Source organism: Nocardia mexicana NBRC 108244 (assembly GCF_001613165.1).
In the GTDB taxonomy this organism is placed as follows: domain Bacteria; phylum Actinomycetota; class Actinomycetes; order Mycobacteriales; family Mycobacteriaceae; genus Nocardia; species Nocardia mexicana.
Genome location: NZ_BDBV01000111.1, coordinates 1 through 45,511, shown reverse-complemented (window position 1 = coordinate 45,511; position 45,511 = coordinate 1). Strand labels below are relative to the sequence as shown.

The 45,511-nt window shown below is 69.2% G+C and carries 47 protein-coding genes; 20 read left to right on the top strand and 27 right to left on the bottom strand.

The genetic code is table 11. The features are described from left to right. Positions 1-391, top strand: a 391-nt coding sequence (locus NM1_RS35620; protein ID WP_169814380.1) for a PucR family transcriptional regulator, incomplete at its 5' end; no start/stop codon positions are given. 3 nt (positions 392-394) lie between these two features. Here the strand turns inward: NM1_RS35620 and NM1_RS35615 are convergent. The 3 genes from NM1_RS35615 to NM1_RS42750 form a co-directional block, all read right to left on the bottom strand. Then, on the bottom strand, positions 395-820 hold the full coding sequence (locus tag NM1_RS35615) for an RsbRD N-terminal domain-containing protein (RefSeq protein WP_068030617.1): 426 nt from the start codon (positions 818-820) through the stop codon (positions 395-397). Between the two features lie 139 nt (positions 821-959). Then, on the bottom strand, positions 960-1,298 hold the full coding sequence (locus NM1_RS44330) for a hypothetical protein (RefSeq protein WP_246011768.1): 339 nt from the start codon (positions 1,296-1,298) through the stop codon (positions 960-962). Between the two features lie 25 nt (positions 1,299-1,323). Beyond that, a complete protein-coding gene (locus tag NM1_RS42750) occupies positions 1,324-1,509 on the bottom strand; it encodes a hypothetical protein (RefSeq protein ID WP_147289168.1) in 186 nt (61 codons plus the stop codon). A gap of 169 nt (positions 1,510-1,678) precedes the next feature. Here NM1_RS42750 and NM1_RS35605 point away from each other — a divergent pair, with 169 nt between their 5' ends. The 3 genes from NM1_RS35605 to NM1_RS35595 all read left to right on the top strand — a co-directional run bounded on the left by NM1_RS35605 (position 1,679) and on the right by NM1_RS35595 (position 3,896). Then, entirely contained in the window at positions 1,679-2,575 is an 897-nt protein-coding gene (locus tag NM1_RS35605) for a helix-turn-helix domain-containing protein (protein WP_068030611.1), read from the top strand. Positions 2,576-2,612: 37 nt separating this feature from the next. Further along, a complete protein-coding gene (locus NM1_RS35600) occupies positions 2,613-3,437 on the top strand; it encodes an SAM-dependent methyltransferase (RefSeq protein ID WP_068030608.1) in 825 nt (274 codons plus the stop codon). 69 nt (positions 3,438-3,506) lie between these two features. Beyond that, positions 3,507-3,896: a DUF397 domain-containing protein gene (locus NM1_RS35595; protein WP_084520359.1), complete on the top strand. Its 390-nt coding sequence runs from the start codon at positions 3,507-3,509 to the stop codon at positions 3,894-3,896. 223 nt (positions 3,897-4,119) lie between these two features. On the opposite strand, the gene NM1_RS35590 is transcribed toward NM1_RS35595, so the two are convergent. The 7 genes from NM1_RS35590 to NM1_RS35560 all read right to left on the bottom strand — a co-directional run bounded on the left by NM1_RS35590 (position 4,120) and on the right by NM1_RS35560 (position 11,517). Continuing rightward, positions 4,120-4,476: a nitroreductase/quinone reductase family protein gene (locus NM1_RS35590; RefSeq protein WP_068030600.1), complete on the bottom strand. Its 357-nt coding sequence runs from the start codon at positions 4,474-4,476 to the stop codon at positions 4,120-4,122. Positions 4,477-4,557: 81 nt separating this feature from the next. Next, positions 4,558-5,538, bottom strand: a complete 981-nt coding sequence (gene pip, locus NM1_RS35585; protein WP_068030666.1) for a prolyl aminopeptidase — start codon at positions 5,536-5,538, stop codon at positions 4,558-4,560. Between the two features lie 463 nt (positions 5,539-6,001). Beyond that, a complete protein-coding gene (locus tag NM1_RS35580; protein WP_068030654.1) occupies positions 6,002-7,204 on the bottom strand; it encodes an MFS transporter in 1,203 nt (400 codons plus the stop codon). A 46-nt stretch (positions 7,205-7,250) separates the two neighbouring features. Then, entirely contained in the window at positions 7,251-8,372 is a 1,122-nt protein-coding gene (locus NM1_RS35575; protein ID WP_084520358.1) for a PLP-dependent cysteine synthase family protein, read from the bottom strand. 108 nt (positions 8,373-8,480) lie between these two features. Then, on the bottom strand, positions 8,481-8,903 hold the full coding sequence (gene lpqS / locus NM1_RS35570) for a putative copper homeostasis (lipo)protein LpqS (RefSeq protein ID WP_068030597.1): 423 nt from the start codon (positions 8,901-8,903) through the stop codon (positions 8,481-8,483). A 327-nt stretch (positions 8,904-9,230) separates the two neighbouring features. Then, positions 9,231-10,781: an acyl-CoA carboxylase subunit beta gene (locus NM1_RS35565; RefSeq protein WP_068030594.1), complete on the bottom strand. Its 1,551-nt coding sequence runs from the start codon at positions 10,779-10,781 to the stop codon at positions 9,231-9,233. Between the two features lie 139 nt (positions 10,782-10,920). After that, a complete protein-coding gene (locus NM1_RS35560) occupies positions 10,921-11,517 on the bottom strand; it encodes an NADPH-dependent FMN reductase (protein ID WP_068030591.1) in 597 nt (198 codons plus the stop codon). A gap of 126 nt (positions 11,518-11,643) precedes the next feature. Here NM1_RS35560 and NM1_RS35555 point away from each other — a divergent pair, with 126 nt between their 5' ends. Both NM1_RS35555 and NM1_RS35550 read left to right on the top strand, forming a co-directional pair. Beyond that, entirely contained in the window at positions 11,644-12,369 is a 726-nt protein-coding gene (locus NM1_RS35555; RefSeq protein WP_068030588.1) for a FadR/GntR family transcriptional regulator, read from the top strand. Continuing rightward, entirely contained in the window at positions 12,366-13,052 is a 687-nt protein-coding gene (locus NM1_RS35550; RefSeq protein WP_068030585.1) for a sterol desaturase family protein, read from the top strand. Before NM1_RS35555 ends, NM1_RS35550 begins: the two co-directional genes overlap by 4 nt. An 11-nt stretch (positions 13,053-13,063) precedes the next feature. Here the strand turns inward: NM1_RS35550 and NM1_RS35545 are convergent, their stop codons facing one another. After that, positions 13,064-13,633: an Rv1733c family protein gene (locus NM1_RS35545; RefSeq protein ID WP_147289169.1), complete on the bottom strand. Its 570-nt coding sequence runs from the start codon at positions 13,631-13,633 to the stop codon at positions 13,064-13,066. A gap of 231 nt (positions 13,634-13,864) precedes the next feature. Between NM1_RS35545 and NM1_RS35540 the strand changes: the two genes are divergently transcribed. After that, positions 13,865-14,620, top strand: a complete 756-nt coding sequence (locus tag NM1_RS35540; protein WP_068030648.1) for a maleate cis-trans isomerase family protein — start codon at positions 13,865-13,867, stop codon at positions 14,618-14,620. 30 nt (positions 14,621-14,650) lie between these two features. Here NM1_RS35540 and sigJ read toward each other — a convergent pair whose 3' ends face one another. Next, complete coding sequence (sigJ, locus tag NM1_RS35535) at positions 14,651-15,553, bottom strand: RNA polymerase sigma factor SigJ (protein ID WP_068030580.1); 903 nt, start codon at positions 15,551-15,553, stop codon at positions 14,651-14,653. A gap of 164 nt (positions 15,554-15,717) precedes the next feature. Between sigJ and NM1_RS35530 the strand changes: the two genes are divergently transcribed. Together NM1_RS35530 and NM1_RS42745 are read left to right on the top strand one after the other, a co-directional pair. After that, a complete protein-coding gene (locus NM1_RS35530; protein WP_084520360.1) occupies positions 15,718-16,971 on the top strand; it encodes an amidohydrolase family protein in 1,254 nt (417 codons plus the stop codon). Positions 16,972-16,973: 2 nt separating this feature from the next. Next, positions 16,974-17,162, top strand: a complete 189-nt coding sequence (locus NM1_RS42745) for a type 1 glutamine amidotransferase family protein (RefSeq protein ID WP_147289170.1) — start codon at positions 16,974-16,976, stop codon at positions 17,160-17,162. A gap of 10 nt (positions 17,163-17,172) precedes the next feature. Here the strand turns inward: NM1_RS42745 and NM1_RS35525 are convergent, their stop codons facing one another. Then, the gene (locus NM1_RS35525) at positions 17,173-17,838 is read right to left on the bottom strand and encodes an NAD(P)-dependent oxidoreductase (RefSeq protein WP_068030578.1); all 666 of its coding nucleotides are present in this window, start codon (positions 17,836-17,838) and stop codon (positions 17,173-17,175) included. A gap of 87 nt (positions 17,839-17,925) precedes the next feature. Here NM1_RS35525 and NM1_RS35520 point away from each other — a divergent pair, with 87 nt between their 5' ends. Further along, entirely contained in the window at positions 17,926-18,888 is a 963-nt protein-coding gene (locus tag NM1_RS35520) for an AraC family transcriptional regulator (RefSeq protein ID WP_246011769.1), read from the top strand. A gap of 32 nt (positions 18,889-18,920) precedes the next feature. Here the strand turns inward: NM1_RS35520 and NM1_RS35515 are convergent, their stop codons facing one another. Further along, positions 18,921-21,041: a HelD family protein gene (locus NM1_RS35515; RefSeq protein ID WP_068030573.1), complete on the bottom strand. Its 2,121-nt coding sequence runs from the start codon at positions 21,039-21,041 to the stop codon at positions 18,921-18,923. A 102-nt stretch (positions 21,042-21,143) separates the two neighbouring features. On the opposite strand from NM1_RS35515, the gene NM1_RS35510 reads away from it, so the two are divergent. Continuing rightward, positions 21,144-21,776 (top strand): TetR/AcrR family transcriptional regulator, encoded by a 633-nt coding sequence (locus NM1_RS35510; protein WP_068030570.1) that lies wholly within the window; start codon positions 21,144-21,146, stop codon positions 21,774-21,776. Between the two features lie 11 nt (positions 21,777-21,787). Here the strand turns inward: NM1_RS35510 and NM1_RS35505 are convergent, their stop codons facing one another. Beyond that, entirely contained in the window at positions 21,788-22,075 is a 288-nt protein-coding gene (locus NM1_RS35505) for a hypothetical protein (RefSeq protein ID WP_068030567.1), read from the bottom strand. Between the two features lie 179 nt (positions 22,076-22,254). Here NM1_RS35505 and NM1_RS35500 point away from each other — a divergent pair, with 179 nt between their 5' ends. After that, the gene (locus NM1_RS35500) at positions 22,255-23,805 is read left to right on the top strand and encodes a PucR family transcriptional regulator (protein ID WP_068030564.1); all 1,551 of its coding nucleotides are present in this window, start codon (positions 22,255-22,257) and stop codon (positions 23,803-23,805) included. 7 nt (positions 23,806-23,812) lie between these two features. Here the strand turns inward: NM1_RS35500 and NM1_RS35495 are convergent, their stop codons facing one another. Both NM1_RS35495 and NM1_RS35490 read right to left on the bottom strand, forming a co-directional pair. After that, a complete protein-coding gene (locus tag NM1_RS35495; RefSeq protein WP_068030560.1) occupies positions 23,813-24,958 on the bottom strand; it encodes an acyl-CoA dehydrogenase family protein in 1,146 nt (381 codons plus the stop codon). 160 nt (positions 24,959-25,118) lie between these two features. After that, positions 25,119-25,922 carry a lysophospholipid acyltransferase family protein gene (locus NM1_RS35490; RefSeq protein WP_068030556.1) on the bottom strand — a complete coding sequence of 268 codons (804 nt, stop codon included), beginning with the start codon at positions 25,920-25,922 and terminating at the stop codon, positions 25,119-25,121. Positions 25,923-26,186: 264 nt separating this feature from the next. Here NM1_RS35490 and NM1_RS35485 point away from each other — a divergent pair, with 264 nt between their 5' ends. After that, complete coding sequence (locus NM1_RS35485) at positions 26,187-27,269, top strand: protein kinase family protein (protein ID WP_084520356.1); 1,083 nt, start codon at positions 26,187-26,189, stop codon at positions 27,267-27,269. A 44-nt stretch (positions 27,270-27,313) separates the two neighbouring features. Here the strand turns inward: NM1_RS35485 and hflX are convergent, their stop codons facing one another. The 5 genes from hflX to NM1_RS35460 form a co-directional block, all read right to left on the bottom strand. Next, positions 27,314-28,795: a GTPase HflX gene (gene hflX, locus NM1_RS35480; RefSeq protein WP_068030549.1), complete on the bottom strand. Its 1,482-nt coding sequence runs from the start codon at positions 28,793-28,795 to the stop codon at positions 27,314-27,316. A 115-nt stretch (positions 28,796-28,910) separates the two neighbouring features. After that, the gene (gene dapF, locus NM1_RS35475) at positions 28,911-29,828 is read right to left on the bottom strand and encodes a diaminopimelate epimerase (RefSeq protein ID WP_174556947.1); all 918 of its coding nucleotides are present in this window, start codon (positions 29,826-29,828) and stop codon (positions 28,911-28,913) included. An 11-nt stretch (positions 29,829-29,839) separates the two neighbouring features. Continuing rightward, positions 29,840-30,697, bottom strand: a complete 858-nt coding sequence (locus NM1_RS35470; protein ID WP_068030546.1) for a TrmH family RNA methyltransferase — start codon at positions 30,695-30,697, stop codon at positions 29,840-29,842. Beyond that, on the bottom strand, positions 30,694-31,635 hold the full coding sequence (miaA, locus tag NM1_RS35465) for a tRNA (adenosine(37)-N6)-dimethylallyltransferase MiaA (protein ID WP_373864089.1): 942 nt from the start codon (positions 31,633-31,635) through the stop codon (positions 30,694-30,696). The genes NM1_RS35470 and miaA overlap by 4 nt, the downstream gene beginning before the upstream one ends. Beyond that, the gene (locus NM1_RS35460) at positions 31,632-32,426 is read right to left on the bottom strand and encodes a class III extradiol ring-cleavage dioxygenase family protein (protein ID WP_068030542.1); all 795 of its coding nucleotides are present in this window, start codon (positions 32,424-32,426) and stop codon (positions 31,632-31,634) included. The genes miaA and NM1_RS35460 overlap by 4 nt, the downstream gene beginning before the upstream one ends. A 509-nt stretch (positions 32,427-32,935) precedes the next feature. Here NM1_RS35460 and NM1_RS35455 point away from each other — a divergent pair. After that, positions 32,936-34,423 (top strand): DUF349 domain-containing protein, encoded by a 1,488-nt coding sequence (locus NM1_RS35455; protein WP_084520355.1) that lies wholly within the window; start codon positions 32,936-32,938, stop codon positions 34,421-34,423. A 36-nt stretch (positions 34,424-34,459) separates the two neighbouring features. Here the strand turns inward: NM1_RS35455 and NM1_RS35450 are convergent, their stop codons facing one another. After that, positions 34,460-35,056: an Rv2732c family membrane protein gene (locus NM1_RS35450; protein ID WP_068030633.1), complete on the bottom strand. Its 597-nt coding sequence runs from the start codon at positions 35,054-35,056 to the stop codon at positions 34,460-34,462. A 272-nt stretch (positions 35,057-35,328) separates the two neighbouring features. Further along, positions 35,329-36,984: a tRNA (N6-isopentenyl adenosine(37)-C2)-methylthiotransferase MiaB gene (gene miaB / locus NM1_RS35445; RefSeq protein WP_373864088.1), complete on the bottom strand. Its 1,656-nt coding sequence runs from the start codon at positions 36,982-36,984 to the stop codon at positions 35,329-35,331. Between the two features lie 159 nt (positions 36,985-37,143). Here miaB and NM1_RS35440 point away from each other — a divergent pair, with 159 nt between their 5' ends. From NM1_RS35440 to NM1_RS35415, 6 genes are all read left to right on the top strand, one after another. Further along, entirely contained in the window at positions 37,144-37,872 is a 729-nt protein-coding gene (locus NM1_RS35440) for an amino acid ABC transporter ATP-binding protein (RefSeq protein ID WP_068030626.1), read from the top strand. Between the two features lie 44 nt (positions 37,873-37,916). Next, entirely contained in the window at positions 37,917-38,750 is an 834-nt protein-coding gene (locus NM1_RS35435; RefSeq protein WP_068030538.1) for a glutamate ABC transporter substrate-binding protein, read from the top strand. 87 nt (positions 38,751-38,837) lie between these two features. Continuing rightward, positions 38,838-39,524, top strand: coding sequence for an amino acid ABC transporter permease (locus NM1_RS35430; protein ID WP_084520352.1), 687 nt, complete (start codon positions 38,838-38,840; stop codon positions 39,522-39,524). Next, complete coding sequence (locus NM1_RS35425; RefSeq protein WP_068030534.1) at positions 39,521-40,414, top strand: amino acid ABC transporter permease; 894 nt, start codon at positions 39,521-39,523, stop codon at positions 40,412-40,414. The genes NM1_RS35430 and NM1_RS35425 overlap by 4 nt, the downstream gene beginning before the upstream one ends. A 112-nt stretch (positions 40,415-40,526) precedes the next feature. Beyond that, positions 40,527-40,949: a YciI family protein gene (locus NM1_RS35420; RefSeq protein WP_068030532.1), complete on the top strand. Its 423-nt coding sequence runs from the start codon at positions 40,527-40,529 to the stop codon at positions 40,947-40,949. Between the two features lie 5 nt (positions 40,950-40,954). Next, positions 40,955-42,223, top strand: a complete 1,269-nt coding sequence (locus tag NM1_RS35415; protein ID WP_068030530.1) for an RNA polymerase sigma factor — start codon at positions 40,955-40,957, stop codon at positions 42,221-42,223. 177 nt (positions 42,224-42,400) lie between these two features. Here the strand turns inward: NM1_RS35415 and NM1_RS35410 are convergent, their stop codons facing one another. From NM1_RS35410 to NM1_RS35400, 3 genes are all read right to left on the bottom strand, one after another. Further along, the gene (locus tag NM1_RS35410) at positions 42,401-43,207 is read right to left on the bottom strand and encodes a methyltransferase domain-containing protein (protein ID WP_068030529.1); all 807 of its coding nucleotides are present in this window, start codon (positions 43,205-43,207) and stop codon (positions 42,401-42,403) included. Between the two features lie 133 nt (positions 43,208-43,340). Beyond that, on the bottom strand, positions 43,341-44,666 hold the full coding sequence (locus NM1_RS35405; protein WP_084520351.1) for a lipase family protein: 1,326 nt from the start codon (positions 44,664-44,666) through the stop codon (positions 43,341-43,343). Between the two features lie 213 nt (positions 44,667-44,879). Continuing rightward, a partial coding sequence (locus NM1_RS35400; RefSeq protein ID WP_303757309.1) for a CocE/NonD family hydrolase C-terminal non-catalytic domain-containing protein occupies positions 44,880-45,511 on the bottom strand: 632 nt, incomplete at its 5' end.

The following is a 45,511-nucleotide window of genomic DNA, read 5'->3' as shown; positions in this document are numbered from 1 at the left end:
CGTCACCGCCGGAACCGACACCATCCCCACCGCCGCCGACCAAGCCCACCAACTCCTCGACATGGTCGCCCGCCTGCACTCCGAACCCGCCCTCTACCGATTCGACGACCTCGCCCTCGAATACCAACTCACCCGCCCCGGCCCCGGACGCGAATACCTCGGCTCCCTCCTCGACCCCCTCGACCACCACCCCGAACTCCTCGACACCCTCCAAACCCACATCGCCCACAACCTCAACCGCCAACGCACCGCACGCCTACTCCACGTCCACACCAACACCGTCGACTACCGACTCAAACGCATCGGCCAACTCACCGGCTTCGACCCCACCCAGGCCAGCGGACTCTGGTACCTCCGCTCCGCACTCGTCGCCCGCAGCTACGGCGACTGAGGGCTACCAGCCGGGCCGGTGCTGGATCGCGGCGACGTACGCCCGCGAGACCGTCGAGGTCAGTACGTCGAGGATGTCGACCAGAAAGGCCCGGTCGGCCAGCGGATCCGAACGGCCGCGGCCCCCGGACGGATCGATCCGGTCCAGGCTCACCTTGACGCCGCAGTGAATCGCGTGCTGGACCGTATCTATCGGCACGCCGTCGCGGGCCCAGTCGGCGGCCGCGTCCTCGAGCCGGTGCAGCGCCTGCGTCGCCGCCGCCTCGGTGGCGTCGAGCAGCACGATCGCGAGTTCGAAACCCAGTCGCATGACCGCGGTAGGATCCGATCCCCCTGTGCCCCAATCGCTTTCCGGGACCGGGTGCCGCTGGTTTCCGGATTCGCCGGAGTCGTCCGGGGAATCGGCGTTGCCGGAATCGTTGCTTCGCATAGCGCTCCTCCGTCCACCGCGTCCCTTCGCAGCACCGAAAGTATCTGGGACACGCGACGAATACGAGCACTCCACTGCGGTTGACACAAACCTCCGAACGACGACGCGCCGGGTTTGTGACCGATCCCAAGAACGAACTCTAGTGCACCCGCCCGGAATCGGGTTTCAGCCGGCCCTCTTCCACCAGGGTCTGGTACGCCGCACGCTTGCGCGGGCACTCCTCGCGCCGACAGCCACGGTGTCGCTGCATCGCCAGATGCGCATCGCTCACCGACATCGGCTCCTCCGGCGCCTCGTGCGGCCAGCCGATCGGCCATACGGACACGTCCATTGTGTCTCCTCCGGGGGCGGGCGCCCCTCGCGCATCATCGGATTCGGCCGAATCACGCTGCGGCGGACGGAAACCCTGCCACAGCGCGGCCGCCGAGAGCGCGATCACCGCACCACACACCACCACGACGGCAGCCAACCCCATCACGACGAACTCCGGCCTTCGGGCATGACTAGTCGTCGTCCAGCCCGGCAGACAGGTATGCCACCGCCGCCAGCCACTGCGCACACGACACCGTGTGCTCCGCGCTGAGAATCCGGCGCGCGAGGGCGTCGGTCAGCCCTCCGTCCAGGTCGCGGCATCCCCGCTCCTCGCCCAAATGGCAAGGCGCGGAACACCTTCGCGTGGTAGTCGTCATGCGACTCCCCCTCCGCCGAGACGCTGCCGAGTACCGCCGACGACGCCCGCTACATACTGAAACTGTGATACTCTTAACGTGATAGATGTTAGCGTGATTATCACGTTAATGAAAGAGGTTGGGGCGGAAGGGGTTCAGGGCGTATCGGCTCCGCCGCACGCCGATCATCATGGGTACGCGATTACGCACGGCGCGGAAACTCCTGCTGGGCCGCGAGATCGAGCACATGATCAATACGGCGGGCCTCAGCCAGAACGAGGCGGCCAAGATCATCGAGACCAGCCAGAGCCGCATCGCCATGCTCACCAACGGCGCCAGCTCCATCACCGTGGGCGATCTGGAGCGGCTGGCCACCGAGCTCGGCTTCACCGATACCGGCTATCTCGACACCCTCAAGGAATTGCGCCGCGACAACCACAAGCGCGGCTTCTGGAACAGCGGCTACCGCCGCGCCTACATCGAAGAACTCCGCCTGCTGGTCGATCTGGAGGCCCACGCCAGCCTGCTGCGCGTCGCCGAGGCCGAGATCATGCCCGGACTCATCCAGTGCGAGTCCTACATTCGCGCCCTGCACGAACCCGAACATCCCACCGAGCCCGATCCCGACCAGGTCACGGTCGAGGATTCGGTGCAGGCACGGCTGGCCAGACAGCAGATCCTGACCGAATCGCAGTCACCGGAATTCCGCGCGATCCTCTCCGAATCCTGCCTGCGCCGCGAGTACGGCGGCCGGGCGGTCATGGTCGAACAGCTCGAACATCTGCTGACGCTGTCCCGGCGGCCCAACATCCTGCTGCAGGTGCTGCCGTTCACCGTCACCACCCACGGCGCGGGCATGGAGGACCGGTTCACCCTGATCCGGGTGCCCTCGCCGGGCGCGGCCGGCGACCTGGACATGGCAATCGTGGAGAGCCAGGGCGATATTCGCTACATCGACGACAAGCCCGCCGTCACCGCGCGCGAGGCGGTGTGGTCGCGGTTGTCAGCCGCGGCGCTGGGGGTAGAGGATTCCCGGACGTTCATCGAGCACGTCGCGCGCTCGTTCCGCCGCAAGACGTTCACCTGACGGGTCATCAGTTTCAACCAGGATCGATGGGGGTCCCATGAGCGCCAACGACTTCGAGTCCCGCGAGATCGATGCCAGCCGACCGTCCGCGGCCCGGATGTATCACTACTACCTGTCCGGCGAGGCGGTATTCGACGTCGACAAGATCTTCGGCGAACGCATCTTCCAGATCTTCCCGTATGCCGACGCCTGGGCCCATCACAACCGCGAATTCCTGCAGCGCGCCGTCAGATACATGGTGGCGCAGGGCATTCGGCAGTTCCTCGACATCGGCTCGGGACTGCCGACGGTCGGCAACACCCACGAGGTGAGCCGGTCCATGGCGGCCGATGCTCGGGTGGTGTACGTCGACAACGACATGGAGGCGGTCAACCGCGCGCACGAGTTGCTGCAGCAGCAGCGCGCGCTCGGCAGCACCGCCGTCGTCGAGGCCGATCTGCGCGTGCCCGAGCTGATCCTCGACCATCCCGACACCCGCCGCCTGATCGACTTCGATCAGCCGATCGGGCTGCTGATCGTCAGCGTGTGGCCGTTCGTCCCCGACAGCGACCGGCCCTACGAGCTGATGGCGCAACTGCGCGACCGGTTGCCCTCGGGCAGCTACGTGGCTATGAGCCACGTCTCACTCGACGACGCCTCGGACGAGCTCAAACAGCGCATCGCCGCGGCCGCCGACCTGTACAAGGAGACATCCGACCCGGTGAACGTGCGCAGTCGCGACGATTTCGCCGCCTTCTACGACGGTTTCGAGATGATCGCGCCGGGGCTCGTGTACGCCCCGGACTGGCGGCCGGAGCGACCGGTGGATCCGCGAGATCCGGCACGGCCGTGTAATTTCGCCGCGGTTGGCTACAAGCCATAGGTACACCGCAGTCGCGCGGCGCTTCGTTTTCGCGTGGCTGCAGCTTTACTCTGTAGAAAGGCACCACCAATGACGCTGCTACCTACCTTTACCGCGGGTGAATTCCGCAAGGCGAGCTACAGCTCGCCCAACCAGAACTGCGTGCGCATCGCGCGCAGGGACGGCTGGACCGCGGTGTGGGACGACAAGCGCGCCACCGATCGCACCACCCCCGCCACCGCGCTACCCGCGGATGAGTTGCTGCTGTTCACCGATGAACAGTTCGACACGTTCCAGGCCGGTGTGCGCGGCACCGTGACGCATCGGTCGCCGCTCGCGGTCACCCGCCGCGAGGACGGCCACTACGTCTTCCGCGCCGCCACACCGCAACCCGTGGTGGGCGTCGAACTCGTCTTCGACCAGGACGAACTCGACGCCTTTCACCACGGGGTGCGCGATCACGAATTCGACCACGCCTAGCGCAACCGAAATCCATCCCACCACGATCGAATCAGGAACAACCATGTCCACGGCAGGTGTCCGCCCCGCGCGGGCACTGTGCCCGGTTCCCCTCGACCGTCGATGCAACTACCTTGCGCACCAACAACTTTAAGCCCGAAGCCGGGGCGGCGCAGCTCGGCGAGGACAACTCACCAACGGCGCACGCGGCGGTTGGGGCGCCGTCACAAGGGGTTTCGGTGCGTCAGTTCGTCTCGTCGAGGCGTACTCGCACGGTGACGCGGCCGCGTTCGTCGCGCTTGGCGACCGCGTGGCCGGTGCGGTCGGCGCCCTCGAGGTGCAGGGTGATCGGGCCGCCCTCGCCGAGGAAATTGCGCCACCAGGACTTCTTGTCCGGCATGGCGACGCCGATGACCAGCTCGCCGTCCACCCGCCGGTAGTTCACGGGCGTGCTGAAGGTCTTGCCCGACTTGCGCCCGACGTAGGTGATCTGCACGAAGCTCTTGCCCATGAGCGGGCCGACCACGGGCGCTTCGGTCAGGGCGACCACCCCGGCGTTGAATCCCCGCACGGCCCTGCCCAGCAGTGAGTTCGATTCCATGATTCCTCCTGGTGGGTACCCGGAACTCCCGGACATCCGCAACTCTAGTGCGCCGCCGCTGCGCGGTGCGCCGCAGACTTCCTACCGAGTCCCGAAGTCGCGGACAGCGCGCAGCACGGCCTGCTCCATGGCGGGACTGCCGGTGTGGCCGGAATCGTCGATGATCCACAGCCGGGCATCGGGCCACACCTTCGCCAGCTCCCACGCCGTACCCAGCGGGCCGGACAGATCGAGGCGGCCGTGAATGAGGACGCCGGGGATGCCCGCCAGCCGGTCCGCGTCGCGAAGCAGCTGGTCGTCGGCGAGCCAGGCGGCGTTGGCGAAGTAGTGCGTGCAGATCCGGACCATCGCGAGCATATCGGCGTCGGGTTTCGCGCTGTATTGCCCTGGGCTGCCGAGGTTTTCGTGCGCGATGACGGCGTCCTCCCAGGCACACCAGTCGCGGGCGGCGCGCATGCGCACGTCAGTGTCCGGGTCGTTGACCAGCCGCGCGTAGGCGTCCACCAGATTTCCGTCGCGCTCCGCGGGCGGGACTCCGTCGCGAAACGCGTCCCACGCCTCCGGCAGCAGCCGGGCGAGACCGTGGTACAGCCAGTCGACCTCCTCCCAGCGGGTCATCGTCACCCCGACCAGCACGATCTCGGCGACCCGCTGCGGATATCGCTGCGCGTAGGCGAGGATCAGGGTCGATCCCCACGACCCGCCGTACAGCAGCCAGCGGTCGATGCCCAGGTGTTCGCGCAGCCGCTCCATATCGGCGATCAGGTGGTCGGTGGTGTTGGCCGCCAGACCGACGGCGGGGTCCGACGCATGAGGCACGCTCCGGCCGCAGCCGCGCTGATCGAACAGCACGATGCGATACACGTCCGGGTCGAATGTCCGCCGCGATCCGCGAGACCCGCCCGACCCCGGACCGCCGTGCACCACCAGTGCCGGCTTACCGTCCGGGTTTCCGCTTGTCTCCCAATAGATTCGGTTACCCTCCCCGACATCGAGCAGGCCGTTGGCGTAGGGCTCGATCTCCGGAAAACGCTGCAGCACGTCCGTCGGCTCGGATGTCATCCGCCGATCTTCGCCGATCCCGCCCCCGAGCGCCAGCAACGACAGCGGGCCCGGTCTTCGGGACTGGAACGACACTCTGGAGTATCCGAAGGCCCTGCGCGCCGACGCACCGGGCGTCTGGTGGGGTATCGCCCAACTGGCCTTCACCTACGCGCACGCCAATCACGCCCCGCGCGGCGGGACGGCCCTGTGCGCGGGACTGATCGCACAGGCCGCCGCCCAGAGCGCACACGCCGTCCTCGCCGCCCGGGGCGAATGGCCGACCAACGAGAAGGCACTGCTCGCCCGTGCCGGACTCACCGAGATCGACCGGATCGTCGCCGACCTGCGCGCGGACCCCGACGCGCTGGCCCTGGCGGTGGACCGGTCCCGCACCGTCTGCGAAACCGCCGTGCGCCACGCGACCGGAGGGTGCCGGTAGTCCCCGCGAATCGGAGATCCGGCACCTCCGGGGCTCACCGGATCAAGTCGCCGCGGACACCTGCTCGGGCCTGTCCGGGACCCGCCGGCGCTCCAGCCGATACAGGGCGGTCGCCGCGAGGGCGCCGACGACCATGAGCCCGGCCCAGACCGCCCAATCCGCTCCCGCGTCGCGGGCCGCGCCAACCACCGCGCCGGTGGCCAGGTTCCCCGCCAGGATGCCCACGCCGACCACGGTGTTGTAGAACCCGTAGTGCGTCGCCACCAGGCGGCCGTCGGACAGCGAGACCACGGTATCCATCTCGAACGGAAACACCGCAGCGGTGCCGACCGCCAGGACGGCCGACGAAATCAACAGTGCCGCAATCGCTCCCGCGGTACCGAGACGCTGTGGACCGGAGACGAGCAGCAGCGGCAGGAACGCCGCCGCCAGCACCCCCATGCCGACGACCAGACCGCGACCGGTCCCCCACCGCCGACGGAACCACGCGGTGATCCGCAACTGGCCCGCCACGGCGACCACTCCCGACACCACGAATACCGCGGAGGTCACCGCCTGCGCGTGCGCGGGGGCGAGGTGTTCCGCCTGCAGCGGCAGCGCCAGATACACCTGGAACGACAGTACATACGAGCCGATCATGGCGATCGCGAACGCCACGAACCGCCGATTGGACACCACCGAGCGCCAGTCCGCGAGCACCGAGGTGCGCTCGCCGGATTCGGCGGCGCGCCGCTCCGGCAGCGCGAACAGCTGCGCCACCGTCAGCACCGCGAACACCACCGCCGCCACCCCCGCCGCCATGCGGAAGTCCAACGCCAGCAACGCGAGTCCGACCAGCGGGCCCGCCAGGATGCCCGCCTGGTAGAAGATGTTGAACATCGCGAACGCCTCCACGCGGCGTTCGCCCGCGTCGGCGGCCAGATACGCCCGCACCGCCGGATTGAACAGCGCTCCGGCGAAACCGGTTGCCGCGGAGGCGATCAGCAGTCCGGGCAGCGAGGTCGCGAATATCAGCAATCCGAAACCGGCCGTGCGCAACAGACATCCGGCCACGATCAGCGGCTTGTACCCCAGCCGGTCCGCGAGGGTGCCGCCCACCAGGAACATTCCCTGCTGGGAGAAGTTGCGCACCCCCAGTACCAGCCCGACCGCCCAGGCCGCCAGACCCAGTGGGCCCGACAGATATCCGGCCAGATAGGGCATCAGCATGTAGAAACCGAGGTTGATCCCGAACTGGTTGATCATCAGCAGCCGGGCGGCGGGGTCGAAACTGCGGAATTTCGTCAGCACGTCACCGCACCTCCGTACCGGCGAGTCCGCTCGGGTCGACGACGGTCTCGCAGCGGGTCCACGACCGCGCGACGCGCTCGGCCGGGTGCGCGATGGTGTCCGGCGCGATCGGCGGATCGGCGTCGAGGAGACCGTGTTCGGCGCAGTAGGCGTCGTTGTAGACCGTGTCGAAGTAGCGGTTCGGGCCGTCGGGGAAAACCGCGGCGATCCGGGTGTCGGTGTCGTGCGTCCCCGCGGCCCAGCCCGCGACCAGCGCCACCGCGCCGACGCTCCAGCCGCCGCTGGCGTGGTGGGTCGCGGCCAGGGTACGGGCGGCCCACACCGCCTCGGCCGGTGCGACCCAATGGATTTCGTCGAATGCGCCGTAGTCGACATTGCGCGGGTGGATGCTCGAGCCGAGCCCCCGCATCAGCCGCGGGCCCGCGGGCTGGCCGAAGATCGTCGACGAGACGGTGTCGACGCCGATCAGCTTCAGCCCCGGGTTGAATCGCCGCAGCACGCGCGCCACCCCGGCCGAATGCCCACCGGTACCGACCGCGCAGACCAGCACGTCCACACCGCCCAGCTGTTCGATCAGCTCCAGCGCCAGCGGCGCGTAGCCCTCCACATTGTCGGGATTGCTGTACTGGTCCGGGCACCAGGCGCCCGGCTCCCGCGCGAGCAGTTCGCGCACGCGGTCGCGGCGGGCCTGCTGCCAGCCGCCCGCCGGGTGCGGTTCGGACACCAGATCGACCCGGGCCCCGTACGCCGCCAGCATCCGCGCGACGATCGGCTCCAGACCGGGGTCCGTCACCACCGTGACCGGATGCCCGTAGACCAGGCCCGCCAGCGCGAGGCCCAAACCCAGGGTGCCACTGCTGGATTCGACGATGCGGGCACCGGGCGCGAGCTCACCGCGCTGCTGCGCACGCCGCACCATGTGCAGTGCGGGGCGGTCCTTCATGCCGCCGGGGTTGTATCCCTCCAGCTTGGCCCAGAAGCCCCGCCCGGCCGGGGCCAGCGGCTCCCCGACCCACAGCACCGGGCTATTGCCGACCAGGGTGTGCGGCCGCCGGGCCGCACCGGGCGCCGGGTCGGGCAGCGCGGGAACCTCGGCACTCTTGTCGAGCACAAGTTCGTCCATGACTGTCGCTTTCTGTATCGAATCCGTTCCACGGGAACGGGTTTCGGACGCATGCGGGCAGCGGGCACCGACCGGACGCCATCGTGGCCCCGGCCTGGCGCTGACCGATCAGCGTCGAGCGATACAGAAATGCGTGAGAATGTCGCGGCCTCCCGCGACCGGCAGGCGCGCGGTCGGGGGACCGCGCGGGCGTTCCATCGACGGCAGCGACACGTCCGCGGGCACGGGAACGGCCGCGACGAGCGCCGTGATCAGCCGCGGCGGCGCGACGATGCCGTGGTCGCCGGGCAGCATCGAATCCGGCACGCAGTGACCGAAATGCGTCGGGCAGCCCATGTCGACGGGGTGACGGACGCAGTGGCCCAGGATCGGAGTGCCCTCGACGGGCGCGGCCAGCTGCGGGGCGGGAGTCGGCGGGTGGTTGTGCGGGGAGGCGAGCGACTCCGCGCAGTTCAGCAGCGGCACGACGATGGCGATCGCCGCGACCAGGATCAGCAGCGGGGCGGCGAACCGCCGCCGGACGGCGTTCACCCGGGCCTCACGGCCGAACCGAGAAGGTCGAATCGCACAGCGCGCCACAGCGGGTGGAAGCGCGTCCGACCCATGGAGGGACCTCCCGTCCTCGTCGCCGCTGTACCGCGAGTGCCGTCGATTGCCCTGTTCGACCGCCCACGATACGCGGCCGTCATCCCCGCGCAACATGCGCAGACCCCAGCGGTGGCGAGTGTGACCGACGGCACGGCCGCGGCATCGGGAACCGTCATCAGTCGACCTCCTCACCGGAATGGGTTGCCGCCTACCATACCCCCCTAGTGTATTCAGTCAAGATCGTCTTCCGCGGCGCGGGAAGGCCGGGCGTCACATCGGGTAGAGGCTGTGCTTGCGGGGGTTGGGCGGAACGGTCGCCTCCTTCTCGCGCAGCAGGCGCAGGGCGTGACGGATTTCCAGGCGGGTGCGCGCCGGTTCGATCACCGCGTCGACGTAGCCGCGCTCGGCCGCGATCCACGGGGTGGCGACCGTGGTGTTGTACTGGTCGATCATGTACTCGCGCATAGCGTTTCGCTGCTCCGCGGGAACCTGCTGCAGCTGCCGCCTGCCGACGATGTCGACCGCGCTCTCGGCGCCGATCACCGCGATCCGGGCGGTCGGCCAGGCCAGGCTGATGTCGGCGCCGAGCTGCTTGCACGCCATGAAACCGTATGCGCCGCCGTAGGATTTGCGCACCACCAGGTTTACGATCGGCACCGTCGCCTCGATGATCGCGCGGAATACCCGGCCGCCGCGGACGATGACCCCGTTGCGCTCCTCCTCGACGCCCGGCAGTACGCCCGGCGTATCCACGACGAAGACCAGTGGGAGCCCGAAGGCGTTGCACAGCCGGATGAAATGCGTTGCCTTGTCCGAACATCGGGCGTCGACGGCGCCGCCCAGCACCAGCGGCTGATTGGCCACCACGCCGACGGGATGCCCGTCGACCCGGGTGAATCCGGTGATCAGGTTCGGTGCGGTGGCGGCGCGGATCTCCAGGAAATCGCCGTCGTCGAAGATCCGCAACAGGATGTCGTGCATGTCGTAACCGGCCCGATCGGAGTCCGGGATGATCGAGTTCAGCTCGAGGTCCGAGGCGGTGAGCTCCGGCTCGAGTCCCGGATTCACGATCGGTGGATGCTCCCGGCAGCTCGACGGCAGGAAGCTCAAATACCTACGGGCCCAATCGAATGCCTCGCGCTCGGTGACCGTCACGTGGTGGATGGTGCCGTTGGCGGCCTGACTGTAGGCGCCGCCGAGTTCCTCCATCGACACTTCCTCGCCCGTGACCGCCTTGATCACCTCGGGGCCGGTGACGAACATGTAGGAGGTCTCGGTCGCGACGAGCACGTCGGTATTCACCGGCCCGTACACCGAACCGGCCGCGCACTTGCCGAGCATGATCGACACCTGCGGGACGAAGCCGGACAGCCGTTCCTGGTTGCGGCTCATATGCCCGAACCACGCCATCGAGGTCACCGCGTCCTGGATCCGGGCGCCGCCGGAATCGTTGATCGACACGACCGGGCAGGCCTTCTCGAAGGCGAACCGCAGCGCGTGGGCAACCTTGCGCCCGAACATCTCTCCGACCGAGCCGCCGAATACCGTTTGGTCGTGGGCGATCACGACCACCGGCCGCCCGTCGATCAGGCCGCGGCCGGTGACCACCCCGTCGCCGTACATCGCATCCGAGGTAGCGGGGCGGCGCACCAGCGCGCCCATCTCGACGAACGTCCCGGGATCGAGCAGCGTGCGGACACGCTCACGGGCGCTGGGGATTCCCTTCTTCTTCCGCTTGTCGACCCCCGACTCCCCCGCGGGTTCCGCGGCGATCTCCAGAACGTCCCGCAGCTCCTGCAACTTCTCCCGTGTACCGGTCATCGTCGACTACCCCTTCACCTCGCATGCCTGCGGGGACGATAGGAGCAGCGGGATGGCGGCAGCGTATACCCAGCGACCTTCTGGACACCTCACAGCGCCGGCGGCCATCGCATTGGCCACCTGCATCACGGACCGAACTTCAGACGTTCGGATAGGCCATCTCCGCCCGGGCCTGCCGCAGCGCCCGCGCCCACCAGGACAATTCGTCCAGCAGCACATCCGCGGCACGATTCACGCCGTCCGCGTCCTTCGGCCGCCCGGCATCATCGAACCGCTCCCAGAACTGGGCGAAGCCGACCGTCTCGCGCACGGTCACCGCGCGCAGCTCGGCGAACACCGGCCGCAGCTGTTCCACCGCGCGCAGCCCACCCGACACACCGCCGTAGCTCACGAAACCCACCGCCTTGGCCCGCCACTCCGGATTGACCGAATCGATCGCCAGTTTCAACGCGGCCGGATAACCGCGGTTGTATTCCGGCGTGACGACGACGAAAGCGTCTGCGGCGCCGACCCGTTCGGCCCACACCCGCACCTCCGGCGAGGTGTAGTCGCCGTACGGAACCGGCTTGTCCTGCTGCGTGAGCGGCAACCGAACCTCCGCGAGGTCGACCACATCCAGCTCGATATCCCCCCGCGCCTCGATCCGCTCCCGCATCCACGAGGCCACCACGGGCCCGAACCTCCCCTCCCGCACACTCCCGCAAATCAACGCGACCCGAACCGGCTTCGCATCCATGAACTACCTCCTGCATCGACTGTCGACACCGAAGGTAAAACCACAACCAAAGTTGAGGTCAACCGTCCGGCCGAACCATTGGTCTGACCACTTGACCTCATACCAATTGCGGCCTACGGTCGGGGTATGGCTTTGCAGCGGATCGATCGGCGGACGGTGCCCGATACGGTGTTCGAACAGCTGGTGGACGAGGTGTTGGACGGCGAGCTCGCACCCGGTGCGGCGCTGCCCGCCGAGCGGCAACTGGCGGAGGCGCTGGGGGTGTCGCGGCCTACCGTGCGCGAGGCGCTGCAGCGGCTGGCGCACAGCGGGCTGGTCGAGGTGCGCCAGGGTGGTGCGACCACGGTTCGCGACTTCCGCCGCTCCGCGGGGCTGGACCTGCTGCCGCGGCTACTGGTGCGCAAGGGCGAACTCGACCACGGCGTGATCCGCAGTGTGCTCGAGACCCGGCTGACCATCGGCCGGGAGGTGGCCGGGCTGGCGGCCGAGCGCGCCGGGGCGGGCATCGCGGACGGCCTCGGCGATGCCGTGGAATCCCTTGCCGCCCAGAAAGAGCCGGTCGCCCAGCAACTGGAGGCGCTGGGTTTCTGGGACCACCTGGTGGATGCCGCCGACTCGATCGTGTTCCGCCTGCTGTTCAACAACCTGCGCGCCGTCTACGAGCCCGCCGTCGTCGCGCTGGCCGGGGTGATGGCCGCCGAGGTCGGGCAGATCGATCGCTACCGAGCCCTCGCCGATGCCGTCGTCGCGGGTGACGGTCCGGCCGCGCGCCGCGCCGCCGAGGACCTGTTGACCTTGGCGGCAACGGAATTCGACACCATGATGCGCCGCATCGAGGAGGACCGGAAATGACCGAGCAATCCCAGGACATCCGAGATCGGCAGCGCCGCAGACAGGTATCGCTGCGCGACGCGTTCGCGGTCTTCGTGCGCAAGCCGTCGCCCTGGATCATCGCCGGCCTGCTGGCCGCGGCGCTCGCGGGCCGCTTCGCGACCGGCGACTGGCAGCCGACCGACGCGCTGGTCCCGGTCGTCATGCTGGCGCTGTTTCCGCTCGCCGAGTGGGTGATTCACGTGTGCGTGCTGCACTGGCGGCCACGCACGATCGGCCGGGTGACATTCGATTCGCTGCTCGCCCGCAAACACCGCGAGCATCACGCCGATCCGCGCATCGCCGACCTGGTGTTCATCCCGTGGCAGACGTTCCTGTGGCTGCTGCCGGTGCTGGTCGCCATTGCGGCACTGGCCTTCCCGCGGATCGGGCTGGGCCTGACCTTCCTGGTCGTGATCGGGGCGCTCGGCCTCGCCTACGAGTGGACCCACCACCTGATCCACACCGACTACAAACCGCGCACCCGAATCTTCAAGGCCGTCTGGCGCAATCACCGCCTGCACCATTTCAAGAACGAGCACTACTGGTTCACCGTCACCAGCTCCGGTACCGCCGACCGGCTGCTGGGCACGTATCCGGATCCGGCCGCGATCACCAACTCCCCCACCGTCAAATCGCTGCACGCCCGCGGGGCCGTGGGCTAGCACCCCACGACTCAGTGGTGACCGACGCCGAATCGGCGCCATTCGACGTCGAGCTGCCGGGCGCTGCGCTGTTGAAACACGAAACAGACTGCCGCGCAGGTGAACCCGCAGAGCACGGCGGTGCCGACCGCGATGGCGAACCCGGCGGCGATGCCGCCGACCGCGGCCGTTCCCGGCGGTGCGGGCGGCTGGGTCGGCGTGTGCCCGGCGTCGAGCCACACGGTCGTTTCCCGTCCGGGAGTGACGCTCCCGGTCACCGGAACCGCCGCCGTTCCGGTGCGGCCGTCGTATATCCACCGCACCGGGACCCGCGAATCACCCTCGCGCGCACCCTCTTCCGTGGATCCGGTGACAGTCGCGACGACCGGGGTCTTCGAGGCTTCGTCGGCGCGGATCCGCTCCGCCTGCCCGGTGTAGGTGGCGGTGCCGATCGCACCCGCGACGGGCACCGTCACCAGGCACAGCAGCACCGCGGCGATCCGGACCGCGGCCAGGACCCGATCCGACGGCCGCATCAGCGGATTGGCACTCCACGGCGCGGAACGCAGAATTCTGACTCCGATCGAGGGATATTCCGCCACCTCGATCACCTCTCTCGTCACTCGCTCCGGTCGCGATCACCGAACACACGTCGTCGTGACCCAGCGGTGCCGACGAACCGGCGCACCCGGAACGTTCACCTACCCCTATGTCGTCCGCGGCGCGTTCGGCGCTACCGGCATCCCCGCACAAATCCGTCGGAGAGTCGTCGGCTTCCGCCGTGCATCGCGCGTACCCGGCAGGAGGCGCCGCAAACACCTAGCATGCGGCCCATGGGTAAAGGACCGCGCCTGGGTTTGCTGTATCCCACCGCGAATTCGGGTGAGGACGATTTCGCGGCCCTCGCCGAGCGGCTGCGGCCCGCCCTCGACGTCGAAATCATCTACGTCCCGTGGCCGGACGACGTCGACGATCTGGCCACCCTGAATATCGAGCAGGTCACCGATGCACTGCGCCGGCTCGGTTCGGCGGCCCACCTGGAGCGGGCGCTGCCCGATGCCGTCGCCGGACGCGGCGTCGACGCGGTGGCCTTCGCGGTCACCAGCTCCAGCTTCCTGGACGGAACCGCCGGTGTCGCACGGCAATTGGAGGTGATCCGGCACGTGACCGGACTCCCGGCCACGAGCACCACGGCGGCATACCAGCAGGCGATCGGCCATCTGGCGCTGCGCAGGGTGAGCCTGGCGTCGGTGTACCACCCCGAAGTGTCCGACCATTTCATCGATCGGGTGCGAGAGGCCGGGGCCGAGGTGGTACATCGCGTCGACGCCTCCGCGCGCTCCGATCGCCAGCTGGCCGCGTGGCCGCCGGAGCGCATAGTCGACCTGGTGACAAGGGCGGCCCATCCCCGGGCCCAGGCGATCCTGCTCCCCGAGACCGCCCTGCATGCCGACGGACTCACCGACGACCTCGAACATGCCGCCGGGTGCCCGGTACTCACCGCGACCCAGGTGACCCTGTGGGCCGCGGCCCGCATGCTGGACGTGCCCGCCGGGGCCGACGCCGCGGGTCCGCTGTTCTCCTACTGACCGCGGCCAGGCCCGGCGTGACGATTCCGGTCACCGGACCCCGGTGAGCTTGTCCGGATTGGTGATCGAGTAGATCCCGGTGACGCGGTCGCCGGCGGGGGCGAGATCCACGACGAGCACCGCGAGCAGGCTCTCACCGGAGAAGACGAGCGCGTAGGCGTCGGCGGACGCGCGGCCGTACCGAACCTGGATCCCGGCGGGCAGCGCCGCGGCAATCGACATGAACAGATCGGCGACCCGGTCGCGACCCTGGATCGGCCGGAGGCTGGCGGCGGGCCCCTTCCCGCCACCGTCGGTCCACACCGTGACTTCCGGTGCCAGCACCTCCAGCAGGGCCCGGAGGTCACCGCCGACCGCGGCGGCGACGAATCGTTCGGTGACCTCGGCGCGGGTTTCCGGCGCGGCGCGGTGACGAGGGCGGCCGGAGTGGACGCGGGTGCGCGCCCGGGAGGCGAGCTGGCGCACCGCCGCCGGGGAGCGGTCCAGCATGGCCGCGATCTCCGGATGACCGAAACCGAACACGTCGTGCAGGACGAATACGGCCCGCTCCAGCGGCGACAGCGTTTCCAGCACGACCAGCATCGCCATCGACAGCGATTCCGCGCGTTCGACCGCGCCGGCGGTGTCGTCGCTCGTCGCCAGCAGCGGCTCCGGCAGCCAGCAACCGACATATGTCTCGCGGCGGCGGTTCATGTCGACGCGTCGGGCCAGTGCCTGATTCACCGTGGTCCGCGTCAGATAGGCGCGCACATTCTCGACCGATTCGGCATCGGGTGCGCGGTGCCGGGCGGCCCAGCCCAGCCACACCTCCTGCAGCACGTCCTCGGTGTCGCTGACGCTGCCGAGCATGTTGTACGCCACCGCGAACAGGAGTTCGCGATGGTCGAGAAACTGTTCGGTGACCGTATCGCCTGCAGATCCTGTCGAAGTCATGGTGTACCTCCTCGCTGATTGCACCCGCAGAGATGCACCACGCCTCGAGTGTGACATATGCGCCACAAAATGTGAGCTGTCCCACAGCCGTGGCCCACGGTGTCACAGCAGCACCTCGACCCGCCTCTGTGGTCCCGAAAGTCACGGCAATGGAGGAGATTCCGATGAGCAGCCCGATCGACCGCCGCCGCTTCCTCGGCACCACGATCACCGCGGCCGGTGTCCTGGCCGCCGCCGGGTGCGGCGCCCTCGGGGACGCGGCGCCCGCGCAACCGAAGCACCGCACCCTCATTCGCGGAGCCCGGATCTTCGACGGTGAACGAATCCGGCCCGCCACACCGGTCATGATCGTCGGCGACACGATCGCCGACGACGACGGCGGCCCTGCCGACACCGTGATCGACGGGGCCGGAAAGACGTTGCTACCCGGCCTGATCGACGCCCACACCCATGTGTTCGACGGCAGCCTGCGGCAGGCGTTGACCCATGGCGTCACCACCGAACTGGATATGTTCTGCCTGCCGACCGTCCTTCCCGAACAGCGCCGTCTTGCCGCGACGCGCGACGACGTGGCCGATATCCGCAGCGCCGCAACGCTGGCGACGGCACCGGGGGGCCATCCCACTCAGCTGATCTCCGCGCTGGCCGGTGCGGGAGTTCCCGGGGTCACCGCGGAGACCACGATCGACACCATCGATTCCCCCGCCGGCGCACGGGCTTTCGTCGCCGCGCGGATCGCCGAGGGCGCGGACTATCTCAAGATCGTCGTCGACGACGGCGCCGTGCACCGGGCCCGGTTCCCGGTACCGGATACCGACACGCTCACCGCCCTCTCCGACGCCGCGCACGAGGCCGGTCTGCTGGTGATCGCCCACGCCGTCACCGCCCGGGAGGCGGAGACCGCCCTCGCGGTGGGGGCGGACGGGCTCGCGCACGTGTGGTCGGACCTGTGCCCCGGTGATCCGGCGTCGCGGCGCCTGGCCGAAAGGGTCCGCGCATCCGGCGTCTTCGTCGTGACCACACTCGCCTACTTCGAGACGATCACCCAGCAGCGCGAACCCGTAACCGGTTGCGCCGCACCGGGACACGAGGACAATGCGATGGATGCGGCCCGGTCCCTGCGCGAAGCGGGTGTCCCGCTGCTGGCCGGAACCGACGCCACCCCGTTCGCTCCCGCCCATGGCGCGGCCATGCACCGGGAACTGGTGTTGCTCCGGGAGGCAGGACTCGACCCCGAGGCCGCCCTCGCCGCCGCTACCAGCGTCCCCGCACGCCACTTCGGCCTCGCCGACCGTGGCCGAATCGCCCCGGGCCTCCGGGCCGACCTGTTACTGATCGACGGCGACCCGATCCGGGACATCACTGCCACCGAACGCATCTCCGAGATCTGGCGGCGCGGCGTACGTCTCGCCCGCTGACGGTGCGCAGGGCAGCCTCTCCGCTGGCGGCAGACCGCCGCCGGACATCGAGCGGGATCTCCCCCGCCACCTTCATCGACGACGCTCCCGTCGTGGACGGCAATCTCGTCTCCGTCCGCGACTGGTCGGAGCACCCGCAGCTGGTCGAGGCGTTCATCGGACTGCTACTCCGGACCGCTCCGGTCAGCTGATCCATATCGCCTAGGGGCGGGCCGCCGAGACAGCGATCGACGCGCCCGGGTGTTCGTTCTTCTCGACGACATCGGCCAGCACCCGGCCGACGGTGGCGCGCGGGACGTGCCAGCCGCCGACCTCTCCCGTGGGTGATACCAATGCGGGGACGGGCATCTCGTCGTTGAGGTGCACCGGCTGCACGATGGTCCACTCGAGCTCGCTGTCGCGGACGATGTTCTCCTGACGATCGTGGTCGGCGACCTGGTTGCCGATGAGCAAGGGGTAGAAGATCTTGTCGCTCAGGCGAAGTCGTCCCGCGGTCGGGCCGATTCCGTAGACGCTCTGAACCACCAGTCGGCGCACTCCGTGCCGCCGCATGGCCGCAACGGCCGTGGCCGTGCCGCGGGAACGGATGTCGAGGTGGGTGTGGGCGGGTCCGCGAAGCCGCACGCGCAGTGGGCTTTCGGTGATACCGAGCGCGATGACGACGGCGTCATTACCGGCGACGACCCTGTCGACGGCTGCGGGATCGGTGGCATCACCGTTGACGGCGTGCAGTGCGGACGAGTTACCCCGGCCCAGAAGAGCTTCCGCGTGGCGGGAGAAGGCGGTCACATCGTGGCCGCGCGTGAGGAGTTCGGTGACGACGGCGGCGCCGGTGCCACCCGTAGCGCCGAGGACCAGGACCTTCATAGGGATTTTCCTTCGGGGAGAGGTGAACTGATTCCTCAACGCTATGAGGGGCTGACGGGATGATCCATGCCGATTAGTCTCGGAACCGTGCTCGATCGTCCAGTCCCCGTGGACCCGCTGGTGTCGCGGGATCCACTGGGTGCGGCGCTGTTCCCGGTCCGCATGCGGGGCGTGTTCTACTCGCACACGGTGGCCGGTGCACCCTGGGCGCTGGAGATCCCTGCCTTCCCGGACTGCCTGGCCTTCCATGTCGTCACCGACGGCGGCTGCTGGCTGGACGTCGACCCCGAGACCCGGGTCTTCCTGCGAGCCGAGGACATGGCGCTGGTTCCGCACGGGCGCGGCCACTGGTTGCGCAGCGAACCCGGGGCGTTCGCCACCGGGCGGGTGGACGAGTTGCCGCAACAGCTGTTCGGCGACCGCTATTCGATTCTGCGGTGCGGCGGCGACGGCCCTCGCACCGTAATGATCTGCGGCGTAGTGGGTTTCGAGCAGCCGTCGGTCGGCCGCCTGCTCGACGTGCTGCCGCCCGTGCTGTATCGACCGGGCGGCCGGGACGAGTCGCCGGTCCGCGATGTGCTCCGTCTGATGGCGGCCGAACTGCGGGAAATGCGCCCCGGCGGCGAGGCCGTGACGGTGCGGCTGGCGGATGTCCTCGTCATCGAGGCGATCCGCGCCTGGCTGGCGGAAGCACCCGTCGCCCGCACCGGCTGGCTCGGGGCACTGCGTGATCCGCAGCTGGGCCGGGCGGTCAGCGCCATCCACCACCGGCCGGGCGAACCGTGGACCGTCGCGGCGCTGGCGCGCGAGGCCGCCATGTCCCGCGCGGCCTTCGCGGCACGCTTCACCGAACTCGTCGGCGAACCCGCCATGCGCTATGTCGCCCGATGCCGAATGGAAACGGCGCGAACGCAACTCATCCGCGGCGATACGGTGGCGGCGGTCGCGGCGAGCATGGGCTACCAGTCCGAGGCCGCCTTCAGCCGGGCCTTCACCCGGGTAACGGGCGACGCTCCCGGCAGCGTCCGCCGCGCGGGCATTCGACCCTGACCTGTTTGTTCACATGCCCTTGCCCCGGCGCGCTATCGACTCATCGCCGCTTCCTGGATCAGCGGGTCCGGCAGTGCTTCGGCGTGCACGATGTGCAGGGTGCTGACGGCGCGGGTGAGGGCGACGTAGAGGCGTTGCAGGCCACGGTCTTCCGCCCGCGCGATGCGACCCGGTTCGGCGACTATCACGGTGTCGAACTCCAGACCCTTGGCCAGGGTCACCGGAATCAGCGCGAGTCGGGCGGCGTCGATGCCGGTCCCGTCTGTGCCGAGAACCGTGTAGTCCAAGCCACTTTCGGAAAGGGCCCGACGCAGAGCCTGGATATCCCCGTCCGCGGCGATGAGTCCGACCGATCCTTCCTGCGCCAACGCGATGGCACAGGTTCGAGCGACCGTCTCGGCCATGGCATCGGCCGATGCCCGGGTGATACGAAGAGAGTCGGTGGAGTGCCGGAACGAGACCGGGCCACGCAGTGCCGGGGCGATGTGCGGCAGCAGGCGGGCGGCGTAGTCGATGACCTGGGCCGGCACCCGGTAGCCGCGGGTCAGCTCCTCGATCTGCCCGGTCGGCCGGTCGAGATGGGTGAGCACGGCCGCCCAGTCCGTGGCCGCCGAGGGACCGGTGGCCTGGGCCAGATCACCGAGGACGGTGCAGGACCCGGTCGCGCGGCGCGAGATCGCCCGCAGCTGCATCGGACTCAGGTCCTGAGCCTCGTCGATCACGATGTGGCCGAGTTTGGCCGGGCGCTCGATCGCCGACTCGGCCTCGTCGAGCAGCGCCAGATCGGCGCCGGCCCAAGTCATTTCCTTGATGCTCCGGGGGCGCGGCGTGCGCAGCACGGCATGCTGCTCCGCGGCGGACAGGATGCCGTCCGCGGCCCGAGCGAGCTGGCCGGGATCGGTGAGGAGATCGAAAACCACGCGCTCCGAACCGATCTCGGGCCACATCCGGTGGACGGCACGCACAATGGCCCGGTTCCGTCGGAGCTGCCGCGGCGTGGCTGCCGTGGTCGGATACCCGGCCCGCTCCATCTGGCGCAGCACGAGATTGCCGAGGCGCTGGGCGAGCAGTTCGATGCCGATGCCGTAGTCGGTCCCGCGCTCGCGCACCTCCTCGAGTTCCTCGGCGATCTCGTCCGGATACACGTGCCAGGTGCGTTGCTGATGCCTGACCCGAATCGCCTCCTCGAACGGCCGGATCCGGGACCACAGGGCACGGCGGATGACGCGAGCCATCCGCGCATCGCCCTTGATCCGCTCCGCCGTCGCATCGTCGGCGTGGGCGACGGTGATGCCCGAGCCGGTCAGCTCGTCGACGGTGGTTTGCAGGACCTCTACCTCGCCGAGGGCGGGCAGGACGTTGCGGACATAGGAGAGGAAGGCCCGATTGGGACCGATGACGGCGACCCCGCCCTCCCGCTGCAACCGGTCCCGCTCGGTGAACAGCAGATACGCCAGGCGATGCAGGCCCACCGCGGTCTTTCCGGTGCCCGGCGCACCCTGGATACACAGCGTGCGCGACAGCGGAGCCCGCACCAGACGCATCTGCTCGGGCTGGATCGTCGCCACGATGTCACGCATCGGGCCCTTGCGCGGCCGTTCGATCTCGACGGCCAGCAGATCGCTGTCCTCCGCCCGCGCGAGACCGGGGTCGAGCGGTTCGTCCTCGAACGCGGTCAGCTCCCCGTCGCCGTGGTCGAACCCGTAGCGGCGGCGGACCCGCACCCGCATCGGATCCTGCCGATCGGCCTCGTAGAAGGCCCGCGACAGCGGCGCTCGCCAGTCGACGACCATGAGCTCACCCGCCGTGTCGGTGACACCGCGGCGCCCGACGTAGACGCGGTCACTGTCGGGCGCCGCCGACGGCGAGCCGAGTTCGCGGACGTCGTCGTAGACCGTGCCCGGCGGATAGTCCAGCCGTCCGAAGAACAGCGGCACGTCCTCCAGATCGGACATCGACTCGATCTGCCTCCGGTGGAACTGCCGGGCCGCGAAGTTCTGGAACTTGTCGAAGACGTCACCCTCACCCACACCCGTGGCCAGGGCCGTGACGGCCTCTTCGCGCATGCGCGTGAGCTCCGCGCGGCAACTGCCCAGGTAGTCGCGTTCGACGCGAATCTCGGGCGCGACATGGTCGTGATCAGCGTGGCGCATGGTCGTGGCAACCCCCACCTCGAAGAGCCGAAAAATCTAACTCGGTAAACTATAAGACCTAGTTAATTTGTTGACCAAATCATGGTCGGCTAGTCTGGATCCATGGAGGCACTGCGCGAACGCAAGAAGCGCCGCACCCGGGAAGCGATCCTGGAGGCGGCATTCGCCCTGTTCGAGGAATCGGGTTTCGACGGCGCCTCGGTCGCGGAGATCGCCGCGGCCGCCGAGATATCCAAGCCCACCCTGTTCGCGTACTTCCCGACCAAGGAAGACCTGGTACTGCACCGGTTTTCTACCGACGGCCGATGGCCCGCGCAGATCGTCCGGGCACGACCGGAGGGTGTGTCCGCGCTGCGCGCCCTGCGCGAGAGCTATCTCGAGCGGCTCGCGCAGCGCGACCCCCTGGTGGGCCTCAACGACACGCCGACGGCGGTCACGTTCCAGAACCTGCTGTACTCGACGCCCACCCTCGTCGCCCGGATGACCGCCTACATGCTCGACCAGGAACGAGAGCTCGCCGAGGCGTTCCGCGAGTCGGGCCGGCCGAGCGACGAGTTCACAGCACACCTGGTGGCCGCGCAGGTCTTCGGCGCGCAGCGCATTCTCTCCGACCACAACGCCGCGGCGATACGCTCCGGCCGCAGCGCCGACGACGTCTATCCGACCGCCCGCACCCGCGCGGAGGCGGCCTTCGACCTACTGGAGAACGGCTTGGCGGCAACGCATTCCGCGTAGCGCGCCCCGCTCTACCGGACTGTCAGGTCTCGATGTCTTCCGCCCTGCGGGTCCTCGATGAATCCGTGACAACCGCAGCGCAGGTCGTGCGCGCAGAATGTCCAGGTGCCACTGTCGTAGCCGAAGCGGCCGTCCGCCCGCCCGCGACAGTCTCCGTTGACCGGATCGTGCGTGTAGTACATATGCCCGCAGAGCGCACACCGTTCGTGGAGTACGTGTCTCGAGGACACCACCATCCACACGATGTACGAGCACGCTGCGGCGACCACGGCAATCTCCAGCAGATGCGACGAATACATTTGTAGCCCTCACCTCATCGGGGCGCATGACACGGCATATGCGCCTCCTGCATTCAGAGTGACCCATCGAACACCGGGCAGGACTGTCCGATTCGCACAACTTGACGATGTAGCATTGTCGGCGTCACACAGCGCTCGCGACCGGGCGTCGAATCGTCGGGAGTTGCGGCCGGATACCCATGGTGAAGTTGGATCGCCTGATCAACATCCTGAGCAGGCACGGCACCCGGCTGTACGGAGCGGCGGCGACCCGGGACATCGAGCTGTACAGCGTGACGGTGCACGACCCGATCCGCCCGCATTCGTCCGTCGGCGATGTCTTCCTCGCCGTGGGGATCGCGGATCTGGCACAGGCCTTCGCGCTCGCGGCGGAGACCCGGGCCACAGTCGTCATCGCCCGCACCACCGAGCGGCCGACCCGGGAGCTGCTCGATCAGCTGGAGGCCGCCGGGACCGCGCTACTGCTCAGCGATCCGGCGGTGTCGTGGAGCCAGATCGCGTCGGTCGTCTACGGATTGGTGCTCGAGGGCCGCGAGACCGAATCGGGCCGGGGCCCCAGCGATCTGTTCGCCCTGGCCGATACCATCGCGGCCGCGCTCGACGCCCCGGTGACGATCCAGGACGAGTTGTTCCGGGTCATGGCGTATTCGAGCACACCGCGAGATATGGATCCGGTCCGGCTGGACACCATTCTCGGGCGGCGCACACCGGATCACGTGCGCGCGCTGCTCGAACAGCAGGGCGTCTTCGAGCACCTCGCCCGCAGCGATACGCCGATCCACGTCGGGCCGGCCCCGGAACACGGCCTGCGCGGACGGACGGTCGTGGCCGTGCGGGCTGGGCGCGAGCTGCTGGGTTCGCTGTGGATCTCGTGCGACGAGGCCCCGGACCACACCCGCGGCCGGATCCTGAAGGACGGCGCCCACACGGTGGCGCTGCATCTGCTGCGCTCGCGCGTGAGCGCCGATCTGGAGCGGCAGGTCGAATCGGAACTGGCAATCCAGTTGATCGAGGGCAGCCCGGACGCCGAGGCCGCCGTCGGGAAGCTGGGCCTCCCCGCCGAACATCTGCGCGTGATCGCGTTGCAGGCGCACACCGAACTGGAACGGCATGCGGGAATTCTGCTGGCGTTCGAACGGGCCACCACCGGATTCGGGTGGTCCCGCATCGGCCGCAGCACGTTGTTCGGCAATACCGTCTATACGGTGCTGCCCGCGGGTGACCCCGAACCGGCGCTGCGCTGGGTGCGCGATCTCGCCGCCGGACTGCCCTCGCACATCCGGGTAGTCGCCGGTATCGGCGGGGTCGCCACCGTGCGGGAGGTACCGGCCAGCCGCCAGGAGGCCGACGAGTGCATGGCGCTGCACACGAGCTCCTCGGACGAGGTGGCGGTGTGTTACGACGACGCCTGGGACCGTGTGCTGATCCAGCGTTTGCAGTCGGTGGCGTCCAGCGGCCGCCTGCCGTCACGAGGTCCCGTGGCGCAGTTGGCTGTTCACGACGATCGCCACGACACCGATTACCTCCCGACCTTGAAGGCCTGGCTGGAGGCGCACGGTGATTCGGCGGTGGCCGCCGCGACGCTCGACATCCATCCCAACACCGTCCGCAACCGCATCAAGCAGATGCGCCGGATCGCCGACCTGGCGCTGGACGATCCGCACAAACGAACCGCGATGCTGGTCGCGTTGTCCGTGCGCGTGCCCGACGACCAGGCGGGACGGGCGTAGCCCGCCGTCAGGACAGTTTCAGGCTGCGCCCGATGATCTCCTTCATGATCTCGGTGGTGCCGCCGTAGATGCTCTGCACGCGAGCGTCGGTGTAGGCCTTGGCGATCGGGTATTCGCGCATGTAGCCGTATCCGCCGTGCAGCTGCAGGCACTTGCTGATGAGTTCGATCTGCTCCTCGGTGCTCCACCACTTGGCCATGGCGGCCTCTTCGACGGTCAGCTTCTCCTGGTTGAGCAGTTCGATGCAGCGGTCCACGAAGACCCGCACGGCGGTCGTCTTGGTGGCCAGTTCCGCCAGCACGAAGCGCGTGTTCTGCTGCGCGCCGATGGGCTTGCCGAAGGCCTTGCGGTCGCGCACGTACTGGCAGGTGAGGTCGAGGCAGCCCTCCATGGCGGCGGCGGCCATCACGGCGATCGACAGCCGCTCCTGGGGCAGGTTCTGCATCAGGTGCACGAAGCCCTGGCCCTCGGTGCCGAGCAGGTTCTTGCCCGGGACCCGGACGTCGGTGAAGCTGAGCTCGGCGGTGTCCTGCGCCTTCAGGCCGATCTTGTCGAGGTTGCGGCCGCGCTCGAAACCGGGCATGCCGCGCTCGACCACGAGCAGCGAGAAGCCCATCGCGCCCTTCTCGGGATCGGTCTGGGCGACCACGATGACAATGTCGGAGTTGATGCCGTTGGTGATGAAGGTCTTGGCGCCGTTGAGGATCCAGTCGTCGCCGTCGCGCACCGCGCGGGTCTTGATGCCCTGCAGATCCGAGCCGGTGCCGGGTTCGGTCATCGCGATCGCGGTGATGATCTCACCGGTGCAGAAGCCGGGCAGCCACCGCTGCTTCTGCTCGTCGTTGGCCAGCTCCAGCAGATAGGGGGCGATCACGTCGTTGTGCAGCGGGAAGCCCAGTCCCGAGTACTGGCCGCGGGTGGTCTCCTCGGTGATGACCGAGTTGTAGCGGAAGTCCTTCACACCGCCGCCGCCGAACTCCTCCGGCACCGCCATGCCGAGGAACCCCTGCTTGCCGGCCTCCAGCCAGACCTCGCGGTCGACGAGGCCCTGCTCCTCCCACTTCGCGTGGTTGGGCGCCACGTACTGCTCGAGAAACTTCCGGTACGACTCCCGGAACAGATCGTGTTCGGGTTCGAAAAGAGTGCGCTCCACGCCAACCTCCTACGGTGACCACATCGGCCTCGTCGCCTGTCCCCCATACGGTACCCGGAAGTCGAATCGCCGTTCACTTCGAACCCCGTAAAACGGGTCCGAACTGCGCTACCTGCGGGAAGGTCGACGGCGTTGGCGACCTGAACCCCGGTAAACCTGGCTACAGTCCCAGCGCCCTGCGCGCCCGGCCCAGCAGGGTGCGCCCGCGGTCGCGGTCACGCTCGGCGAACAGGAATGTCAGCTCCTCCTCGAGCGCCTTGCGCACCACCGCCTGCAGTTCCTCCGCGGCCTCGTCGAGATCGGTGGCATCGGCCCACGGCGCGGTCTCGATGGGGGTTCCGGCGGAGTAGTAGAACCGCTCCGGCTTCGGAATCCACGTCGGGCCGAGGCCGGTCACCAGCGGCGGGGTGAGGTTCGGCTTCAACCCGATCGCCTTCACCAGCGAGCGCAACGGCCGCATCGCCACGTCCTGGCCGTCGAAGACGATATCGAAGGCGTCGTCGGCGCCGACCATGCCGATCGGCACGATGGGCGCCCCGGTTTCGATCGCCATCCGCGCGAAACCGGTGCGGCCCTCCCACTTCAGCACGTACTTCTCACCCTTGCGGCGCACCGCTTCCCGACCGCCGCCCGGGAACACCAGCACCATCTCGCCCTGTTCGAGCAGCGCGCGGCAGTTTGCGCGGCTGCCGCGGACACACCCGATGCGGTGCAGCGCGTGCCGCACTCCTGGGACGGTGATGAGGACGTTCTCGGCCAGCCCACGGATGAGGCGGCCACGGCTGTGCGCGATCTCCGGCCACAGCAGCGGGGTGTCGATACCCATGAAATTGTGGTTGCCCACCAGTAGCACCGGACCGTCGGCGGGGATGTTGCCGAATCCGTGGAACACCGGGCTCGTCCACGCCCGCAGCGGCGCCGTCAGCGCATCGAAGGCACGAATATCACTGTCGTGCAACGACATTCGTAGCGGCGCCCCATCCGATAGCGAGGCACCGTCCCGATCCGCCGAGACGGAATGATCTCCAGACAAAAGAACCCTCCCTGCAACTTGTTCTCGATTTGTGAATCGTAACGAAAACAGCTGCGGGGCAACCAGTCCACAAGATCATCTATAACGGTCGGCCGGTGTCAACCCCTACCGCGACCCGGCCGCGACCACGTGGGCTCGACCAGGCGGAATTCGGTTTCGGAAGGTAATGTATCGGGATGATCGACCGGTCGATGGGTGGCCGAGTCACCGAACGAGCGGCGATGCGAACTGATGCCCGCGGATCACGAACTCCCCGTACGCCTCGATTCGGGCGATTGGCTCGGTCGGCACCGGGTGAAAGTGGATATCGCGTGGCTTTTCCGTGAAGCGAATGAACGTGTTGCCACGGCCCTCGACGGTGCCGGTCACATCCTCGAACGCCCCTACCGGGCGACCACGACCACCATCAGGAGAGGCCATGATCAGCGTGTCGACGTAGAGACCGAGGGTACAGGCAGACTCAACGCGCTCAGCGAGGGAAACCTCAGTCGCCGTTCAGAGCTGACTGGTTATCAGCCCACCCCGGCCGAGTTGAGGGTGCGAAACCATAGCGGCGGAGAAGAGGTCCACGACTGGCTTCCCGACGGCGACGACCCGACGAATCAGGTACACCTGATACGCGTCGACGAGAACGAGTCCTACATCTACAAGCCGATCTCCGGGGAGAAGCTCGGTCGTCGCTGGGGAATCCCCCCTGTGCCCGGGGAAGCCGCCAAGCGAGAAGTGGCGGCCTCTCGTCTGAACGAGTTGCTCGGCTTCCGTCTGGTGCCACCGACATCGCTCATCGACGGGCCGCACGGGCCGGGCTCACTGCAGCGGTTCATCCCGAATACCTCCGACGCAAAGGTGGTTTCGGACTATCCCGAACTGCAGCAACATCAGATGGCGGTTCTCGACTTCATCCTGGGCAACTCCGACCGTGTCTTCACGAACTGGCGCACCACCCCGGAGGGTGATCTGGTTGCTTTCGACCACGAACTGGTACTGCCCGAATCACCGGTTCCGCTCTTTGGTGACCTGCAGGCAAGCTTCTCCTCTTACTTCCTCCGCTCCCCCGGGGACGAGAAGGTACCCCTCCACGAGGACGTGATGCAGGCCGTCAGCTCCGTCGACCCCAATCAGATACGGCTGGCATTCGAGGATCTGGGGCTCAGCGACAACGCAATTCAGGGCGCGCTCGACAGGCTGGATTTCGTGCGGTCCGAGGGAATGGTCCCCAGCCACCCGTTCGTCGGCCGACTGCCGAGGATTCGAGGAATAACCCCCGTCGTCGAATGACGGTGCAGCACGGGAGACCGAGAACGGCGGTGCCCCCGCAGGATTCAGCCCGGCAGTCCCGCCGTCCCGGCGTGCGCGTACTCGGCGAGCACCGCCGCCAAGGCCGCAGGGACTCGTGCCCGCACTCGGGTACCGCCCTCCTCGTGGTCGGACTCGAGGATGCGGCCGTCGGCGTGCACGCGGGCGAGCAGGTCGCCGCGCGTGTAGGGCAGCAGCACGCTCACCTCGACGTCGAGTGCGCCCAAGGCGTCCCCGAGCCGGTCGCGCAGCTCCGTCAGTCCCCGGCCGGTGCGGGCCGAGACGAATACGGCCTGCGGCAGCTGGGCGCGCAGGTGCGACAGCTCGGCCGGATCCAGCGCGTCGATCTTGTTCACCACCAGCAATTCCGGCGGTGCGACCGCGTTCGACTCCCGCAGTACGTCGGTGATCACCTCGCGCACCGCCTTGATCTGCTCGGCGGGCAGCGGATCGGAGCCGTCGACCACGTGCAGCAGCAGATCGGCGCCGGTGACCTCCTCCAGCGTCGAGCGGAACGCCTCGACCAGCTGGGTGGGCAGGTGCCGGACGAATCCGACGGTGTCGGTGAACACGACCTCGCGCCCGTCCTCCAGCGCCGCGCGCCGGGTGGTCGGATCCAGGGTCGCGAACAGGGCGTCCTGCACCAGGATGCCCGCGCCGGTCAGCGCGTTCATCAGGCTCGATTTACCGGCGTTGGTATAGCCGACGATCGCGACCGCCGGGATGCCGCTGTCGGTGCGCCGCGCGCGCTTGGTGTCGCGGGCGGTCTTCATCTCGCGAATCTCGCGGCGCAGCTTGGACATCCGCTCGCGGATGCGGCGGCGATCGGTCTCGATCTTGGTCTCACCGGGGCCGCGCAGACCCACACCGCCACCGCTGCCACCGGCACGACCACCGGCCTGCCGCGACATCGACTCACCCCAGCCGCGCAGCCGCGGCAGCATGTACTCCATCTGCGCCAGCGACACCTGCGCCTTGCCCTCGCGGGAGGTGGCGTGCTGGGCGAAGATGTCCAGGATGAGCGCGGTGCGGTCGATGACCTTCACCTTGACGACCTTCTCCAGCGCGGTCAGCTGGGCGGGTGTCAGCTCACCGTCGCAGATCACGGTGTCGGCGCCGGTCTCGAGCACGACGGCGCGCAGCTCGTCGGCCTTGCCGGAGCCGATATAGGTGGCCGGATCCGGCTTCATGCGCCGCTGGATCAGCGCGTCGAGCACCTGCGAACCCGCGGTCTCGGCGAGCGCGGCGAGTTCGGTCATGCTGGCCTCGGCCTGTGCCGAGGTGCCCTCGGTCCAGACACCGACCAGCACCACGCGCTCGAGGCGCAGCTGGCGGTATTCGACCTCGGTGATATCGGTGAGCTCGGTGGACAGCCCGTTGACGCGGCGCAGTGCGCTGCGTTCGTCGAGCTGCAGCTCGCCGACCGTGGGCTCCGGCGCCCAGCCGTTACCGGTCTTCTCGTCGAGTTCCTCGACCGGTGTGAACTCGTAAGTCTCTGGTTTTCTCATACGCCTCCATAGTCCCACGACTCAACGGGAAGGCGCACCCGAGTTATTCCGCCCACCGATGACAGACATAACGGACAGCCCCGCCCCTGTCGTTCCGGCGTGCTTGTGGCCGGAATCAGACGTCGTACCACCAGGAACCGGCCAGCCGCCCCGAAGCGACCAGGACAGACGGTCCGCGCAGCCGGGCCGAGCCGCGCTCGATGCCGACCGCGACCTCCCCGCCGGGCACCCGGACCCGCACCTCGCCGACACCGGAGTCGAGGTCGAAGCCCTCGCGGGCCAGGGCCGCGGCGGCCGCGGCGACGGTTCCCGTTCCGCAGGAACGGGTTTCGCCGACGCCGCGCTCGTAGACCCGCATATCCACCGCGCCGTCGCGCAGGGCGGTGAGGATCTCGACGTTCACGCCCTGGGGGAACATTTCCGGGTCGAATCCGGGCGGCACGGCCAGGTCCAGCTGCGCCAGTGCGGCGGCCGTCAGCTCGGGATCCACGCAGGCCAGGTGCGGATTCCCGACGTCGATGCCGAGGCCGGGCAGCGCGTGGCCGCCGATCGTCGCCGTCGATGTCCCGAGCGAGCGCACCCGGCCCATGGCGACCGTGACATCACCGTGCACGGCGTCGGCGGAGTGCACGGTGACCGGGCGCGCCCCCGCACGGCTGCCGACGACGAATTCGCTGCGCTTGTCCATCCCGGTCGCTACCAGGAAGTGCGCGAACACCCGCGTCCCGTTGCCGCACATCTCGGCGATCGAGCCGTCGGCGTTGCGATAGTCCATGAACCAGTCGTCGGCGGCGACGTCGGTGGGCAGCTCGTTCAGCACGCCGTTCTCGACGAGCGCCCCGGCCCGCGCCACCCGCAGCACACCGTCGGCGCCGATGCCGCGCTGCCGGTCGCACAGCGCCGCCACCCGCTCGGCGGGCAGCTCCAGCCAGGCGTCCGGATCGGGCAGCACGACGAAATCGTTCTGGGTGCCATGGCCTTTGGTGAACTCGATATCGGCCAGGCTCTCCCGCGATTCGCTCCGCTCGGTCATCTCCACCGTCCTCACAACATCCGCCGCTGCCGGAAGATTTCGTACAGTGCCGTCGCGGCCGCACACGGAGCGGCCAGGGTACCGGCGGCCGGGATATGCACCAGCGCGTCGCAGGCCCGCTGCCAGCTCGCCCCGAGTTCGGTCTCGTCGGCGATCACCACGATCGTCGCATTCGTGAAATCGTGCGCGTCCACCGGGCGGCTGCCGCCGCGGGCCGGGTCCGGATGCGTGCCGTCCCGCGGCCGCGGCACCGCGCCCGGGGCCTCGACCACGCCGACGACCAGCGTCGACAATCCCCGCCCGGCCTGGCGATCCCGCAACCGCCGCACCGCCGCGACACCGGGCACCCGGAACACCGGCAGCGCGAACAGCGCTCCGGCCGAGGTTCGCACGCACTGCGGGTCGTACGGGTCGGCGCCGGAACCACTCACGACGACCGCCGCCGCGCCGAAGGCATGGGCGGTGCGGATCAGGCTGCCGAGCCGGACCGCGGATCCCGGCCGCTCGACGACCACCACGACCGGCGCATCGCCCGGCCCGCCCGGTGCGAAACCGTCCAGCGCGGGCTCGCGGACCCGCGCGACCGCCACCAGTTCCGGTGTGCTCGCAGGGGTTTCACCCAGCTCGGCCATCACCTCCGGCACCAGGCCCACGCTCGGCACCGCGCTGGTATCGATCAGTTCCCGCGCCCACGGCGGCAGCTCCGGGCCGCCGAGGCGGTACAGCAGCGCCTCCAGCGGCCACCCGTGGGCGACGGCCTGGGTGATCGGCTCCGCGCCCTGGATCAGGAAGCGGCCGTCGCGGTGGCGTCTGGCCCGATTGGTGAGATACGCCTGCCATTCCTGGACCGCGGCGTTGCGGCTGGTCACTGCCGGGCTCGTTCCTCGTCGTTGCCGGGTGCGCGGGAGAACACGTGTGCCAGCGCCGCGTCCGTCAGGTGCGGGTCGGCGCCGTCCACCCAGCGGACCCGGGGGTCGCGGCGGAACCACGAGCGCTGCCGCCGCACGTAACGCCGGGTGCCGATGAGGGTGCGTTCCTGCGCATGCTTCAGGTCGTATTCGTTGTCCAGGTACGCCAGGACTTGTGCGTAGCCGATGGCGCGCCGGGCCGTCTGTCCCTCGCGCAGCCCGCGCTCGAGCAGTCCGCGCACCTCGTCGACCAGGCCCAGCCGGAACATCGTCGCGGTGCGCTCCTCGATGCGCGCGTCCAGTGCGGCGGTCTCGCGGTCGACGCCGAGAATGACGGTCCCCCACCGGGGTTCGCCGATCCGCGGCTGCGACGCCGCGAACGGCTTTCCGGTCAGCTCGACGACCTCCAGGGCCCGCACCATGCGCCGCCCGTCGGTGGGCAGGATGGTGGCCGCGGCCATCGGGTCCGCCTCCCGCAGTGCGGCGTGCACCGCGGCCACGCCCTCGGCCGCGAGCAGCGCCTCCCACTTCTCCCGCACCCGCGGATCGGTGGCCGGGAATTCCCAATTGTCCAGCAGCGCTTGGACATACATCATCGAGCCGCCGACGATCACGGGGGTGCGGCCGCGGGCCATGATGTCCTCGACATCGGCGGCGGCCGTACGCTGATAGGCCGCGACCGTGGCGGTCTCGGTGACCTCGAGCACGTCGAGCTGATGGTGCGGGATGTCGCGGCGTTGCGCCACAGGCAGTTTCGCGGTGCCGATGTCCATGCCGCGATACAGCTGCATGGCGTCGATGTTGACGATCTCACCGCCCAGCCGCTCCGCCAGATCCAGTGCCAGGTCGGACTTCCCGGTGGCGGTCGGGCCGAGCACCGCGATCGGCGTGGTCGTCACGAGGATGTCCCGGGCTGCCAGACACTCACCTGATATCCCACTCCGAAAGGCGCTGCCGCGTACCGGGTTTCCACGTCCGGGTCGCTCCCGTCGGCCGCGAACAGTCCGGCCAGCACCTGGTAGGCGGCGCGGCCGCGCGCCTCGATGTCCGCGCACAGCGCGGGATCCAGCGCCGCCAGCGCGGCCCGGTCGCCCGCGGCCAGCGCGGTGTCGATCCGCTGCTGCGCGCCCTCGGCCCGCGGATCCAGGTAGCCGGGTGCGCGCGTGGACAAGGTGGCGGCGCCGTCGGCCACCACCAGCACACCGCACGGCTCGGCGGTCGCATCCATCTCCTTGCGGAGCGTCGCGCCCAGGTCCAGGCATCGCTGCGGATCCGCCGCCGCATCCACGATCCGCGCCCGCGCCACCGCGTCGGCGGCCACCCGGCCGCGCAGCCATGCTCCGATGAGCACGGCCAGCGGCAGTTCGGGGTCAGCGCTCGCGTCGATGTGCGCGGAGTCCGACAGCGCGACGCGCGTGTGGGCCGAGTCCGACAACGCGACGCGCACGTCCGCACCGAACCCCCGGAAGGTGCCGACCGCATCCGGGCCTATCAGCCGGTCCTCGTCGCCGACCCCCACCACCGTCCACGACCGCGCCTGCCCCGCCAGCGCCCGCCCCGCCGACACGACCGCCTCGCGCAACGGGGGCACCTGCGCCGCCGGGTGCTCCGGGGCATCGACCGGCAGCCCACCGCACAGTTCGGGGACCAGCACGGGTGGCGACGGAATCAGCACGGCGACGCGGAACACGCGTCCACCGTAGCGACCGCGGGTTCAGAGCCGGTGCAACAGCCGGGAATCGTCCGGCGCCGGCAACGTCCGTGCCCGCGTGTCCCGAACAGCCGCCCGGACCCGGCACGGCAGCGCAGCGGCGCGGCGCGGGTTCTCCGGCGAGTCGCAGACATCGCCCGCGGCGATACGGAACCGCGGAGCACCGCGATAAATGGGCATGGGGTCCGGGCCCGGGCGGGCGCCGGGCACTGTGGGTCGGCACGAGCGGACACGCCGACGACCGTGGCAAGGCCGGGAAACGACCGGTCGCCTTCCGGCAAGATCGCCGCACTGCGGCACGTGAGCAGGGTGGGAGCCGCGTCGACGCGGGGCAAAGCCACACACCGTAACGCGCGTTCGAGCCCTCAGCAACCCGTCCGTGTCACGCCACCCCCGGCAAGACACGGCAAATCCGTCGGCTGCCTGGTTGAATGGGATGAGCTAGGGCGTAACCAGGCAGCCGTGACGCGCGGCAGGGACGAGGAGCGATGACCGACAACAACGGAACCGAGAAGGCTACCCACCCGGATCCCGGCACGGACCAGCGCGCCGGCGACGCCGACGCGCAGCGGTCCGCCACACCGCGGCCCACGCCCGCCGATGCCGCCAAGCCCGGTCCCACGCCGCGTCCGTCCGGCGTGCCGAAGCCGGGCACGCGTAAACCCGAGTCCCCCAAACCCCATGCGGTCAAACCCGCCCCGGGGCCCGCGCAGGAGCACCCGCATCCGGTGGTCGTCCCCACGGTGAGCGATCCGAGCAAGTGGGGCCGGGTCGACGAGGACGGCACGGCCTGGGTGAAGACCGCCGACGGCGAGCGCGAGGTCGGCTCCTGGCAGGCCGGTGACGCGGCCGAGGGCCTGGCCCACTTCGGCCGTCGGTTCGACGATCTGGCCACCGAGGTCGCGTTGCTGGAGGCGCGGCTGGCCGCCGGCACCGACGCCCGCAAGACCAAGGCGTCCGCCCTCGCACTTGCCGAATCGTTGCCCACCGCGGCGGTCATCGGCGATGTCGACGGCCTGGCCCGGCGCCTGCAGGCGATCATGGAGCACTCCGACGAGGCCGCCGCGCATGCCAAGGAGGAGAAGGAGCGCACCCGCCACGAGCAGACCGAGCGCAAGGAGACGCTGTGCGCGGAGGCCGAGCAGATCGCGGCGGAATCCACCCAGTGGAAGGCCGCCGGTGACCGGCTGCGCGAGATCCTCGACGAGTGGAAGACCATCCGCGGCGTGGACCGCAAGGTCGACGACGCGCTGTGGCGGCGCTTCTCCAAGGCGCGCGAGGCGTTCAACCGCCGGCGCGGCGCGCACTTCGCCGAACTGGACCGGGAGCGGGCCGCGGCCAAGTCGCGCAAGGAGGAGCTGTGCGTGCGCGCCGAGGAGCTGTCCGACTCCACCGACTGGGTGGGCACCGCCGCGGTCTTCCGCGAGCTGCTGACCGAGTGGAAGGCCGCCGGTCGTGCCCCCCGGGAGGCCGACGAGCAGCTGTGGCGGCGCTTCAAGAGCGCGCAGGACGTGTTCTTCGCCGCCCGCAACGCCGCAGCCTCCGAACGCGACGCCGAATTCGAGCAGAACGCGGCCGCCAAGGAGGACCTGCTGCGCCACTACGAGGACAAGATCCCGGCGCAGCTGGATCCGGAGTCCGCGGCCCTCGACACCGCCCGCGCGGCACTGCGCGAGCTGCAGGACAAGTGGGACGCCATCGGCAAGGTGCCGCGCGAGCGCATCCAGGAGCTGGAGGGCAAGCTGCGCGCCGTCGAGCGGCGGGTTCGCGAGGCGGTCGACACCCAGTGGCGGCGCACCGATCCGGAGGCGGTGGCCCGTGCCGCCCAGTTCCGGGAGCGGGTGGCGCAGTTCGAGGAGCAGGCCGCCAAGGCCCGCGCGGCCGGTCGCACCCGCGACGAGGAGAAGGCCCTCGAACAGGCCAAGCAGTGGCGCGAGTGGGCGGAGGCTGCCGAAGGGGCGGTCACCCGGCGCTAGGGAGTTACTTCCGGCATGCTTTCGGCCGGAATCTCGCTACTGCTCGCCCTGGGTCTCGTCGGGGCCGCGGAGCCAGGTGCGTTCGTGCTTCTCGCGTTCCGCGGCGGCCTGGCGGCGCTGTTCCTCGGCCTCGAGATGGAGGGCGGTGCGGCTCCACACGACCTTGATCCAGTGGAAGGTCAGCACGATGACCGCGAGGGTGGCGAGGATCAGGCCGACGCCGGGGCCCGCGCCCTCGTAGTTCCCCAGGCCCGGGGTCTGCCGGTGCCAGATCGACAGCACGCCGAACACGCTGGCGATGGCGGAGCCGGCCACCGCGATCCAGGCCAGCACCCACCGGCGGGTGACCAGCGCCAGCGACGAGAAGCCGATGCCGAAGACGACGACGAACCATTCGAAGACCCGCGACGGCAGCCCGATGTGCTCGGCCTGGGCGGTGGAGTCGTAGAGCAGCACGTCCAGCCCGCGCGCCCCGCCGGCGTGCGGCAGCACCAGCGACAGCAGCAGCACGAACACCGACACCGCCACCACCATGGCGCGCGTGCCCGGATCGATCTCCCCCGCGATCTTGCGCTCGACGGCCTCGAGGTCGTCGCGGAACTCTTCGAATACCTTCGTCTCGGCCGGGTTCATCTGCTCCTCGTTCGGCTCGGCGGCCTGGCCCGCTGATTCGCCCTCGCGTGCGGAGGTGCCATCCGCCGGGATACTACCGTCCGTCGTACCACCGTCGGCCGACCGGTCATCGCCGGATTCTCCCGCCGAACTCTCCCGCCGTGCCTCGTCTTCGCCGCGATCAACCACCGGTCACCACCGCTTCATCGCCGTATCGGATCGTCCTCCGTGCGCTCTCACCGTAGTCCGCACCCGAATCGGGGATATCCCGCGCCCGGCGGCCGACCCGATCGCTATGTGCCGCAACCGGAGTCGCAACCCGCGCTCGCCGCGACCGGTTCCGGGGCGCCGATGGTGGGCAGGCCCAGGCCGACGCCGATGGGGGCGGTCTTGGGGGTGACGCCGCGTTCGTGGGCGTCGCCGGCGCGGGTGCGGCGGTGGGTGTGGACCGGGCTGTCGGCGATCAGGTGGTGCGGGGCGGCCTCGGTGATGTCGACGGTGACGATGTCGCCGGGGCGGATCGTGTTGTCTGCCGGTGGGCGGAAGTGCACGAGACGGCCGTCGCGGGCGCGGCCGCTCATCCGGGCGGTGGCGGCGTTCTTCTTGCCCGCGCCCTCGGCGACGAGCAGTTCCACCTCGGTGCCGATCAGCGCCCGGTTGGCCGCCAGCGACACCTCTTCCTGCAGCGCGATGAGCCGGTCGTAGCGCTCCTGCACCACGGCCTTTGGCACCTGGTCGGCCATCGTCGCGGCTGGGGTGCCGGGCCGGATCGAGTACTGGAAGGTGTAGGCGCTGGTGAACCGCGCCTGCCGCACCACGTCCAGGGTCTCCTGGAAGTCCTCCTCGGTCTCGCCCGGGAAGCCGACGATGATATCGGTGGTGATGGCCGCGTGCGGCATGGCGGCGCGCACCTTCTCGATGATCCCGAGATAGCGGCCCTTGCGGTACGAGCGGCGCATCGCCTTGAGGACGCGATCGGAGCCGGACTGCAGCGGCATGTGCAGCTGCGGGCACACGTTCGGCGTCTCCGCCATCACCTCGATGACATCGTCGGTGAACTCCGCGGGATGGGGCGAGGTGAACCGGACTCGCTCCAGACCGTCGATACTCCCGCAGGCCCGCAACAGCTTTGCGAACGCGCCACGGTCGCGATGCTCGTCCGCGTCGGCGAAGTTCACGCCGTAGGAATTGACGTTCTGCCCGAGCAGCGTCACCTCCAGCACGCCCTGATCCACCAGCGCCTGCACCTCGGCGAGCACATCGCCGGGACGCCGGTCCACCTCCTTACCGCGCAGCGACGGCACGATGCAGAAGGTGCAGGTGTTGTTGCAGCCCACCGAGATCGACACCCAGCCCGCATACGCCGACTCCCGCTTGGCGGGCAGCGTCGACGGGAACGCCTCCAGCGATTCCAGGATCTCGACCTGCGCCTGCTCGTTGTGCCGGGCCCGTTCCAGCAGCACCGGCAGCGACCCGATGTTGTGCGTGCCGAAGACGACGTCCACCCAGGGCGCCCGGCGCACCACGGTGTCGCGGTCCTTCTGCGCCAGGCAGCCGCCGACGGCGATCTGCATGCCCGGCCGCTCGGCCTTGACCGGGGCCAGATGGCCCAGCGTGCCGTAGAGCTTGTTGTCGGCGTTCTCGCGCACCGCGCAGGTGTTGAACACGACCAGATCCGCGGTCGCCCCCGCGGCGGCCCTGACGTAACCGGCGTCTTCGAGCAGGCCCGACAGCCGTTCGGAGTCGTGCACGTTCATCTGGCAGCCGTAGGTGCGCACCTCGTAGGTCCGCCCCGCCGAGGTGTCGGTGGTGGAACGCTGCCCGGCGGCACGTACTCCAACCTGCGTAGACGAATTCACCCGTCCAGGGTATCGGCTGGCGGAAATCCCCGGACGACCCCGCCGACCTGCGGCTGATCGGCCGTGATACGGGTCACCAATGTCAAGCATTGGTTAAAGGCAGGGGGCAACGGCGCGACGCATCTGCGAATATTGCGCATTTCCAGCACTTTCGCTCTAGGGTCTGTTTCCATGACCGACGCTGCCGACGCAACACCCGGCACTGCCACCGAGCCGACCACCCCCACCGACGCTGCCGACGCGCCACCGATGATTTCGATGCGCGACGTGGACAAGCACTTCGGCGATCTGCACGTACTGCAGGACATCAATCTCGAGGTGCCCAAGGGGCAGGTCGTGATCGTCCTGGGTCCGTCCGGATCCGGTAAGTCGACGCTGTGCCGAACCATCAACCGCCTGGAGCCCATCGACTCCGGCACCATCGCCATCGACGGCGTCGAGCTGCCCGCCGAGGGCCGCGGCCTGGCCAAGCTGCGCGCCGACGTCGGCATGGTGTTCCAGTCGTTCAACCTGTTCGCCCACAAGACCATCCTCGAGAACGTGATGCTCGCGCCGATCAAGGTGCGCCGCATCGACAAGAAGCAGGCGCACGAGAAGGCGATGCAGCTGCTGGAACGGGTCGGCATCGCCAATCAGGCCGAGAAGTACCCCGCCCAGCTGTCCGGCGGACAGCAGCAGCGCGTCGCCATCGCCCGCGCACTGGCGATGAACCCCAAGGTGATGCTGTTCGACGAGCCCACCTCCGCGCTCGACCCGGAGATGGTCAACGAGGTGCTCGAGGTGATGGTGTCCCTGGCCAAGGAGGGGATGACCATGCTCGTGGTCACCCATGAGATGGGCTTCGCCCGCCGTGCCGGCGACCGGGTGCTGTTCATGGACAACGGCCAGATCGTGGAGGACCGCGCTCCGGAAACGTTCTTCACCGCCCCGGAATCCGAGCGCGCCAAGGATTTCCTCGGCAAGATCTTGAGTCACTGACCCGTGGCAACCACCTGAGTACCACACCTTAGAGAGGGAATTAGATGAGGATCACCCGTGCGCTGCAATTCGGCATAGGCGCCCTGGCCGTCGCGGTCGTCGCGACAGGCTGTGGTGGCGGCAGTTCCAAGACTGCCTCCGAGCACGCCGCCGACGGCAAGCTCACCATCGGCATCAAGTACGACCAGCCCGGCATGGGCCTGCGCACCAAGGACGGCACGTTCTCCGGATTCGACGTCGACGTCGCCAAGTACGTCGCCGGCAAGATGGGCGTGTCCGAGGACAAGATCACGTTCAAGGAGGCCCCGACCCCGCAGCGCGAGACGCTGATCCAGAACGGGCAGGTCGATTACGTGGTCGGCACCTACTCGATCACCGACCAGCGCAAGGAGAAGGTCGACTTCGGCGGTCCTTACTACATCGCGGGTCAGGGCCTGCTGGTGCGCTCGGACAACACCTCCATCACCGGCCCGGAGTCGCTGACCGGCGGCAAGAAGCTGTGCTCGGTGAAGGGTTCCACGCCCGCGCAGAACATCCAGAAGAAGTACGCAGGCGACGTGCAGCTGCAGGAGTACGACACCTACGCGCTGTGCGTGGAGGCGCTGAAGTCGAACGCGGTCGACGCGCTGACCACCGACGACATCATTCTCGCCGGCTTCGCCGCGCAGAACCCGGGCCAGCTGAAGCTGGTGGGCAAGCCGTTCACCACCGAGAAGTACGGCATCGGCGTGAAGAAGGGCGATACGGAATCGCGCGGCAAGATCAACGACGCGATCGAGGCGATGGTCAACGACGGCTCGTGGAAGGCCGCTATCGACAAGAACTTCGCGGGCACCGGCTTCGAACCGGCCGCGCCGCCGCAGGTCGACCGCTACTGATTCGCACTCGTACGAGGGGCGATCTTTCCCGGATCGCCCCTCGCCCCAACAGATCCACTCCATGACGATCGGAGGGACACGTCCGCCGTGTTCGACTTGATCTCCCGATACCAAGACCAGTTGCTCGACGCATTCTGGATGACCATCAAGCTGACCCTGCTGTCGGCTGTCGGGGCACTGATCCTCGGCACCATCGTGGCCGCCATGCGGGTCTCGCCGGTGCCGGTGGCGCGCTGGGTCGGCACGGCGTACGTGACCATCTTCCGCAATACGCCACTGACGCTGATCCTGGTGTTCTGCTCGCTCGGCATCTACACCACCCTCGGCGTCAAGCTGGCCAGCGAGAGCAGCGGGCTGGACTTCCTGCCCACCAACAACTTCCGCTACGCCGTGCTCGGATTGTCCATCTACACAGCGGCTTTCGTCTGTGAGTCGATCCGGTCCGGCATCAACACGGTGCCGATGGGCCAGTCCGAGGCGGGCCGCTCGCTCGGCCTGACCTTCGGCCAGAACCTGCGCTATATCGTGCTGCCGCAGGCGTTCCGGTCGGTGATCGCACCGCTGGGCAGCGTGCTCATCGCGCTGACCAAGAACTCCACCATTGCCGCGGCGATCGGTGTCGCCGAGGCCGCCTTGCTGATGGCGGAGATGATCGAGACCGAGGCCGACGTCCTGGCCATCGGCGCGATCTTCGCCCTCGGCTTCGTGATCCTGACTCTGCCCACCGGATTCGTCTTCGGTTGGCTGGCACAGAAATTCGAGGTGAAGCGATGAGCTCGGGTGCCTCCGTCCTCTTCGACGCGCCCGGGCCGAAGGCGCGCGTCCGGCACAACCTCTACTCGGTGCTGGTCGCCGCGGTGATCGTCGGGGCGGTGTGGCTGGTCATCGACGCCCTCGGCAACAAGGGCCAGCTCGCCGCCGACAAATGGAAGCCATTCGTGGACGCGGAGGTGTGGGAGACCTACATCCTGCCGGGTCTGCGCGGCACCATCGTGGCGGCCGTGCTGTCCATCGTGTTCGCGCTGGTGATCGGCATGATCTTCGGTCTGCTGCGGCTGTCGGACCATCGCAGCGTGCGGATCGTGGCGGGCGCGGTCGTCGAATTCGCCCGGGCCATCCCGGTGCTGATCCTGATGATCTTCCTGTACGCGGTGATCGCGAAGTACGACCTCACCGACTCCAGCCAGTACGCGCTGACCGCCGTGGTGATCGCGCTGACGGTCTACAACGGCTCGGTCATCGCGGAGATCGTGCGCTCGGGTATCCGCTCGCTGCCCAAGGGGCAGTCCGAGGCCGCGGTGGCGCTGGGCATGCGCAAGGGTCAGCTGATGCGGATGATCCTGCTGCCGCAGGCGATCACCGCGATGCTGCCCGCGATCGTGTCGCAGATGGTGGTGGCGCTGAAGGATACGGCGCTCGGCTACCAGATCACCTATCAGGAGATCGTGCGGCAGGGTCAGCAGCTCGGTGCGGCCGAGCAGAACACGGTGCCGTCGCTGATCGTCATCGCCGTCATCATGATCGCGCTGAACTGGTCGCTGACCAGCTTCGCCACCTGGCTGGAGCGGCGCCTGCGGTCGCGCAAGAAGGGTCGCACGGTCGTTCCGGCCGCCGCGGTCCTCACCGACGCGGCGCCGGGCATGGATCTGACCAAGTCGCGGTAGTCCGGGCAGGTTCGCTGGAAGAATTTCGGTCGGCATTGTCGATCCGGGGCCCGCTCGTTCGACGTCTGGGTGAGCGGGTCGATCGGCGACCCGGAATCGAAGGAGCGGACCGATGAAGTACATGCTGATCATGCGCACGACCGACGAGGCGATCGAGGCGTCGAAGGACATCCCGTTCGAGCAGATCATCGAGTCGATGGGCAAGTACAACGAGGAGTTGATGAAGGCCGGCGTGGTCGTGGCCGGTGAAGGACTCGCCCCGGCCGAGGAGGGGTGCGTGGTCGACTTCTCCGGCGAGCCGCCGCTGGTGACCGACGGCCCGTACGGCGAGACCAAGGAGCTGTTCGCGGGCTTCTGGATCCTCGAGGTCGCCTCGCAGGAGGAGGCCGTCGAGTGGGCGAAGCGCGCACCGCTGGAGTCGGGTTCGAAGATCGAGGTGCGCCGGGTGCCGGGTGTCGAGGAGTTCCCGCAGGACAACGAGTGGGTCCAGAAGGAGATCGGCTGGCGCGAGGAGCTCGCGAACCGGAAGGCCTGACCGGGATGTCCGGCACCGAACGCCGCGCGCGCGATGCGGCGGAGTCCGCGCGGCGTTCGGTCGCGGCGGTGTGGCGCATCGAATCCGCGCGCATCGTCGCGACACTCACGCGGGTGGTCGGCGATTTCGGGTTCGCGGAGGACCTGGCGCAGGAGGCGCTGGCCGAGGCGCTCGCGCAATGGCCCGAATCGGGGGTTCCCGCGAATCCGGGTGCGTGGCTGACGACGGTCGCCAAGCGCCGGGCGATCGACGGCTGGCGGCGGCAGGAACGCTACGACGAGCGGCTGGCCTCGCTCGCGCGCGATATCGACGCGGAGGCCGAATTGCCGTGGGACCCGGACGCTATCGATGACGACGTGCTACGGCTGGTCTTCGTCGCGTGCCATCCGGTGCTGGCCCGACAGGCGCAGGTCGCGCTGACCCTGCGGGTGATCGGCGGACTGTCGAGCGAGGAGATCGCCCGGGCGTGCCTGGTGCCGGTCACCACCGTGCAGCAGCGCATCGTGCGGGCGAAGAAAACCCTTGCCGCGGCGAAGGTTCCGTTCGAGGTGCCGGAGCGGGCGGAATTCACCGAGCGGCTGGCCGGGGTGTTCGGCGTGCTGTATCTGATGTTCAACGAGGGTCACGCGGCCACCTCGGGCCCGGACTGGATGCGGCCGGAACTGAGCCGCGAGGCCATCCGGCTCGGCCGCATCCTGGCCGAGCTGGTGCCGTCGGAGGCCGAGGCGCACGCGCTGGTCGCGCTCATGGAGCTCACGGCCGCCCGTTTCCCGGCACGGCTGGACGCCGACGGCGACCCCGTGCTGCTCGCCGACCAGGACCGCCGGCGCTGGGATCGCGGGCTGATCGCGCACGGCCGCGCCGCCCTGGCCCGCGCCGACGCGCTCGGCCACGGCCGCCGGGCCTACGCGCTGCAGGCCGCGATCGCCGAATGCCATGCCGCGGCGCCGTCGATCGACGACACCGACTGGGACCGCGTCGTGCTGCTCTACGAGGCCCTCGCCCGACTGACCCCCTCCCCCGTCGTGGAACTCAACCGCGCGGTCGCCATCGCCATGGCCCGCGGCCCCGCCCCCGCCCTGCGCATCGTCGACCAGCTGGTCGCCGGTGGAACCCTCGCGAAATACCACCCGCTGTACGCGACCCGCGGCGAACTGCTGACCCGCCTCGGCCGCATGGAGGAAGCGCGCGCGGAATACGCCGCGGCGGCCCGCCTCACGGGGAACGAGCGAGAACGAAAAGTATTGCTGGACAAGGCGAACACGCAGGCGTGAGGGACCGGCCGATGGTGTCGAGCCCGAATCGTGCCCCTCTCCGGCGTACTTGCGTTCGCCCCAAGCGCAAACCTGGTTCGGTATGCGGACACGGCGCAGGCTGTGGGTGCGCCGTTTCCCGGCGGCCGGGTCACCCCACTCCCGGCGGCCGGGAAGCGGTCGTCCATTGCTCCCGCGCTAATCCGGGGCGCGGCCCCAGGCCTGGACCATCCGGGGGAGGCCGATCAGGACCTTCGGGTTGTCGACGGTGGCGCGGAGGTCGGCGAGGAGCTGGGACAGTTCGTCCGGGGTGGTGAGGTCGGCCTCCAAGGCCGCGTCGGCGATGTTCTCGACCGTGAGGACGCTGACGAGTTTCGAGGCCGGGTCCAGGCCCGCGGGCTGGTGGACGAAGGCGTGGATATCGCTCAGTCCGGCCTGCCGGAGCAGGTGCGGCAAGCGCGGGCCGATCAGCGGATCGGCACGGCGCTGCTGGGCGGTGCGGATGTAGAGGTCGTGGTAGCGGATGAATGCGGGGACGTCGGGATGGCACAGCGGGGCGGAGAAGTCGACGTCCTCGACCGCCACGACCCCGCCCGGCCGGACCGACCCGACGATCGCGGCCAGCGCCCGGCCCGGGTCGGTGAGATGTGACAGCAGGAATCGGGCGTGCGCGAGATCGAAGCTCTCCGAAGGGGTTTCGCGCAGGACGTCGGCCGTCCGGTACTCGACGTTCGCATACGCGTGCGCTTCCTGTCCGGCGAGTTCGACCTTGACCGGATCGATATCGGTGCCCAGCGCCCAGCCGGCCGGTCCCGCGAAATCGGCCAGCAGCAGGGTCACATCCCCACCCCCGGAGCCGACATCCCAGCACCGGTCCCCCGCCCGCACCGGCAGCCGCTCCAACAGGGCGCGGGTGGTCGGCTCCAGCACGGACGCGATCACCCGCAGCCGTTCCCGGCCCGCGGTTCCCCCGCGGATGATGTAGGACTCGCTGGGACCGGTCACCGCACCTCCCCGATCGCACTCGGGATTCCACTCGTCAGACTATCGAGCACCCGGGGAGAAGTCGCGCTTCCCGTCCCGCCGATTCCCTACCGGACGCCCCGTTTCGCGGCCGCACACGTCCCGGTTCGTTCCGTCAGCTGAACCGTCGCCCGGTGAACAGTCGCACGGCGAGCAGCGCCTGGCGCAGATGCCCGGTCACGCCCTGGACCGACAGCGCCATCGACCACACCGTCGCCGTGCTGTCCCGGTCGGCCTCGGGCTTTCGGTCCGCGAAATGCGCGTCGAGCCAATCTCCGACGATCGGCGCGGCGATGACCGCCAGCGATATGTGGCCGCTGAGCCGGTCGCGGACATAGCGCACGTGCGTGCCACCGGCCCGGTACCGCGCCACATGCTCGTCGATGGCCGCGGCGGGGACGATGAAGTCGTTCACGCCCTGCACGATGAACATCGGGATCCCGGGCGGGCGGTCGCCGGGCCGGACCTCGGCGAGGGCGGTGCGGACCTCCGGGTGGGCGAGCAGTTCGGTCAGGTCGTTGCCGTCGTCGCTGAGCCGGGTGACGGCGCCCCGCAGCACGATCTGGATCGTCGCGGCGAATTCGGTGTAGGCGAGCAGATCGAGGAATCCCGCGCTGAACCGGGGCCGCATCCGGTCCAGATCCGGGTAGGCGCGGCGCAGTCCGGCGATGCACAGCGCGACCAGTCCGCTGGCGGCCGCCCCGCTCACCCACCGGTTCAGCTGCGCCACGGCGCGGGTCGGATCGCCCACCGGGGATCCCGCGAATCCGGCGACGATATCGAGTTCCGGAGCGTATTCGGCCGCCAGCTCCGCCGCCCAGGAGGTGGCGAGACCGCCCCCGGAATACCCCCACAGACCGATCGGCGGCGCGGCGTCCAGGCCGAGCGGGGCGAACGACAGTGCCGCGCGGAGTCCGTCGAGGATGCGATAGCCGGGTTCGCGCGGCACCCCGAAGCGGCCCGCAGTGCCGACGTGATCGGGCACCGACAGGGCCCAGCCGCGGGCGAGGATCCCGGCGATGATCAGCAGCTCGAACTGCGGAACGGCGCCGAAAGCCCGGGCGCCGCGGCGCAGGGCGTAGGACGGAAGGCATTTGGGCGCAACGGCATCGATCGCGCACTGGTAGGACACCACCGGCCGGGCGACGGTGGGATCGGCGTCGCACGGCAGCAGTACGGTCGTCACCGTTGCCTCCGGGGCACCGTCCATATCGCTGGTCCGGTACAGCAATTGCCATGCCTGCACCTGCTGCGGAATCCGCCCGAACAGCGCCACCTCGACCCGGCGCGACCGCAGCACGGCTCCCGGGCGGTAGCCGTCGAGCGCCTCCGGCGGGTCGTAGAACGGATCCACCTCCGGGCGCAGGGTGCGGCCGGGCACCGATTCCGGATCGGTGGCGGTCCCGTCGATATCGGCGTCGGCATCGGCAACGAGGCTCATATGCTTCCTTTCGAGCGAGGATCCCCCGGCATCGCGCCTCGCGGCCCCGGGCCGCCGCCGATGCTCGCCTCCACGATAGATCGCATCGCCGCCTGAATACATTGCCCAGCAGGATAATTCGTTCGCATGCCGGGTATACCCCTACTCCGGAACAGGCGGGTAGCGGGAGGTTGCCTCGAAAACCCGTTGCCTGCGCCGGGGCGTCCCCAGCCGTTACGAAGGAGGCCGTCCGAGCGGCCCGGATGCCAGGAAGGTGAGGTAGCTGGGCCACGCCGGATCGATCACCACGCTCTGCGCGCCGATTCGCCGTTTCAGCGCCGGTGGCAGGTAGTGCCGCGGAAAACTGCCGGGCGCCACGGCGATTCGCAGGCGGTGACCGGCGCGCAGCAGTGCCTCGGTCGGGTTGATCTCGATGTCGAGATCGTACGGTTCGCCGGGCACCACCGGCCGGGCCGTCTCGACGCGCAGAGTTCGCCTCGGCGACAACAGTTCTCCGTCCACATACGTGCTGACGGAGTCGTCGATGGCGCGCAGCGACGACAGCAGCGCACCGCGGGTCAGCGGCGCCGAGACGCCCGAGGGTTCGACATCGGTGATCGTCACCGACCAGAACGCCTCGGTGCCCTCGGCACGGACGCGTAGATGCAGATTGAGCGGACCGGACAGCACCGCATCGGCGGTCAGCGGCTCCGTCGTGAAGGTGACCGCCGCGGCCTCCGCGCGGCGATCGTCCGAGGCGAACCGCCGGCCCAGCAGCGTGGCGGCGCCCAGCGACATGATCGCGGTGTTGTTCGAGGCGACGACGCGGCGGCCGGACGGCAACGGCAGCCGGGCGGCGGCGCCGG

Bases quoted from the DNA above. Each gene is read 5' to 3' on its own strand.
- NM1_RS35615 (WP_068030617.1), bottom strand. From the start codon at position 820: ATGCGAAGCAACGATTCCGGCAACGCCGATTCCCCGGACGACTCCGGC.
- NM1_RS42750 (WP_147289168.1), bottom strand. From the start codon at position 1,509: ATGACGACTACCACGCGAAGGTGTTCCGCGCCTTGCCATTTGGGCGAG.
- NM1_RS35605 (WP_068030611.1), top strand. From the start codon at position 1,679: ATGGGTACGCGATTACGCACGGCGCGGAAACTCCTGCTGGGCCGCGAG.
- NM1_RS35600 (WP_068030608.1), top strand. From the start codon at position 2,613: ATGAGCGCCAACGACTTCGAGTCCCGCGAGATCGATGCCAGCCGACCG.
- NM1_RS35595 (WP_084520359.1), top strand. From the start codon at position 3,507: ATGACGCTGCTACCTACCTTTACCGCGGGTGAATTCCGCAAGGCGAGC.
- NM1_RS35590 (WP_068030600.1), bottom strand. From the start codon at position 4,476: ATGGAATCGAACTCACTGCTGGGCAGGGCCGTGCGGGGATTCAACGCC.
- pip (WP_068030666.1), bottom strand. From the start codon at position 5,538: ATGACATCCGAGCCGACGGACGTGCTGCAGCGTTTTCCGGAGATCGAG.
- NM1_RS35580 (WP_068030654.1), bottom strand. From the start codon at position 7,204: ATGATCAACCAGTTCGGGATCAACCTCGGTTTCTACATGCTGATGCCC.
- NM1_RS35575 (WP_084520358.1), bottom strand. From the start codon at position 8,372: ATGGACGAACTTGTGCTCGACAAGAGTGCCGAGGTTCCCGCGCTGCCC.
- NM1_RS35565 (WP_068030594.1), bottom strand. From the start codon at position 10,781: ATGACCGGTACACGGGAGAAGTTGCAGGAGCTGCGGGACGTTCTGGAG.
- NM1_RS35560 (WP_068030591.1), bottom strand. From the start codon at position 11,517: ATGGATGCGAAGCCGGTTCGGGTCGCGTTGATTTGCGGGAGTGTGCGG.
- NM1_RS35555 (WP_068030588.1), top strand. From the start codon at position 11,644: ATGGCTTTGCAGCGGATCGATCGGCGGACGGTGCCCGATACGGTGTTC.
- NM1_RS35550 (WP_068030585.1), top strand. From the start codon at position 12,366: ATGACCGAGCAATCCCAGGACATCCGAGATCGGCAGCGCCGCAGACAG.
- NM1_RS35540 (WP_068030648.1), top strand. From the start codon at position 13,865: ATGGGTAAAGGACCGCGCCTGGGTTTGCTGTATCCCACCGCGAATTCG.
- sigJ (WP_068030580.1), bottom strand. From the start codon at position 15,553: ATGACTTCGACAGGATCTGCAGGCGATACGGTCACCGAACAGTTTCTC.
- NM1_RS35530 (WP_084520360.1), top strand. From the start codon at position 15,718: ATGAGCAGCCCGATCGACCGCCGCCGCTTCCTCGGCACCACGATCACC.
- NM1_RS35525 (WP_068030578.1), bottom strand. From the start codon at position 17,838: ATGAAGGTCCTGGTCCTCGGCGCTACGGGTGGCACCGGCGCCGCCGTC.
- NM1_RS35515 (WP_068030573.1), bottom strand. From the start codon at position 21,041: ATGCGCCACGCTGATCACGACCATGTCGCGCCCGAGATTCGCGTCGAA.
- NM1_RS35510 (WP_068030570.1), top strand. From the start codon at position 21,144: ATGGAGGCACTGCGCGAACGCAAGAAGCGCCGCACCCGGGAAGCGATC.
- NM1_RS35505 (WP_068030567.1), bottom strand. From the start codon at position 22,075: ATGTATTCGTCGCATCTGCTGGAGATTGCCGTGGTCGCCGCAGCGTGC.
- NM1_RS35500 (WP_068030564.1), top strand. From the start codon at position 22,255: ATGGTGAAGTTGGATCGCCTGATCAACATCCTGAGCAGGCACGGCACC.
- NM1_RS35490 (WP_068030556.1), bottom strand. From the start codon at position 25,922: ATGTCGTTGCACGACAGTGATATTCGTGCCTTCGATGCGCTGACGGCG.
- hflX (WP_068030549.1), bottom strand. From the start codon at position 28,795: ATGAGAAAACCAGAGACTTACGAGTTCACACCGGTCGAGGAACTCGAC.
- dapF (WP_174556947.1), bottom strand. From the start codon at position 29,828: ATGACCGAGCGGAGCGAATCGCGGGAGAGCCTGGCCGATATCGAGTTC.
- NM1_RS35455 (WP_084520355.1), top strand. From the start codon at position 32,936: ATGACCGACAACAACGGAACCGAGAAGGCTACCCACCCGGATCCCGGC.
- NM1_RS35450 (WP_068030633.1), bottom strand. From the start codon at position 35,056: ATGAACCCGGCCGAGACGAAGGTATTCGAAGAGTTCCGCGACGACCTC.
- miaB (WP_373864088.1), bottom strand. From the start codon at position 36,984: ATGCTTGACATTGGTGACCCGTATCACGGCCGATCAGCCGCAGGTCGG.
- NM1_RS35440 (WP_068030626.1), top strand. From the start codon at position 37,144: ATGATTTCGATGCGCGACGTGGACAAGCACTTCGGCGATCTGCACGTA.
- NM1_RS35435 (WP_068030538.1), top strand. From the start codon at position 37,917: ATGAGGATCACCCGTGCGCTGCAATTCGGCATAGGCGCCCTGGCCGTC.
- NM1_RS35425 (WP_068030534.1), top strand. From the start codon at position 39,521: ATGAGCTCGGGTGCCTCCGTCCTCTTCGACGCGCCCGGGCCGAAGGCG.
- NM1_RS35420 (WP_068030532.1), top strand. From the start codon at position 40,527: ATGAAGTACATGCTGATCATGCGCACGACCGACGAGGCGATCGAGGCG.
- NM1_RS35415 (WP_068030530.1), top strand. From the start codon at position 40,955: ATGTCCGGCACCGAACGCCGCGCGCGCGATGCGGCGGAGTCCGCGCGG.
- NM1_RS35405 (WP_084520351.1), bottom strand. From the start codon at position 44,666: ATGAGCCTCGTTGCCGATGCCGACGCCGATATCGACGGGACCGCCACC.